The sequence below is a fragment of the Aquisphaera insulae genome (assembly GCF_011064615.1).
GTDB lineage: Bacteria > Planctomycetota > Planctomycetia > Isosphaerales > Isosphaeraceae > Aquisphaera > Aquisphaera insulae.
Genome location: NZ_JAALJH010000004.1, coordinates 115,344 through 173,014 on the forward strand (window position 1 = coordinate 115,344; position 57,671 = coordinate 173,014).

A 57,671-nucleotide genomic window follows, 5' to 3' on the forward strand; every position below is an offset into this window, starting at 1 on the left:
GCGGGGGAGACGTTCCGACTCCTCCACGAGCAGCTCTCCGAGGCGGGGGCGTGCGTGCTCGTCGTCCTCAGGTTCCTCGACGAGAACGAGCGTGGCATCGACCCCGCATTCTGGCGGCGAACATTCGTATTCGGCCATGTCGGTCTTCAGGTGCACCACACGTTGCGGGCGCTGGACGCGATCGGCGCGACCGGCGTCGTGAACGCCCTGAAGGGGACGACAGGATCGCCTTCGCCGTTCGACGTGGCCCGGATGATGATCGCGTCCGGGGATTACGACTCCCCGGAAGTTCACGCGATGATCCAGGATCTGCGTACGGGCATTCTTGCCGGCGCCTCGCACGTCCTGGGGGACCCGCCGCCGTCCGGCCTTCTCCCCCCGCCGAATGCCCCCGCGGGGGCGGAGACGCGGGAGGAGGTCGGGCGGCTCCTGGAAGCGTACTGCATCGCTCATCAGGACGACCTCGCGGCCGACGCCGCCCGCCATGGCGACCCTCGCCGGTCTGTCGGATTCGATCCCCAAGTCTCAGCCGAACAGAGGGCCAGGCGAATCAGGCGGCTGGGCTGGCTCAAGCGTCAGCGATCCGAGATTGCCATCCTCAGGGCTCGGCTGGAGGACCTCAAGATCACCGCCTCTCGAGAGGCCCCGGAATCACCTCGCCTCAACACGAAGGTCCGAAAAGTCCTGGAGGATTACGATCGCTACCGTGAAGGCGCTGAAGAGGATCGAACCCCCGAGGTCGCGGCCTGGATCGAAGAGGTTGAACGCTTCCGGGCCGAGAACCCGGCCCCCTTCCACCCGAGGGCCACTCATGACGAGGAACTGGCCAGGCGGCTCGCGGCCATCGGCTCTCATGACGTGGCATATGACAACTTTTCCATGTCCATCCGATGGGAAGCACCGGCTGGTCTCGAATGCGACGGCACGTCCATGGGACTCGTTTTCCGTCGCGGTCATTTCCGACAACGTCCCTCCGAGCTGGTCGCCGATCAGGCCCTCAGGGCCCTTTGTGACGCCTGGGACGAGCTTCGTCGGCGCTGGCCGCCCGTCCGCGACAAGCTACGGTCGTACCTCATCGAGGACCTTCGACGCGATCTCCGGCAGCTTCCGGAAGACGAGCGCATGGTTTACGAGGAGGCCGGCGAGATCTCGGCGGCCAGGGTCTTCTCCGCCCTGACTTCGAGCCGGCTTTGCCTGGAATCGGAACCCGGAAATCCGGTGATTCGCATGGCCCTGCACGCCGGGGTCGCCTGGGACGAGGAACGCCGCCTGGAGATCCCCTTCGATCGGGAGGGCCGCCTGGAATTCGAGCTCTGAAACGGCCTCGGCGCGGGCGGCTCACGGCTCGGACACGAGGATGAGCATGGCCCGATGGGGCACCTCATGGACCTGACCGACGAGGACGATCGGACCGCATCCGGGGTCCTCGATGTCGTGCGGCGGTTCGAGCGACGTGTCGACGGCCCGGCGCCAGGCACGTCCGGAAGGGGAAGCCGGGATCCGGAAAGAAAGGGGCAGGTCCCCCCCGTTCATCGCCACGTAGACATCCTGGTCCACGACGCCCGGGCGATCGCAGCGCCGGCCGTCGAGGGCAAAGGCGATCGCCCGGCTGGCCTCGGAGAAATCCGGATGGGCGGGCTCGGTCCCGTGCCAGAGGATCTCCGGAGGGCTCCCGCCCGCCCCGCCCTTGAAGAACGACCGTCTCCGGAGGCAAGGGTGGGCTTTCCGGAACGCGATCATTTTCTGAACGAAGCGGAGGAAGCCCGAGTTGCGTTCGCGGAGCATCCAGTCGATCCAGCTCGTCCGGTTGTCCTGGCACCATGCGTTGTTGTTGCCGCCCTGACTGCGGAGGAATTCGTCTCCCCCCAGGATCATCGGCACACCCTGGGAAACGAGGAGCGTCGCCATCAGATTCCGCACTTGCCGGGCGCGGAGTGCGAGCACTTCGGCGTCTTCCGTCGGCCCCTCGACCCCGCAGTTCCAACTGAAGTTTGCGTCGTTGCCGTCCCGATTCCCCTCGCCGTTGGCCTCGTTGTGCTTGAGGTTGTAAGAGACCAGGTCGTGCAGGCTGAACCCGTCGTGGCAGCAGATGAAGTTGATCGAATGGAGCGGGCCGCGGCCGGTGAAGAGGTCGTCGCTGCCGCAGATGCGGGTCGCCAGCGCCGAGGTCATGCCGGATTCGCCGCGCCAGAAGCGGCGGACGTCGTCGCGGTAGCGTCCGTTCCAGTCCGCCCAGCGATCCCCGCCGGGGAACGTGCCCACCTGGTAGAGGCCGGCGGCGTCCCAGGGCTCGGCGATCAGCTTCGTTCCATAGAGGAGAGAGTCCTCCGAGATCCGATTCACGGCCGGCGGGTTGACGACCACGTTTCCTCGCCGGTCGCGGCCGAAGACCGAGGCCAGGTCGAAGCGGAAGCCGTCCACCCCGGCCTCCGCCACCCAGTTGCGCAGGCACGAGACGATGTAATCGCGGACGACCGGGTGGTCGCTGTTGAACGTGTTCCCGCAGCCGGAGTAATTCAGATATCGGCCCCGGCCGTCGAGCATGTAGTAGAGCGAGTTATCGAGCCCGCGGAAGTTGTAGGTATCCCCGTCATCTCCCCCTTCCGCGGTATGGTTGAAGACGATGTCGAGGATCACCTCGATGCCGCGTCGGTGGAAGGCGTCCACCATGCCGCAGAACTCATCCCAGGGCTCGGACCGTTCGGGGCTGATGGCATAGGCGGACTTGGGCGCGCCGAAGGAGATCGGATTGTATCCCCAGTAATTCTTCAGCGACTCGCCGGTGAACGGGTTGACGAAGGGGCAGTCGTTCTCGTCGAACTCGTCGACCGGGAGCAGCTCCACGGCCGTGATGCCGAGCCACTCCAGGTAATCGATCTTCTCCGCGAGCCCGGCGTAGGTGCCCGGATGGCGGACGCCGGACGTCGGGTCGATCGTGAAACCGCGGACGTGCAGCTCGTAGATGATCGTATCCTCGAGCGGGATCCGCGGGTTCAGGACCCCTTCACGCTCCATCATCGCCTCGTTGAGCAGGCTCCGCCTCGGCGGGTCGCCGCCCTCTCCCCAGGCCCGGCCGCAGGAGAGGGCGCGGGCGTAGGGATCGAGGAGGATCTTGCTGGCGTCGAAGCGATGGCCGTTCCCCTCGGGCCCCTCGATCCGGTATCCGTAGCAGAACTCCTCGGGAAGGCCGCTCACCCGGATGTGCCAGTGGTCGCCCGTGCGATTGTACCGGTCATCGAGCGGGATTTCGGCGAGGGTCTTGCCGTCGCAGGGCTCCGACAGGACCAACCGGACGGCCGTCCCGTGGCGGCAGATCAGGGCGAAGTTCACCCCGTTGGGCATGAGGATCGCGCCCGGGGGCGTCGGATTGCCGCGGCTGACGGTCAGGATCCGTTCCCCATAGCGGAATTCCGTGAGGAAAGGGAAGGGCGCGGGGTGGTCGTCGTGGAGCATGTTCGGAACATCGGCCTCGCGGGGTGTCACCAGATCTTGACGCGACGGTCGGCCGGCAGCCAGAGCTTGTCCCCTTCCTTCACGCCGAAGGTCGAGTAGAACTCCGGCAGGTTGCGAAGGACGCCGTTGCAGCGGAATTCGGCCGGCGAGTGGGGATCGGTGGCGAGCCGCCGGGCCAGCTCGGCGTCGCGGAACTTGGCACGCCAGACCTGGGCCCAGCCCGTGAAGAACCGCTGGTCCCCGGTCAGGCCGTCGATGACCGGTGCGTCCTTGCCGTTCAGCGACCTGCGATACGCCTGATGGGCGATGGACAGGCCGCCCAGGTCGCCGATGTTCTCGCCGATCGTCAGGGCGCCGTTCACCTTCTGCCCGGGCAACTGGGCGGGCTCGAACTCGTTGTACTGGGCGATGAGCTTCTTCGTCCGCTCCTCGAACTGCTTGCGATCGGCGTCCGTCCACCAGCTCACCATGTTGCCGTCGCCGTCGGACTTCGAGCCCTGGTCGTCGAACCCGTGGCCGATCTCGTGGCCGATCACCGCCCCGATGCCGCCGTAGTTCACCGCGTCGTCGGCCTCGAGATTGAAAAACGGTGGCTGGAGGATCGCGGCGGGGAAGACGATCTCATTCATCCCCGAGCTGTAATAGGCATTCACCGTCTGAGGGGTCATCATCCATTCGTCGCGGTCCACCGGCTTGCCCAGCTTGGCGAAATTCCGCGCGGTCTCGAAGGCCGCCGCGCGACGGACGTTGCCCACGAGATCATCCTTCCTGATCTCCAGCGCCGAGTAGTCTCGCCATCGATCCGGATAGCCGATCTTGGGCCGAAACTTGGCGAGCTTGTCCAGGGCCTTCTGGCGCGTCTCGGGGCCCATCCATTCGAGCCGGGTGATATCCTCGCGATAGGCCTCGATCAGGTTCTCGACGAGCTTCTTCATCCGCTCCTTGGCCTCGGGAGGGAAGTGGCGGGCGACGTAGCTCTTCCCCACGGCCTCTCCCATCGCCGTGCCAACCAGCGCGACCCCGCGCTTCCACCGCGGGCGGTTCTCCGGCGCCCCGGTGAGCACGCGTCCGCTGAAGTTGAAGTTCTCGTCGACGAACGCCTTGCTGAGATAGGGGGCGGCGTCGTGGATGAGCTGCCACTTCAGCCAGGTCTTCCACCGATCCAAGGAGCCCTTCTCGAGCACCGACGAGGCCGCCGTCAGGTAGTCCGGCTGTCGGACGATGACCTCCTCGACCAGATTCTCGGGCGCCCCCGCGTTCCTCAACCACTCCGACCAGTCGATCGCCGGGGCCAGCGCCGCCAGGTCCTTGCGATGTTTCTTGTTGTACGTGAGGGTCCGATCGCGGGTCTTGACCCGGTCCCAGTGGTGCGAAGCCAGCTCGGTCTCCAGCGCCATGACCTCGGCCGCTGCTTCCTTCGGGTCCGCGACCCCTGCCAGCCGCAACATCGCCTCGACGTGGTGGACGAACTTCTCGCGGATCGGCTTGAACTTCGGATCGCGATAGTATGATTCGTCCGGAAGGCTGATCCCGCTCTGGGATAGGTTCACGATGTAGCGGTCGGACTGCTTGTCGTCGGTGCGGACCGAGACTCCAATGAACCCGCCGACTCCTTCCCTCTGAAGCTTCGCGATCAGGCCGAGCAACTCGGCCCGATCCTTGATGGCGTCGATGGCGGCGAGGTCCGCCTTGATGGGCTCGATCCCGAGGGCGTCTGCCCGCGCCTCGTCCGCGAAGCTGGCGAAGAGGTCGCCGATCTTCCGCGTCTCGGATCCCTCCGGTGCATTGGCCTTCGCGGCATCCTCGATGATCGAGCGGAGATCGGCCTCGCTCTTCTCCAGGAGCTGCACGAAGGACCCGTACATCGAACGGTCCGCCGGGATCTCGGTCCGCCCGATCCAGCCCCCATTGACGTGACGGAAGAAGTCATCCTGGGGCCTGACCGCCGGATCGATCCCGTCGGCCGTGATCCCGGAACGCCGGACGGAAGGAGAGCCACCGTCACCAGCCCTCGCTTCGACCTGTGCCAGGATGGCGATGACCAGGAACGCAATCAGCTTGCCCGATGGACTTGTCATCGCTTTCATCCTGTATTCCACGCGTGATGTCCTGCTCAGCGTCGTCTCGAGATCGATCAGCGGCCCGCCGTCCCGTTCGCAGGCGGTGCTCCCGGACCACCGGGAGGAGGGCCTCCACCAGGGCCACCGGGAGGAGGACCTCCACCGGGACCGCCGGGAGGAGGACCTCCACCAGGACCACCGGGGCCGCCGGGACCACCAGGGCGAGGCCCGCCGGGAGGACCCATCATACGATGCTCTCGGTGACAGGCCATGCACGAGTTCCCGAGGGCGTCGAGCGCAGCCTGGGTGTTCGCCCTGTCCTTTGCCTGCGCGGCCTTCTCCAGCGCGGCGGCATCGTCCGCGAACGTCTTGGTCAACTTCTCCCAGGACTCTTTCGAGCCGCGTGGTGGTTGCTGGCCACCGGACTCTCCGGCCAGCCGTGCATATTCCTTGGCCTTCGTCTGGATCGCATCCCAGGCCGGCTCACCTTGTTTGAGGTCGGCGACCAGAGAGCCCTGGAGGGCCTGAGGATCTCGACCACCGATCTTCACCATGATCTCATGGAGCCGGGAGGCCGGCCGCGGTGGAGGGCCGGTTTCCGGCCCGGCACCCACGCCGGGAGGCTCATTGGGGGACTCTCCGGCGCAGCCTGCGAGCACGGCGGCGAGGAGGACGACGAACGTTCCCGCCGACCGAGGACCACCAATCTTCACGGCCTTCTCCTCAAAGCAGATCGATCTTCACGTGGATTTCATCATCGAATTGCGCGAAAAAAAACCGAACCGCCTCCTCGACCGAGATCGGGAGGGGTTCGGAATTTCTTGGTCGCTCAGGTTCGATCCAGCCCCAGGGAATGAGAGGTGCGGGGAGATCGACAAGGTTCGAGGTTCATTCGGAAAACGACTCAACGGTCAGAGCCCGACCGTTCACTGGCCCGACCACCGCGGGTGGAATTCGCGTAGCTCGCCGTCAGCATGCCCAGCAGCGCGGCGCGACGGCCAGCACGCGTCGACTTGCCCCCTCGACGCACCCGAGCCACGGCCCCAGCCCATTCGAATCCGCCATGCAAAGGTGCGTTCTTCTTGGATTTCGGTTCACTCATCGACAAGAACTCCCACGAGCAGAAACGCGACCTCTTGAGGATAGGTCAACGCTCCACAATCCATCGAGCCGGAAAGGAACCCGAATTCCCGCCGGCAGCGCCATCCTGGCTTCGATCAGCTCCACCGGGGATCAACGCGCCCCGGGAGGTACAACGACGACCGGACTTCGAAGTCACTTGCGGAACAAACCTCTAGGATTATGTCCCTGGCCACGCCTCGCAGTGGCCGTCAAGCCTTCGGAAACCAGTGATGTCCCTATCACATCGGACAAGGGACACGCTATTGTTGACCCTGATCGTCACGGTTTGACGGATCAATCGAAGAAACCAGCCCCGCATAACCGGAGGAGTCGCCCTCATACCCCGGTGATTCGGCTTTTTCTTGTTGCCCCGCCTCTACCCCGGTAACTCTATCAGTCCTCCCCAGGGTCGTCTAGAAAAAAAGCGGCTCCGCCCGCGAATTGCACGACTTGCAACAGCCGCGGCCTCACGACCCACTCGCCTGGAGCAACCGACCGGGTCCCCGAGCCCCGCAATGGCGAACGCCGAACGGAACCCGAATGAGGCCCTCGAGCCCAGTCCTGCCATCCGTATCACGGACGCCGGCCATGCCTTATCATCTTATAATAAGCCTTAAATCCCCAACAACCATTCGCACACCCAGGAAAAACAGCCAATAAAGGCCGTTTTCGGAATCCCCTTGAGCGCAGGAGCTCCATGAGGCTGGAGAGCCTGTAGCAACATGACCATGGTGCTGAAGCCATTGAACGTTCCATGCATCGCGATCACCGTCAGGAGGTGACCCGTCTTCTGATAGACGACCCCCAGGGCGAGCGACAGCAGGAAGATCGCGATCGGCGCCGGCCACTGCAGCCAGTGCAGCGAGGCGAAGACGACCGAGGTGAGGACGATCCCCATCCAGATCCCCACCCGATCCTCCGGGCCGGCCGCCGCGGGCGGCGTGCTCACGTCCGCAGGTTCCACGAGTGTTTCCCCAGGAATGGGGGGGACGTCCGACGCGGCAGGGAGGCCCGGGGCGTCGGCCTCCTCGAGTTCCCAGGGACCTTGCGAGGGTACGTCCGCGTCGTCGACCATCGGGTCCCGGCGCGCGTCGATCTCGCTCGAGGGGCCGCCTGCGGTCGAGACCTTGATCAGCCAACGCTGGAGGATTCCGCGAAAGAGGATCTCCTCGACCATCGGAGCGAGGATCATGGTGGAGACCAGGGCGAGCGCCGCGGACCCGACGGTCAGCTCGCCCATGAGCATCTCCTCAACCGGATGCTTTTGGGGCGACCAGATCCGGACGGCCAGCGCCTGGATCGCCAGGACGCCGGGAGTCGCCATCAGGCCCCCGACGATACCGAGCCTCACCTGGCGGCCCCAATCGTTCCCGGCTAGCCCCAGGTCGGACCAGTTCGCCCCGCAGGTCAGCCGGAGCAGGACCGGCGCCAGGAGGACCGTCAGGCCGCTCACGATGGCCACCGGCGCGAGCACATCCACGCCCCCAAAAGGCTCCTTCGTCGCGGCCGCGGCCGCGGGGTCGGTCGACCCCTCGTACACTCGTTTCACGGTCGAACCGAGGAGGACGTAGAGCAGGCAAACCGCCACCACGCTGAGAAAACCCCAGGGTGCGGGGCGAGGGAAGGGCTCCTTCCGATCCTCGAGGATCGGTCGACGCGTCCAGAGCCTCCCGATCGCCCAGGCCCAACTCGCGAGCATGCCGATGAACCACAACAGGACGAACGTCTCGACGGCCGCGAAAAGGACTGATCCGAGGGTGATGCGATCCATGAGACGACTCTCGCTACCGGAAATTGGCCCTGCATACGAGCTTATCGTATCCAGCGATTCACGTTCCGGCCACCTTGCCCGGTCGCGGACGTGGCCCTAGAATCGGCAAATTCGGGTGTCCGGCCGGTCCGAGATCGCCGGATCGTGGGAGTGACCGGCGGCGAGCAGGCGGAGGCATACATGGTCCAGCATGGCTTCGGGATCGTCGGCTGCGGGATGATCGCGGAGTTCCACACCCGCGCGATCTGCGACTTGCCGGGCGCGCGCGTGGTCGCCGCCTACAGCCGGTCGCGGGTGAACGCGGAGAAGATCGCGGCGATGGCCGGCGGCCACTGTCAGACCTTCGACGACCTGGACGCCATGCTCGCGACACCGGGCCTGGACGTCGTCTGCATTTGCACGCCGAGCGGCGCCCACATGGAGCCGGCCGTCCGAGCCGCCCGCGCCGGCAAGCACGTCGTCGTCGAGAAGCCGCTGGAGATCACACTCCCCAGATGCGACGCGATCATCGACGCCTGCGATGCGGCGGGCGTCCGACTCTGCACGATCTTCCCCTCTCGTTTCTCGCCCGCCAACCGCCGGCTCAAGGAGGCCATCGACCTCGGCCGCTTCGGACGCCTGACCCTGGGCGACACTCACGTGAAGTGGTGGCGAACCCAGGAGTATTACGACTCCGGAGGCTGGCGCGGGACCTGGTCGCTGGACGGCGGCGGGGCGCTGATGAATCAGGCGATCCACAACGTCGATCTCCTCTTCTGGCTGATGGGCGACGTCGCCACGATCGCCGCCCAGGCCGCGACCCTGGCCCACGAGCGGATCGAGGTCGAGGACACGGCCGTGGCGACCGTGCAGTTCCGGAACGGCGCCCTCGGGATCATCGAGGCGGCCACGAGCGCCTATCCCGGGCTCCTCAAGCGGACCGAGATCCACGGCGATCGCGGCTCGGCCCGGGTGGAGCAGGATGACATCACCCTCTGGGAGTTCCAGGAGAAGGTCCCCAGCGACAACGAGGTCCTGGCGGCGATAGCCGGCGCCACGGGCGACAAGGCCGGCGCCAGCGACCCCCGAGGCATCAACCACGCCGGCCACCGGGACCAGCTCGCTGACTTTCTCGCCGCCATCGACCACGGCCGAGCCCCGCTGGTGGATGGCCGCGAGGGGCGAAAGTCCGTGGAGATCATCCGCGCCGTCTACAAGTCCGCCCGCGAAGGCCGCACGATCGCCCTGCCATTGGTTGACGACTGACCGTCGGCCCGTCGGCTGCCCCCACCGCCCCGACCTCGAACCTCCCCTGGACGCATCGCCGGCAGCCGATACACTGGAATCGAGACGACGAGGACGGGCTTATCGAGCCCAGCCTCCCGCGAGCCGAGGGTGCCATGAGCAGGATCGTCTTGCCGAAGCCGCTCAACGAGGTCGTCTATCCCGACAGCGACGGTCGGCCGATGGCGGAAAACACGCGCCAGTTCAAGTGGATCGTCGTCATCAAGGAGAACCTCGAGATCCTCTACCGCAAGAAGGACGACGTCTTCATCGCCGGAGACCTCTTCTGGTACGCGGAGAAGGGGAACAACCAGGCCCGCACGGCGCCCGACGTCATGGTCGTCTTCGGCCGGCCCAAGGGAGACCGCGGCTCCTATCGCCAATGGGAGGAAGGCGGCATCGCGCCTCAGGTCGTCTTCGAGGTCCGTTCTCCCAGCAACGACGACGCCGAGATGGCCGCCAAATTCGACTACTACGACCGGCACGGTGTCCGGGAGTACTACGACCTGGATCCCGACACCGGCCGTCTCGCCGGATGGCAAAGGAAAGGGCGAGGTCTCAAGCCCATCGCGCGGATGGAGGGCTTCACGAGCCCCCTTCTGGATATCCGATTCGAATGTCACCCCGCTCCGGAGTACTTCAGGATCTTCGGGCCCGACGGCAGGCGGTTCCTGACCAGCGTCGAACTCGCGGATGCGAAAGAACAATCCGACCGGCGCGCCGAGATCGCCGACCGGCGAGCTGAGATCGCCGACCGGCGCGCCGAGCTCCTCGCCGCCAAGCTCCGGGAACTGGGCATCGACCCGAACTGACAGGCGACGGTCGACCCGAACCTTCAAACCATGCCGGGGGAAAGTCGCACCGGCGAGAATCACCAGGATGATGCGGTCGTCAACGGAGTGACCTCATGGCCCGTCGCAAGAAACACCGCCCCTGGCTCGACTACCTCGTCTACCTGGCCGTCCGAGCCGTCGTGACCACCGCCCGCTGCCTGCCGATCGGCGTCTGCTATCGGCTCGCGGAGCTGCTCGCGTGGATCATGTACAAGGTCGACGTCCGACATCGCGTCGTCGGCCTGGAGAACCTCCGCCTCGCCTATGGCGACGACCTGGACGAGACCCGCAGAGATCAGATCGTCCGCGGCGTGTATCGTCATTTCTGCATGATGATCATGGAGATCCTCCATACCTACGGACGGATGCACCTCACGAACTGGCGAGAGCACGTCCGGCTGGTCGGCCACGAACCGGTCCTCGATCGGCTGATCACCGGAGGGCCATTGATCCTGCTCACCGGGCATTACGGCAACTGGGAGATCGCGGGCTACCTCTTCGGGCTCTTCGGCTTCCCCACCTCGTCCGTCGCCCGGACGCTCGACAATCCCTATCTGGAGGCTTACCTGAAGTCGTTCCGCGAGTGCACGGGGCAGAGCCTCATCCCCAAGTCCGGCGGATACGACCAGATCCTCGAGGTGCTCCAGTCCGGACGGACGCTCTCCATGCTGGCCGACCAGGATGCCGGCCAGCGCGGGCTGTTCGTGGAGTTCTTCGGCCGGCCCGCGTCGACGCACAAGGCCATCGCGCTGCTCGCCATCGAGCACCGGGCCCCGGTGGTCGTCGGCGTCGCCCGCCGCGTCGGCCCGGGGTTCAAGTACGAGCTCCGCTGCGCCGACGTCATCGAGCCCGAGGAGTTCCAGGGAACCGCCGACGACGCCCGCCTGCTCACCCAGCGGTACACGACCGCCCTGGAGGGCCTGATCCGCCAGGATCCCTCCCAGTATCTCTGGCTCCATCGCCGCTGGAAGCACCAGCCGCAGCCCCGCAAACGAGCCGCGGCGGGCGCCCCCGCTTGAACGATCGCGGGACAAACCGGTCCGTCACTTCTCGAACATCTGGTCCACGGGTACGATCCGGACCTTGACGCCCTTGAGCGGGAACGCGGCGATCGTCCGGTCCTCGCCCAGGATCTCCTCGGGGGTCCCCTGCGTGTCGTAGGCGATGGGCGTCGGCGTGCCCGCGACCAGCAGGTCGCGAAGCTCCTCGGCGTTCTGGGCGACGATGGCGATCCGCATTCCCGCGGGCTTCAGGTGCCTGCGGACGGCCGCGTTGACCTGCTCCAGGGTGAGCTTCGGCAGCCGCTCCGCCAGCTCGGTCACGAGGTCCTTCTTGCCGTAGAATCCGCCGTCGATCTGATACCCGATCCGCCGCGAGAGCGTCTGCACCCAGAGCTTGCTGTAGTTCAGCAGGAATGATCTCGTCGCCTCGAACTCGGCCGGGCTCATCCCGTTCTCGACGAGCCGATGGTGCTCCCAGAGCGCCGCGCGGAGCGCGAAGACGGCCTTGTCCCGCGGGACCGGGCGGACCCACATGGAGAAGTACTGCTGCCGGCGTGGGTTATTCGGCACGGGGAAGGTGCTGCCCCCCTCCTGGATGAAGTCCTCGATGTACGAGTAGTCCCCGTAGTTCAGCCCGCGCTTGCCCCGCAGATCCTGCATCAGCTTCCCGTTGAAGGTCCGGTGCTCGCCCAGGAAGGAGTTGGCGACGGCGAGCGCGTAGAAGTCGTCGTCGGCCCGGGTCACGCCGATCGGGAAGCCGATCGAGATCGCCGTCGCCTCCGCCGGCTTGGAGACGATGGTCACCTCCAGGCCCTGCGGTGACTTCGGGACGGGCAGGGCCGTCGGCGCCGGCTGCTCGCCCCGGAGGCGATCGAGGTGATGCCGGATCTCGTCCAGCCCCGCGCCGTCGGAGCCGCCGGCCGCGACCACGGAGATTCGGCTCTTGTTGTAATACTTGCGATGAAACTCCTTGACGTCCTCGAGCGTGATCGACCTGAGGCCCGCGACCGTCCCGAGATCGGGGTGACCGTAGGGATGCCCTTCATAGAGGTCGCATTGCAGCGTCCACTTGCCGAGCTCCTCGTCGTTGTTGCCCCGTAGGGTCTTGGTCACGTAATCGAGGGCTTCGTTGCGGAGCCGCTCGAAATCCTCGGGCGCGAACCTCGGCGTGGCGATCAGCTCCCCGACGATCGGCCCATAGGCCTTCGCGTTGTCCCCGTGGATCGTGCCCTGGAAGACGGTCAGCTCCTTGCGACAGGCCCCGTCCAGCGAGGCCGCCATCGGGTAGAACTTCTCCAGGATCTCCTCGTGCGAGAGGGCCTTCGATCCCCCCTCGGCGACCATCGCCGCCGTGAGGGCCGCGAGCCCCTCCTTACCCGCGGGGTCGTCCTTCGAGCCGACGTGCACGACGAGGCGAAACGCCATCAGCGGGCTGGAGGGCGCGGGCACGAAATGCGACTCCGCCGCGGGCTCGTCGCGCGTCGTCGGCCCGGCGGCACGGGCGGCCGCGCCCAGGGCCGCGAGCCCGGCCAGGCAGAGCCCCGCGGCGATTCGGCTTCTCCGCGTCATGGCTTCTTCTCCGTCTCGAGGGTGATCGTCGTCTCATTCGTCGGGACGAAGTACTTCGCCGCGACGCGCTGGAGGTCGGCGGGCGTGAGCCGCTCGTAGCCGGCAAAGAGGTCGTTCATGGCGTCGGGCCGGCCGGTCGTCGCGATCGACTCGCCGACGGCCCGCGCCACGGCGTCCGGGCTCTTCAGCGAGCCGGCGTAGGCGTAGCGCAGGTGAGACTGGACCGCATCGAGCCGGGCCCCGGTGATGGGGCTCTCGGCCGCCGCCTTGAGCGCCCCGGCGATCCGCGACCGCACCGCCGGGAGGTCGTCGGAGGACCGCACGCGGGCCAGGATCGAGAAGAGCGCCGGATCCCGCCGGGCCTGCGAGTCGGCCATCAGCGTGACGACCTTCTGCTCCTTCAGCACCAGGTCTCGGTAGAGGGGGCTCGTCTCCCCGAAGACCGCCTGCTCGAGCGCCCCGAGCGCGGGGACGTCCGGGCTCGGCGGGTCGGCGGCCGGCATGTGATATCCCAGGAAGAGGATCGGCAGCGTGGGCACCGGCCAGGTCAGCTTCGCCGATCGGGGCTCCGCCTGGGGCGGTTCCGCGGGGATCTCGACCGTCGCCTTGCCGCGCTCCCAGGAGCCGTAGGCGGCCTTCACCAGCGCCAGGAGTGCGTCGTGTTTCACGTCCCCCGCCACGACGATCGTGCAGTTCTCCGGCCGATACCAGCGGTCGAAGAAGACCTTGCTGTAGGCGTACTGATTGGGCATGTCCTTGATGTCGGCCAGGAATCCGATCGTCGTGTGCTTGTACGTATGCCGGGTGAAGGCCGTGTCCGACATGGCCTCTTCCAGCTTCAGGAAGGGGGAGCTGGCGCTCTTGTTGTACTCGCCGAGCACGGCCCGGGCCTCCTTCTGGAAGGAGGGCTGGTCGTACTTCAGGTTGCGGAACCGATCGGCCTCGATCTCCACGGCCGTGGCCAGCGCCGTGGCCGGAACGGTCATGTGATAGCATGTCCAGTCCTCGGTCGTGAACGCGTTGGAATCCGCCCCCAACGACTTGAGGACGTCGTTGTACTTCTCCGCCGGGTATTTCTCGGTCCCGCGGAACATCATGTGTTCGAAGAAGTGGGCGAAGCCGGACAGGCCCTTCTCCACCTCGTTCCTCGAGCCGGTGCGGACCACGGTGTAATACGCGATGATCCCCGGCGAATCGAAGGGCACCGAGACGACGCCCAGGCCATTCTCGAGCGTCGTCCGGTGGATCGGGAAGGGGAAGATCGGCCGGCCTTCCGCCGGCGCGGCGGAGGCCTTGGCGGGCTCCGCCGCCGGTGCCGCACCGGTCGCCCCGGCGATCAGCACGCAGGCAAGGAATGCAAGTCCTCGTCGCATCGTCGATGTTCCCTCCGCTCCGGGCCGAGATCGGGTGATGTCGTCAGCGTGATTCGAACTCGCGCGTCGCGCCCGCGGCGCCGATCTGGACCGTGAACCGCTCGCCGCCCGGGCGTACCGAGACGTGGATGAACTCGCCCCCGTCCTGGCCGCGATTGGCGATCAGCTCGGCCGGTGCATTTTCCTCCGGCTTCGTCCCGGCATTGCGGTGGAGCTGGTAGGCCGCGCGGATCGTCGGGATCGCGCGGAGTCGTTCCACCGTCGCCGCGGAGCCTCCCTTCCTCGGCCCATTGTTCATGATCGCCACGGTCGGTGAGATCGTCTTCAGCAGGGCGGGGTTGTTCGAGATGTCCATCCCGTGATGGGTCACCTGGTAGAGATCGATCGGCCCGATCCGGTCGGACGGGCAGACGAGCGCCTGCTCCACGTTCCAGGTCAGGTCGCCGCAATCGAGGAAGTCGAACTTCCCGAACCTGAACCGCAGGACCAGGCTCCGCGCGTTGTCCGACTTGTCGGTCGGTTGCGGCGAAGGCGCCTCGGCGCAGGCCGGGTTAGCCGCCGAACCGGGAGCAGCGGGCAAAACCCTGCCGCCCGCGGCAAGGACCACGGCCTTCGTCTCGCCTCGAAGCGGCAGGGAGTCCCCCGGCTTCAGGGCGGTCCGTTTGCCCATCGAGGCCCGGCGATAGGCGGCCCCGAGCGGGTCTCTCTCCGACGGCCCTTCCGGGTAGTCGATCGCGGGATCGTGGTCCTCGGGCAAGCCCCGGTCCCAGTAGTGGCCGATCTCGACGAGCTTGCTCAGCCCGGAGACCCCGCCGAAATGGTCGACATGCCAGTGGGTCGTCACCAGGTGGTCGAGTCGCTCGCAGCCGGCCGCCCTGAGAGCCGCGACGATTCGCTTCGGATCGCGATCCTCGTTCCCCGGCCAGCCGGAGTCGATGAGCACGGACTCCCGCTCGGGCGTGACGATCAGGGTGGCGGCGCCTCCCATCACGTCGATGAAGTAGACGTCCAGCCCGCGACCGCCGTCCTCGGCCCGGGCCGGTAACACCAGGAAGAGCCAGGCCGTCCATCCCAGCAACCACGTCGGTCTCGTCGCGTGCCTCACGACCACCCCCAATTCCGACTGGGTTCCACCCGGACGCAAGTCTCCATGGCCCACATCCAAATCGAAATCCACGGTCCAGGTCGTGCCGATGGTCGCGGATCCCCGCATCATCCGCAAGAGTCGACCCGCCCGCCCGCCCGCCCCCACCGGACTCAATTCACCGATTGAAGTCGCCAAGGAACCATCGCTTCATGTCTCCACGGACCGAGCCCCCCTTGCGAACGTCGAAGCCATCACCGGGCGAGGGTACTCATCCAAGGTCGCGAAAAATCAACATAGAAACGGTGAAGAGTCGTCCCGAATCGGGATAGCCCACGTCATCACGAAATTGCTTTTCTGCGTTGAAATCGCTAACGGGACGGCGCTTAAGCGAACGAGGCCGCTTGGCGGCTGCGGCAAGGTCCTCCGGGCAGGACAAATGCGTGTCAAGTTGAGATTGCGGGAATCGATTATTCTGGCTACGGATTATCAATGCTCTCCACTGAAGGGTCGCGGCTTCGAAGAGAATCCGGTTACTAGGCTGACTCATGAAGTCATGACGGTCAGCTCGGTGCGATGTTGCCCCCGCCGGGTCTTGCCACGACGGTGGATCGACAGGGAAGGTTTGAGGTCCATCCGCTACAGGGAGTTTCGCCATGAGAGATCTCACGGTCCTGGCCGTGTCCGATGACGCGAGGTGGCTCGCGCGATTCTGGGCCGAGGTCCGCTGCTTCCCGGGCGCCCGGCTCGTCATCGCTCGGTCTCTTGCGGAGGGGGCCGAGCTGATCGACTGTACCGCCCCCGACCTGATCGCTGTCGATTGGCCGAGGTCGACGGACGGACGCCGGGCCGATGAGATGGACCAGCTCCTCTGGTCGAATTCAATCCTCCCCAGGCCGGCCACGGTCCTGGTCGCGGACGAACACTACGACGACCAGACTGCGTTGGACCTGTTCCGGGGGGGCGTGGATGAGTACATCAGCATGACGGAACATCCGAACAGGATCGCTTCGGTCGTGGGCCAATGGCTCGGTCGCAGCCCCGAGGTTTCCCCGTGGCGCGAAGAGGTCGGCCCCCGGACGACGGCCGGTCTGGTCCCCGTCCCGGCGACGGAGCCGGTCGCCGCCATGACCTCGGCCTGATTGTTTACGGAAAGGGGCGGGGGCGAGGTCAGTCGCCCCCCAAGGTGCGGCTCGTTCCGACAGCGAGGGTCGGCCTCAGCGGAGCGCCGGCGGTGTGGGGCGTGCGGCCGGCGTGCCGCCGGAGCCGGAACTCGGGTTCGTCGATCTCTCGAGTCCGAGCGGGGCTCTGCCCGCCTGCACGTCTTTCAGCCGCTCCTGGTATCTCGCGTAGAGTCGAGTGTGCCGGCTTTCCATCGGCTCGAAGCGGCCGTCGATGAACAGGGCGAGGACGCGTGTGGTCGGTTGCAGGAGGTGGCCGGCCGTGATGACGACGTTCGCTCGCTTGCCCGGATCCAGCGATCCGAGTTGATCGGCCACGCCCAGGACCTCAGCGGCGGTCAGGGTTACCGAGCGGACGGCGATGTCCTCGGGGAGCCCGAAGGCGGCCGCGGTCGCGGCCTCGAAAGGAAGGTTCCTGGGCCCCGCGGCGGCCAGAGAGCCGTCACGCCGGCAACTGAGCGCGAGCTTGACCCCCGCGGCGTGGAGCTTCGCCGGGTTGGCGTAGACCGAATCATAGGGTTCGTGCTCGTGGCGGAGCTCGTTGAGCACGCCCCCCACGATGACCGGTATGCCGGACGCCTTGAGTTCCTTCGCCACCTTCCATCCCTCGTTGGCCCCGGTGATCGCCGCCTTCAACTTCAGGTCCTTGGCGATGGCCAGGGCGTCGAGGATCTCCATCCTCTGATCGGCAGAGAAGATCACGAGCGCCTCTCCCTTCGCGTAGGGGGCGAGTGCGGCGAGCCGGATGTCGACGGGCGGAGGCGTGGTCCCTTTGGACCGGGCGGCGGCGACCGCATCGCCGTACCGCGCCGCCCGCTTGAACCAGGTGCGAATCAGCTCGAGCTGCTCCTTGCGCCGGGCCTGGGGATCCTCCTGGTTCTCGGGGCCTTCGCCGGGGGGCTGGCCCATGCCGGGTCGGCGGCGGGCGCCGTCGGCCGGCGGCGGGACATAGGTCGGGATGTTCACGCAGAGCGCCACGGCGTCCTTCACCACGAGCTCCCGGGGCACCCAGCCTCGGAGGTTGATCACGCAGCCCTGGCCCGCGATCAGGCCGCCCCCGGGCTCGACGAACGACGACAGCACGCCCGCGATCCGGGTGACGGGGATGTGCTCCGAGTCGGCCCGGAGCGCCGAGCTCGCCCGCAGCTCCGGATCGAACCGACCCGCGTCGGCGGAGTCCTGGGTCTCGGTCAGGCTGCCGATCTCCGAGAGGCCGATCGTGGTCCCCGCGTCCACCATGCCGGGCCAGACGTCCATCCCCTTCACCTCCACGATCTGGGCCTCGGCCGGGATCGGCGTGGAGGCCGCCGGGCCGACGGCCGCGATCTTGCCGTCGGCGATGATCAGGTTGCCGTCGGGGATCTCGGGGCCGGAGACCGGATGGATCTTCGCCCCTCGGAGCGCGACCAGCCCCTTCGGCTGCTCGGCCAGCGCGATCTCCGGCACCCTGGCCGGATCCGCCGGCTGGGGCATCGCCCGATGGTCGCCGGGACGGGCGCCATGCTTGCCGTCGGGCTCCGCACGCTCGAAGTAGACCTCGCCGTCGACGAGCGTGAGCTCACACCGGGAGAAGGCGTCGAACGGGTGGGCGTTGAACAGGGCGATGTCGGCATCCTTCCCGACCTCGATCGAGCCCAGCCGGCCGTCGAGGCCGAGCTGGCGAGCGGCGTTGATCGTGACCATGGCGAGTGCCTGCTGCTCCTTCATCCCGCCGTAGCGGACCGACTTGGCGGCCTCGAGGTTGAGATGCCGGATCAGCTCCTCGCTATCGCTCTTGATGCAGACATCCGCGCCGGCCTGGGCCAGGAGGGCGGCGTTCTGGGGGATCGCGTCGTAGGCCTCGATCTTGTAGGCCCACCAGTCCGAGAAGGTCGAGCTGCTGGCGCCATGGGCGGCAATCTCGGCCGCGACCTTGTAACCCTCGAGGACGTGCTGGAGGGACTGGACCCGAACGCCATACTTCTCCGCCGTGCGGAGGAGCATGAGGATCTCGTCGGCCCGGTAACAGTGGCTGTGGATCTTGATCGATCCCTCGAGGATCCGGGCGAGGGCCTCGAGCCTCAGGTCCTGGCGAGGAGGCGGGCCGACCTTCTTGCCGGCCTTGCGGTCCGCCTCGTAACGGGCCCATTCGGCGCGGTAGGCCCTCGCCTCGTCGAAGGCGCGTTCGAGCACCGACTCCACGCCCATCCGCGTGTTCGGGAACCGGCCGCGGGACCGCGTGACGTTCTCACCGAGGGCGAACTTCACCCCCTGGGGGGCGTCGCGGAGGATCAGGTCGCGGCCGGGTTGGCCGTACCGGAGCTTGATCACGGCGTCCTGGCCGCCGATCGTGTTGGCCGAGCCGTGCAGCAGCCGGGCCAGGGTGGTCCCGCCGGCGAGGGCCCGGTAGATCGTGGCGTCGTCGCCGATCACCACGTCCTTGACCCGGACCTCCGGGACGACCGAGAGGCTCATCTCGTTGACGCCCCCCTGGATCGCCATGTGCGAATGCGTATCGATGATGCCCGGCATGGCGACGAGCCCCGCGGCGTCGATCACGGCGACGCCCGGCTTCGCGGGCAGGTCCGGCCCGATGGCCGCGATCTTCCCCTTCTCCACCAGGATGGAGCCCTTCGCGATCGTCCCCTTGGTGACGGTCAGGATCGTCGCGTCCTTGATCAGGACGTTGCCGCCGGTCCTCGTCTTCGGCTTCCGATCGGCCTCGGTCTCGATGGCGACGTCCACGAAGGGCGCGGGCTTCTCGGCCGGCTTCGCCTCGTCCTTCTTGGTGTCCTTCGCCTTCGGCTCGTCGGCCTTCTTGCCGGCGTCCTTCGCCTTCGGCTCGTCGGCCTTCTTGCTGACCTCCTTGCGGTCGGGGCCGCCCGGGCCGCGTCCGCCCGGGCCACCGCGACGGCCGCCGGGTCCGCCCGGGCGATCGCCGCCCGCCGGGGCCTCGGACTCCTTGACCTCGAGCTTCTGGCCGTCGATCAGGGCGAGCTTGACCTTGGCGTTCTCGTCCAGGAACGGCGCCGAGAACGCGACGAGGTGTCCGAGCTTGCCCGGCTCGAGCGTGCCGAGCCGGCCGTCAAGGCCCGCGATGGCCGCCGCCTGCTTAGTCAGCCCCGCGAGGATTTGATCCTCGGTCAGCCCCTCCTTCTTGAGCGCCCGGAGCTGCGCGGCGAAGCGGTCAAGGCGATCGATCCCCTCGCTGCTGAACGCGAACGGGATGCCGGCCTTTGCCAGCGTCGCGGCCGTGCCCACGCGCTCCTTCCAGAGCTCGTGTCGATGATTCAGGAGCCGGAGAGGCTCGTCCTGCTCGGCGGCCGTCTTCTTGCGGTACTCCTCCTCGGTCGGGACCTTGGGCTCTTCGGGGAAGTCAAGGGTCAGGACCACGGGGACCCGTTCCGCCTTAAGCCGGTCGAGGACCTTGGGCGCCTCTCGGCCGCCGACGACGACGGCCGTGGTGCCGAACTCGGCGGCGAGGTCGAGCGCCCGGTGGATCTCATCTCGGGTCTGCGCCTGCCACCAGACCGGCAGCTTCCGGCCGGCCGCCCGGCCGAGTGCCACCAGCGCCGGGTCGTACGGGGCGCCCGGCCCGGAGGCATCGAGATCCATCAACCGTTGATGCCGATCGGCGTCGAGCATCGCCTGACGGAAGTGGGCGACCGCCCCCATGAGCGACCGCGGATAGGGGTTCTCGGTGCCGCCCTGCTCGCCCCCGGGGCGGCGACGCGGCCCCTGCTGCGGGCCGAAGGGCATACCCGGCTGGCCTCCTCCGGCGGGCGTGTCGGTGGGGGGAGAGACCTGGACGTGGAGCGCGACCGGCGTCTTGACGATCACCTCCCGGCGCGGGAGGCCGCTCAGGCTGACGACCGCGCTCTGGCCGGTGGCGATGGAACCGGAGGGCGCCGCCAGGATGTCCGTGAAGCCGAGCTTGCGATAGGGCAGGGCGGCCGAATCGGCGAGCTCCACGGCCGGCGCGACCTCGAATTCCGGCGTCAGCCCCCGCCGATTGTCGCCGGGCGTCGCGGCCAGCGGAGACTCGGCCAGGTCCACGAGCCGCCCCTTGCCGCTGGCCGACCGATCCACGCCGGCCTTCTGGGCGGCCGTGGTGTACAGGTCGAGGAACCCCGGGTAGACCACCAGCCCCTTGCCCTCGATCACCTCCGCATCGTCGGGGATGAGGGTCTCCTTGCTCAGCCCGACGGCTTCGATCGTCCCGCGACGGACCACGATCGTGCCCGGATCGAGGACCTTCCCGGGCGCCGCCACGATCTTCGCGTCCCGGATTGCATAGGCGGTCGGGAAGCCCTCGCGTCCCCCCGCCGGGTCGTCGTCGGCCGTCGCCCTTGCAATCATGGCCACGGCCAGCATCATGGCGGAGGCCGCCAAGGCGGCCGTCAGCCGAATCCGAAGAGTCGCGGGGCGGAACCACGAGGCGCGAGAGGGCTCGGCTCGTGCGGGGGATGGCTTCATGGGTATGACTCCGGCCGCGAGGGCGGCCATCGTGGTTGAGCGTCGAGAGCGGGCGAGATCATGCGACGTCGGACCGAGGAGAGGTCCGTAAGACTCTACCAGGGGCCCGAGGCAACGGGAAGGCCCGGGCACAGTTCCCGACCGCGAACGAAGCGCGCCGGACGGAAAGATGAGATTGGCTTTGATCGTTCATCGAACCTCACTGATTCGTCAGCCGTAAGTCATGCATCTATCAAGTCTTGACATCGAATCTCGAATTGGCTTTGATGGCGCGCCTGGGTCGCGTTTCGTCCCCGGTCCTGGCTCGGATCGGGGCATCGATACGGCCTGCTCCAGGCGACGGGAAGTCCGGTCATGCAGTCGGGAAGCCTGCCGGCGCATGGACGTTCGCTTTCGGGTTCGGCGTGAATCGAGCGCGCGGAATCTCGTCGTGCCTACTCAATAAGATCCCGAAAAAACGCTCGTGAGTTTCATGGTTGGCGGGAATTTTGAGAAATCGTGCGGCGCGACGCGGTCCACGTGGCGACGATCCGGTCTTCACCCTTCGATCCGGGTGCGACTCGCACTCACGATCCCCACGGATTCCTCAGACCGGGAGGAGGCCGGACGGGCCCGCGGTTGGCTCAGGAAGCTGGTGATAGTCCTTCCCGGCACGGTGCTGCTCGCGACCTGCCCCGACGCCCGCTACCGCGATGGACACAAGGCGGAGTGACCTGGCGGCCCAGGCTGGGAAATCCGCGAGATTTTCTTGGTTTCCTGTAGGGAATCGTCGTTCGCCTGCATGGGAGATCAGAGAGAAACGCAGGCACGATGGGGTTGATGCCATGAGGCCCGAGAGATCGCCGGACGTCCTGAGGCAGGTGCAAGCGCTCTTTGGACCGGGCGCGACCGCGGGGGTTTCGGACGCGGAATTGCTGGAGCGATTCGTCCTCCGGAAGCGGGAATCGGCCGAGGCGTTGGCGTCCGCCGAGGCCGCATTCGAAGCGATCGTGGCGCGGCACGGGCCGATGGTCCTGGGGGTCTGCCGCCGGGCCCTGAACGCGCCGGCCGACATCGACGACGCGTTTCAGGCGACATTCCTGATCCTGGTCCGCAAGGCCGGCTCGGTCCGCGTGGACGGCTCGCTCGGCCGCTGGCTCTACGGCGTCGCCCGCAAGGTCGCGGCGCGAGCCCGAATCCGGGCCGAACGGCAGAGGGGCCGGACCTGCTCGCTGATCGACGACCCCGAAGCACCGGCCGGCGCCTCGAATCGGGATGAACGATTCGGTATCCTTGATGAGGAAGTGGCAAGCCTTCCGCTCCGGTATCGGACGCCCGTGATCCTCTGCCATTTCGAGGGCCTGACCCAGGCCGAGGCCGCGGCCCGGCTGCATTGCCCGGTCGGCACGGTCAGCGGCCGGCTGACTCGCGCCCGCGGCATGCTCCGCCAGCGGCTCGTCCGCCGCGGGCTGGCCGTGAGCGCCGGGGCACTTGCGAGTGACTTCGAGATCGGCGCAGCCCGGGCCGCGGTTCCGCAAGCCCTCGCCACCTCGACAAGTCGGGCCGCGGCAGCGCTGGCCACGGCCGGATCCTCGCCCACCGGGATCGTCTCGGCCGCAGCCCTATCGCTGATGAACGAGACCGCCCGCGCCGTGTCCGCCGTCCGGCTCGGCCTGGCCGCCGCAGTCGTGCTGGCCTTGAGCCTGGCGGGGTACACCGTAACGACGGTGCGGGGCCAGTCGTCCGCTCCGCCGCGGATTGTTCAGGAGAACGATGGATCGTCCGCTGGGGCCGCCCCGACGAAAGGCACGACTCAACAAACCTCCCCCAGCGCCGACGCGGGCGAACGACCGGGACATCGACCGGCGGATGAGATCGTCGCGGAGCTGGACGCCACGGTCAGGGCCTCGGAGGGGAAAACACCGCAGATGGCGAATCTGGCGCTGGAGCGTCGAGAGGGCGTTTATCGACAATTGCAGGAGAAGCTCGCGACTCTTGCGGAAGAGCTGTACACTCACTTCCCCGAGGATCCGCGACTCGGCAAATACCTGCCGGAGCGCTGGGCCGCATTGAGATATTCCAGCCGCGACTCCCTGGCAAGGGATGAGATCGCGAGGGAGCTGAGATCCACTAGCAACCCCGCCCTGCATGCGTCGGCCCTGTATTTCGACGCCGCAATCCGCTATCAGGACGGTCCGATCGACAGCACCTCCGCCGTGGCACTCGCCGATCGATTCGCCGCCCAGGTCCCGGGCGATCCTCGAGCGGCGAGCCTGCTTCGGCAAGCGGCCCTCCAGGTCGACTACGCCCGGAACGCCCGGCTGGGATGGCTCGTCGCATGCCTGCTGGTGCTTCGCCTGGTCCTGCTCAACCGGCGAAACCTGAAGCTGGCGTGGCGTTCGACGGTGGTGCTCCTCGGCCTGGCCTGCGCGAGCGCGATCGGGATCGCTCTTTTCGCCCCCGGGGGCCTTCCGGCGGTCACCGCGAAGGTCTACAACGCGGCGATTGACCCACAGCGCACGCAACGGGTCATGATGATGGCTGGGCTCTTCGAGATGGAATTCCGCAAGTGCCTCCAGGACATGCCAGGTCTTCACGAATCCCTGCTATTGCTCTCCCTGAGCCTGGCGACGACCCTCGGCCTGCTGGCGATCCTGGAGCGGCGGAGAGGGCCCGACGCCCCAGACGGCCAGCCTCATTCCGTCCGCCGGATCGCGGCTATTCTCCTGGCAACGCTGAGCGCCTTCTGCCTGGCCGATGCGGGACGCATGGAGATCTGGAAACACGTAATCTTGAACCGGGTGACCAGCCAATTCCCCGACTCCTTCTCGGGCCGTCTCATCCATGGCGAACGGCGGCAGGCCCACGCAATCGGCCAGCCGTTCGAGCTGGAATTCACCGATGTGATCTCGGGGCGACGGGTCTCGATGAGGGACTTACGCGGCAAGGTCGTGCTCATCGACTTCTGGGCGACCTGGTGCGGACCCTGTCTCGGCGAGATCCCGAACCTCACCGAACTCTACGACCGCTACCATGACCGCGGATTCGAGATCGTGGGCGTCAGCCTCGACAATGCGGAAGACGAGAACGGCCTTGAGGATCTCAAGAGAACCCTGGCCGAGAAGAAGATCCCTTGGCCGCAGTACCATCAGGGAATGGGCTGGGGCGAGAGCATCAGGACGGGCAAGTCCACGGACACCTTCTCCGAGTCCTGGGGCATCTCGATGATCCCCACATATTTCCTGATCGACGCCGACGGCCGGCTCTATTCGACCGAAGCCCGCGGGAAGCTGGATGACCTGGTGCCTCGCCTGCTGGACGCCCGGGACCAGAACCGTGGTGGAGATCGTCGATGAGGGATGTGACCTCGGCCAGAGCGGTTCCGTTCGTCGTCGACAAGGTCGGGAGCGGGTCAATTCAGACGGCGAGCGAGGTCATCCGAGATGGCCTGAGGCTCCTCAAGGAAAAGAAGACGGGAATCAGGCCAGGACGCGGTCGCCGGACGGCGCCGACTCGGATCCCGAGCCGGGATCGGGGCTCCTCGGGAGCACGAGGCTCCTGCCGAGTCGGGAGAGGCCATGGATTGGGGGACAGGAGCCGTCACAACCGCGCAAGAGATCCCGAACGAGCCCGTCATACCATCAAGGGCGAGCTTTTCACCGCCTCTCGGCCCCCATACCACCATCTCCAGAAGACGACCGCTCCGAATGCCCCCAGCGCGTAGTACATCACGTCTTGATGGTCGGCCTTGCAGTACGCGGAGAAGAGCGTCGTCCGGGGCAGGGCGACCTCGAAGACCCACGACCAGATCACCAGCGGCGCGGCGATCTCGAGGACGTCCGGCGGGCCGTCGTGGCGACGGACTCCCAACCGGCGCTCCATCCAGACCATGATCGGCACCCAGAAGGGGATGCAGATCAGGTCGTTGAGGTGGTCGTGGACAAACCCTGAATCCAAGATCGCCTTGAAGACCCATCGGTTGATGAAATAGGTCGTCAGGCAGACGAGGAACAGCGGGTCGCGGAGGTAGCGGAATCGCACGGCGTCAGTGTCCGCTCGGGTAATGGATTGCCGCCATGATCAAGGCCATCAACAGGGCCGCGGCCGAAGTGATGACGACCCAGACCGCAAACCCGATCCCTCGGTGCGACTGCGAGACCTGAAGGCACGCCAGGCCCGCGAATCCGCCCGCCAGAACGCTCGACCAAAGTATCCCGCGAGTCGGCAAATCGAATACGAACTGCCGGAACGTGATCGGATCGATGGGTCGTCCCGTGGACTTCGGGTAGACGTCCGCATCCAGCCCGTAGCCGCCGGGCCTGCCGTCATTGCCCGGCCAGAAGAGGGTGTAACGATCTCCCTCCGCCTGATAGTGATACGGGATCGGCCCCGCGCCCAGTGGCCGGCCCTGCGAGTCCAGCTCGAACCGCTCCTTCCGCTTCACGATGTCCAGCTCGGCAAGACTTGCAGGGAGGTGGCCGCTCACCTTGCGGTGAGCCTCGATCGCCTGTTCGAGCAGGTCCATCTGGGCCTGTGTTTGCCCCAGGTAGGAACGATAGGGATAGACGCCGCGATTGCCGCGATAGGCGATATCGAAAGCCATGGCCGAGACGATCAGGCCGACAAGCAAGGCGACGAATGGCTGGCTGGTCGGGCCATCACATCCTTTTCTTGACTCCATGATTCACGCTCTCGGATGGTGGAGAAGGCCGAAGCCCACCCGGCCGACGGATGGAGCGGACTCCTACCGATCGACGGGCCGGGCGGCATTGCTGGGCGCGGCGGGGGCGTGCTCCGGCTTCTCGAACCGGGCCTCGATCGCCTCGCCGGACTTCAGGGGGATCTCGTAATTGTCGCCGACCTTGGTGACGCCCGGCCGGCTCCAGCTCGGGGCACGGCCGCCGAAGTTGTCGCGGATCCGGATCGTGCCCAGGGGGCCGGCGACGACGCGGAACCAGGTCGTCGCGTTGTTCTCCCGCCGGGCCGAGACGCGGTGCCCCCCCTCGGTTCGAAGGTCCTCGAAGGACGCGTCGTGCCACCGCCAGGGCGTGGCCGGGAAGACTCGCAGGACCTCCGTATCGCGGATCCCGGGCGTCGGGCTCCAGCTCTGAAGGAGCATCTCGTGGACGGCCGCGGCGGCGAGCATGTTCCCCTCGAGCGTGAACGGCCGGTAGGTGAAGTTGCTGAAGCCCTGCTTCGTCTGGTCGCCGTTGGCGTGGAACCCGTTCCGGAGCAGGAATGCCTTCACGAAGATGTCCAGGTTCCGCACGGCCGCCTCGCCATCGCCCGTCCGGGCTCGCAGCGCGGACATCCAGGTGAAGCTGTACCCGCACCACTCCTTGGTGCCGAGCGAATCCCATTGGTCGAGGCTGGCCTTGATGACACGCCGATCGGCCTCGCTCCCCTCGATGGTCAACAGGTTGAAGGGATAGAGCCCCATGAGGTTGGTAAGGTGGCGATGGCTGGTCGTCAGGTCCTCGCGGGCGTCGAGCTTGAGCGCGCCCGCCGGGTTGACGTGCCAGCCGCCGAGTCCCCTCGCGGCCTCTCGCCATTTGGCGGCGTCGGCGGGCTCGCCCGCGGCATCCGCCATCTCTCTGAGCGAGAGGAAGAGCATCTTCAGGCAGCCGATGTCGAAGTTCGTGTTCGGCCGAAGCCAGGCCTCGAGGCGGTTGTCGTGGATCTCGGGAGAGGATGAGAGGGGCAGCACCAGCACGCCCTGGGCATCGGGCTTGAGGAGGGCCCGGACGCTCTCCCCGATCTCGCGGCACCAGGGATAGGCCCGCGACTTCAGGAAGGCATCGTCCGCCGTGTAGCGCCAGTGAAGGTAGAACAGGTGGGCGACCCAGGGTCCCATCGTGGGCGAGAGCGAATACTGGCACCAGCCGGCCAACGGGTCGCCGGTCAACGACATCACGCCCGGGACGTTGGCGCCCGGCGTCCCGTAGAACTCGCGGGCGAACTTGCGATATCGCGGCAGCAGCTCCACGTTGAGGTCGAGGAAGCTGAGGCCCTCCTCGAAATGGCCCGCGCCTTGATATCCCATGTAGCTCATCTGGGTGTTCAGGTCGTTGTGATAGTCCCCCTTCCAGGGGGGCAGCGATCCGGCATCAGCCGTCCAGACCCCTTGCAGGGGCATGGGCGGAGCACCGCGCCGCGAGGCAGCGCCGTAGAAGTAGCGGACGAGGTCGTACTGCCGCTGGATCTCGGGCTCGGGGATCCGGACGTTCGACCGGGACCAGAAGCGCGACCACCATTCCGCATGTGGCGCGAAGCTCGCCTCGTAACCGCGTTCGAGCGACTCTGCGACCCGGCGGCGGGCGATCGCCAGGGGATCGGGTCCATCCTTCGTCGAGGTGACCGTGACGGCCAGCAGCGTCGCCCCGTCGAGTTTCCGGCTGCCGACGCAGACGCAGTAGATTAGGGGGCCGGCCGTCTCCTGCACGAACCAGTGCGTGCCGCCGTCCCGGCCGGTCCGCGCGGGAGGGTAGCCGAGCTTCGAGACCGCATGGCTGCTGGGTCCCGTTTCTCCGCGTCCGCTTCCCGGCACACGGAGGCGTATGTCCTTCGGCTCCGCGCCCGCGACTCGGAGCAGGGCGACGGGTGCCGCCGCGCTGAAGAAGGCCCGGCACTCGCCACCGGATCCCATCACGGCACGGCCCTCGGCGGCCGCCAGGTCCAGTTCGAATCGTTCGAGGGTCCGGGACGAGTCCAGCTCGATCTCGAGGCGGCCGGCCGGGATCTTCGTGGGGGTGGGATGGTCGTACGGAGCATCGGTGAGTCGCGCGATCTCGGCGGCGTTCTTCTCGGCGACCAGTTTCTGCAGGTTCGCATAGGTGAACCCCGGCTCGTGGACCTGGGGAGCGGTCCGAAGGTCCCAGAGGTCGCCGCGGTCGAGCGACAGCCGAAGCTGATGGCCGTCGCCCCAGAGCAGGCCCCCCAGCAGGCCGTTGCCGAGCGGGATCGCCTCGTCCCAGGTCGCGATCGGGGCCGTAAGGACCAGGTTCGACGAGGCGTCGGGCGGGGTTGCGTTCGCTCTCGGTCTCGATACGGTCAGCATCAGCAACGCCGCCCTGACGAGGAGCTTCAGCCCAGGCAGCCCGATGCCTCGTGATGGATTCATGATCATGCGACTCTCAAGGAAGCTCGGCCCACGACCGACCGGACCGCTCGCGGCCATTCTCCGTCGTCCACCCGAGGGTCGCAAGCTGCGGCCGGCGGACGATCGTGTTAGGCTGGACTCGCTCGTGCCCGTGGCGACGAAAGAGCAGTTACCTCGAAGATCGCGGCGAGGCGATCACGTGCACGAGTCACACAGGAGCAGCAAGTGGCTCATCCAGTACGAGGCGGCTCCCATCCTCTCAGGCCCGGCGGGTCTGCGATATGATGACGAGGGGCTCTTCCAACTGCTCGGGCGGGGAGAAGCCATGATGGATTCGCCGATTCTCCGAAAGCTCCAGATAGATGGAAGAACGAGGTCGTGGCCCGAATGACCACCGACATTCTCGTGACAAGCTTCGGTACTCGGGCTCGGTCGATGAGTGCCGGTCTCGCGGGAATTCAGGATGAAAAACAACTCGAGGCCTTGCATGGCCTGGCGGTGACCTGCGCGGACCTGAAGGAATTCCGCGCTCGCCTCCGCGGCGAGAAGCCCTGATCGAGCCGATTGCCCTCCGCGAGCCCTCCTGGCAGACTGGGGTCATGTGCCTGCCCGGATCGGGCAAGGCATCGACTTGCAGCCGCGGAGGAGGATCGCGATGAGACGCAACGCCTGGGGGATGGCCGCCGTGCTGGCGGGGCTGATGGCCTGGGGGATCGAGGCCCGCGGGCAGTCCGCGGCGGACTTCGCGCAAACGGCGGCTTACGTCGCGGCCCAGCAGAATTCGGACGGGGGATTCGCACCGGCGCCGGGGCAGCCCTCGACGCTCGGGGCGACAAGCACGGCGATCCGGACGCTCGGGTTTGTCGGCGGCTCGGCCCCGGACGTGGCGGACTGCATCAAGTTCGTCAAGGCCTGCCGCGTCCCCGGCAAGGGGTTCGCGGCGACACCGGGCGGCGAGCCCGAGGTCGTCGTGACCGCGATCGGCCTGATGGCGGCGGTCGAGTTGAAGATTGTCGACGAGGCCTTGGTCGAGGAGGCCGTCGCCTTCTTCGGCGAGCAGGCGAAGAGCTTCGAGGATGTCCGGATGGCCATCGCCGGGCTCGAGGCCGTCGAGGCGGATTCTCCGGACTTCTCCAAGTGGTCCCAGCGCATCGAGCAGATGCGCCAGCCCGACGGCTCGTTCGGAGAGGGCTCCTCGAAGGCATTCGCCACCGGCGGAGCGGCCGCGGCGATCCTTCGAATGCGCCTGCCGCTGGACCGCAAGGAGGCTGTCGTCGCCGCGCTCAAGGCCGGCCAGCGACCCGAGGGGGCCTGGTCGAAGGACGACGGGCCGCCCGATCTCGGCAGCAGCTACCGGATCATGCGGGCCCTCTACATGCTCAAGGAGAAGCCCGACGTCGAGAAGCTCGTCGGCTTCATCGCCCGCTGCCGCAACGCCGACGGCAGCTACTCCGGGACTCCCGGCGGCCCTCCCAGCCTGGGGACGACTTACAACGCGGCGATCATCCTCCACTGGCTCCGGGCCCTCGACAACAAGCCCCCCGTCCTCGAGGCCTCGACCTTCGCGCCCCTGTTCAGCGGCACCGACACGACGGGCTGGGAGGGGAACTCCTCGCTCTGGTCGGCGCACGACGGCATCCTCGTGGGCAAGTCGCCGGGCATCGATCACAACGAGTTCCTCGCCCATCGCGAGCGCCAGGGGGATTTCATCCTCTCGCTCTGGTTCCGCCTCGTCGCCGGCAAGGGCAACAGCGGCGTCCAGTTCCGCAGCGTACGCGTCCCGGGCACCGAGATGTCGGGCTATCAGGCCGATATCGGCGAGGACTACTGGGGCTCGCTCTACGACGAGTCGCGGCGGAACAAGACCCTGGTGAAGGCGACCCCGGAAGCCCTCAAGCCCCTCAAGAAGGAAGGCTGGAATCACTACGTGGTCTACGCGATGGGAGACCGCGTGACCCTCTACCTCAACGGCTCGACCACCGCCACCTATACCGAGCCGGAGGCCGAGATCGCCCGCGACGGCCTGATCGCCGTCCAGATCCACGCCGGCGCACCGATGGAGGTCCACTTCAAGGACCTGCTCGTCCGCCCGTTGCCGTGATCGGCTGAGATCGCGGCGCGATTTGTGCCTGGATAGCTCGACGCGGTCGACGTCGAATCCCCCAGCCGGGAAACGGGAGCCTCCACGATGATCCTCGCGAAGATACGCCCCGATCGAGTCCTTTCCGCACTCCTCGTGCTGGCCGCCCTTCACGGGATGGGATCGTCGCGACCGGCCGGCGCGCAGGTTCGAGAGCCCGAGGTCCAGGGAGGAGGGCCACGGCGGCTCTCGCCTCCCGAGATGACCACGGTCCCGTCCGACATCCGCGACGGCGCGGGGATGTTCTCGGAGGACGCCGAGAAGCAGGCCCGGGCGGAGCTCGGACGGATCGAGAAGCAGACGGGCTCGCCCGTGCTCATCCAGACGATCGACTCGCTCGATGGCGAGAAGATCGACCAGGTCGCCGCTCGCCTCGCCCGCCGCGCGGGGACCCAGGGGATCTTCGTCCTCGTGGCCCGAAAGGACATGAAGCTCGAGGTCCTCCCCTCGACTCGTTACGCCGAGGCACTGAACCGGCCGGCACGCGACAAGGTCCGCGCAACCTTCATCGAGAGCTTCAGGAAGCGACGCTTCGACGAAGGGCTCGGCCGGGGAATCGAGGCCCTCGAGGCCGAGCTGACCGCGGCGAAGAAGCTCGGCAAGGTCCCGCCGGGCGAGATGCCCGAGCCGTCCGGCGAGAGCACCCGGCCCGGGAGCTTCCCGCCGACCGAGACCGCGATGCCCGCCGCCGTCCCTTCGTCCGGCCGGGCCGACCCGCACCGTGCCGAGGCCTCCACGGGTGCGCCCCAGGCCGCGAGCTCTCTCGTGATCCGAAACCAGACCAGGCTGACCCTCGAAGGAGCCCGGCTGATCATCGCCGCGGCCAAGGGGAAGGCGATCGAGATGAACCTGAAGGTCAACGTCGCGGTCGTGGACGACGGCGGCCACCTCCTCAGCTTCGATCGCATGGACGGAGCACGGACGGTCAGCGCGTACACGTCGATCACCAAGGCGACCAGCGCGGCGACCCTGCGGACGGCCACCGGGCCGATCCCCTCGGGCACGAAGGAACCGGACCCGCTGCTGAACCTGGGCCTCCAGCTCTCGGCCCAGGCCAGCGGGGGGACCCTGTCGACGCTCCCGGGGGGCGTCCCCCTCGTGATTGACGGCCAGGTCATCGGCGCCGTGGGCGTGGGCGGCAACTCGGGCGATCAGGACGCCGAGATTGCCCGCGTGGCCGTGCAGGCATTCGTCGACGCCGTCCAGAAGCCGCAGCCTGCACCGGCGACGCCGAGCGAATCGAAGAAGCCCTGAGTTTCCGCCCGAACGCAGGGCTCAGGGGTTGATCTCCGCCGCCGACCATCGCCCGTATTCGTCCCGCTTGTACTCCCAGCGATGCTGGGGATTGCCGACGAGCTCCAGGTGGTCGACCTCGCTCACGTCGAGCACGAGGAGGCCGAAGTGGGGGAGCGGCTCGAGCGGGTCCGGCGGGACGGTGGGGAACGGTGCCAGCGGCACCCGGGCGCGCCCGGGGTCGGGCCAGGTGTAGGTCAGGCGGGACTCGGCGGACATCTCCCGCCAGGTGGCGACCCGCACCTCGAGCAGCTCCCGGTCGGTCGTGGACTCGTCCACGACCGAGAGGGGACCGCCGAGCCGGAATTGCTCGCGAGTGACGTGGAAATACCAGCAGGCTTCGCCCCAGGGCGAGGCCCCGATCTCCGTCCATTTTCGCGCCCGGGAATCGGTCGCGAAGATGAGCCGGGCCCCGTCCTCCAGGAACCCTCGCCAGACGATCGTCCGGACGGCGGGCCGGCCATCCTCGCGCACCGTCGCAAGCTGGACGAACCGCGCCTGCGGCGACTGCCGGTTGCGATGGAGGGCCAGGTCCAGGGACGGACGCCAGAGTTCGGTCGACATGCCCCGATTCTCTCGAATCACGGGCCGGTTCGGTAGTCCCCACCGGTCGCCCGATCCCGCCCCGAATGCCCCAATCAGGCGAGGGCATCCGAGCGGACAAGCCCGGGATCGGCCGGGCAGCAGTCCGCGGGCAACGGCCCGTTCATCCGGGTCCCGATCTGGACCAGTGCCCGATGAACCTCGTCAATGGTCCGGTCGAGCGTCGAGGTCCCGGCCGTCAACCCGACGGAGGCGAATCCCGCGAGCCAGCCCTCGTCCAGCTCGTCCGCCGACGTCACGAGCCGCGCCGGTCTCCCGCGGAGATGGCACAGCTCCAGGAGCTGTCGCGTGTTGTTCGACGATCGACCACCGACCACCACGACCGCGTCGACGCGGTCGAGCAGGCGTTCAAGCGCCCGCTGATGATCCTTCGTCGGCTGACAGACCGTGTCCACGAAGCGGATCTCCGAGTCCGGGTTGCACGCGGCGATCCGCCGGCGAAGCTCGGCCGCGCGGCTCTCCGGCGTCGTCGTCTGACAGACGATCCCCAGCCTGGGGAGGCCGAAGTCGCGGACGTCGGCCTCGTCCTCGATCACGTCCACCCGCTCCAGGTCCTCCACGACGCCCCGGACCTCGACGTGCCCCTTCCGGCCCAGCACCAGGACGTGGTATCCCTCCTCATGCAGGTTCCTCGCCGCCAGGTGGACGCGGATCACCAGCGGGCAGGTCGTGTCGAGTAGCTCGTTTCCGGCCGCCTCGAGCCGCGTCCTCTCTCGATCGGAAATCCCATGCGCCGTGATCAGGACGCGGTGCCCCCGCGGCAGCTCTGCCGTCGATCGTTCCGCCTCCCTCCGGATCGCGAATCCCCGGCGCTCCATGTCGCCGAGCACGACCTCGTTGTGCACGAGTTCGCCGTGGACGATCACCCCGCCGGGGTCGCCAATCCGCTCGACCACCCGCAAGGCGTCGCGGACCCCGAAACACATCCCCAGGACCTCCGCCCGAATCACTCGCATCGTTCGCCTCCCGTTCGACGGCCGCTCGGAATCCTCGTTAACTTTGCGATACAAAGTAAACAGACGTGAAGGCACCGGCCGCGGAGGGCCGGACGGTCACGGTCTAGATGGGCGACCAGCCCTCGGTCAGGCCGGAGCCGGTCGCGGGGCGGGCGGCGGCCTGGAGGGCATCCTGGACGACGGACTCGAGGACGCTGATGTACTCGAGGAACCGACGGCGGCCGTCGTCCGTGACGCGGCAGAGGGTCTGGGGGCGGTTCTTGTGGAATCCCTTCCAGATTTCCACGAAACCGGCCTCGTGGAGGACCCCCAGGTGGCGGCTGAGGTTGCCGTCGGTGAGGTGGCAGAATTCCTTGAGGTCGGAGAAGATCACGCCGCGAGGGTTGGTCACGAGCGAGGTCATGATGCCCAGCCTCGCCTTCTCGTGGAAGATCCGCTCGAGGCCCTCGTAGGCGAAGCGGCCGTTCTGCTCCTCGGCGGGCGGGGTGGTCGTCTTACGACGCATGATCGCGCTCCAGGGTTCGGTAGAGCACGGCGGCGGCGAGGAGCTGGCCGGCCCCGAAGGGGAAGCCCATCGCCCAGGGGCTGAGGGCAAGCTCGCCCCGGCAGAGTCCCAGGACGGCGAGCCCGCAGAGGAGGTAGAACGCGGCCACCCAGGCCGTGGGCCGCGGCAGGAGCCGGCAGGACGCGAAGATCCCCAGGCTGTACAGGACCTGCCAGAGCCCCGGCAGGATCCAGCCCGAATCCGGCGCCGTGCGGGCGATGACGATCGTCAGCAGTCCGCCAGCCACCAGGCAGGGGCAGAACTGCTCGATCGCCAGGCGGGTCAGCTCGCGAGTCATCGGCGAGCCCGCGTTCCTTGCCCTCACGATCATCTCGAAGGCGGCCGACGCGCCGCTGATCGCCGCGGCCCCGACCCAGAGCCAAAGATAGGCGGAAAGGTTCTGCGCCGGATCGGGCAGGGCCGCGGACTGGAGGAAACCCGCGCCGATGGCCACCAGGCCGGAGAAGGCCGCGGGCATCGCCCGGTATCCCCGGAAGACCTCCGTCCGGGCCATCTGGAGGCGGATTTCCGTGATCTGCGTGAGCGCCTCGCGCAACTCCATAGGGTTCCCCCCCGCATGCCTCCCGCCGATTCCATCACAGGGCCATTACTTTGCATCGTAAAGCCGAAGGACCGGGCCGTCAAGCCGGAAGCCCGCGATTGGTGACGACGGGAAACACGCGGCGGTGCAGGGTCGCGAGAGCCCGGCACGCCGAATGCGTGGCCGGTCCGGGAGTGCGAGCCCGCCTCCTTTCGATTAGGATGTTGCTTTCGGCCGGGGCTATCCACAAGGCGAGGAGGGGACGTCGGTCCCACGATGGACTACTCTCATTTCCTGATCATCGCCGGGCTGATCCTGATCAACGCGTACTTCGTCGCCGCGGAATTCGCGCTCGTCAAGGTCCGGACCAGCCAGATCGAGCAGCTCGTCGAGGAGGGGAGCTGGGCGGCCCGGATCACGAGCCGGGCGCTCGACAGGCTGGACCTGTACCTCTCGGCGTCGCAGATCGGGATCACGGTCGCGAGCCTGGCCCTGGGGCGGGCGATCGAGGGCTGGGTCGAGCCGGTCGTGAAGTCGATCTTCCACCGCGTCGGCGAACTGCCGGTCGTTGGCACGGTGTTGGGCCGAGCCGCCTGGCCATTCCAGGTCCTCCTCGGCTGGATGGGGATGGACCTGGAACACCTGATGCCGGGCCTCTCCGCGGGGATCGTCCCGGTGGCGGCGATCAGCCTGGTGACCTTCCTCCACATGGCCCTGGGCGAGCAGGCCCCCAAGACCCTGGCGATCCGGGTGCCGCTGGCCCTTGCCCTGATCACGGCCCCCCCGCTGGTCCTGCTGGCTCACCTCTTCTGGCCGGTCATCTGGCTGCTGAACACGGCGAGCAATCTGACGCTCCGGATCCTCGGCCTGGGCCGGGCGAGCTCCCACGAGCTGACGCACACGGAGGAGGAGCTCCGCCACATCCTCCTGGAGAGCACCGAGGGGGGGCACCTCTCGCGCCAGGAACGGATCATGATCGAGAACGTCCTCAACCTCGAGGAGAAGACCGCGAAGCGGGTCATGGTGCCTCGGACCGACATCGTCTACCTGAGCCTAGCCCGCCCGCTGGAGGAGAACCTGCGGCTGGCCCGCCAGGCTGGCCATACGCGGTTCCCGCTCTGCGAGGACGACCTGACCAGGGTGATCGGCATCATCCACGTCAAGGACGTCTTCCGCGCGGGGACGGCCCAGAACGGCCGGCTCGACCTCAAGCAGCTCGCCCGCAAGGTCCCTTTCCTCCCCGTCACCCTCCGGCTCGACCAGCTCCTCGTCGAGTTCCAGAAGAACCGCGTCCACCTCGCGATGCTGCTGGACGAGTATGGCAGCATGGTCGGGATGGTCACCCTGGAAAACGTGCTCGAGGAGCTGGTCGGGCCGATCCAGGACGAGTTCGACCGGGAGTCTCCGCCGGTCGTCGCGGGCGAGGACGGGACCTTCGAGGTGGAAGCCTCCTGCCCGCTGGACGTCCTGGCGGAGCAGGTCGGGATGACCCTGCCGGAGACCGACGTGGAGACCGCCGGGGGCCTGGTCCTGGACCTGCTGGGCCGGTTGGCCCGGGTCGGGGACGCCGTCGACGTCGAGGGCCACCGCCTGACGGTCACCCGGGCGGATCCGACCCGGATCCGGAAGATCCGCGTCGAGCCCATCGCCGCCAAGGGCGTCCAGGAGGCCGGCCGCGAATCCGAGCGCGTCGAGAGCTGAGGTCGAGGCGAGCCGCCGTCGGCCCGCCCGAATTGCCGGGGAGTGCGAGCGACAGACCCATGCGAGTTTCCCTCTTCATCGCCTGCTTCAACGACACCCTCTTCCCCGGCACCGGCCGCGCCGTGGTGAACGTCCTGGAACGACTCGGACACGAGGTCGATTTCCCGATGGCGCAGACCTGCTGCGGACAGATGCACTTCAACACCGGCTATCAGCGCGAGGCCATCCCGCTGGTCCGCCACTTCGTGCAGACCTTCGCCGACGCCGAGGCCGTGGTCTCGCCGTCGCCGTCGTGCGTCGGCATGGTCCACGAGATGTACCCCAAGGTCGCGGCCCTGGCCGGCGACGAGGGGCTTGCCCGCGAGGTCGACGCCCTGATCCCCCGGGTCCACGAGTTCACCACCTTCCTCACCGGGGTCCTGAAGGTCGAGGACGTGGGCGCCTACTTCCCGCATCGGGTGACGTTCCATCCGACCTGCCACTCGCAGCGGATGCTCCGGATCGGCGACGCCCCCCAGCGGCTGCTCCGGAATGTCCGCGGGATCGACTTCGTGGAGCTCGCCAATCAGGAGGAATGCTGCGGGTTCGGCGGCACCTTCGCGGTCAAGAACGCGGACACGTCGATCGCCATGCTCTCCGACAAGGTCCGCTGCGTCCTGGACACCGACGCCGAGTACTGCGTCGCGGCCGACAATTCCTGCCTGATGCACATCGGCGGCGCCCTCCACCGCGAGCGGACCGGCGTGCGGCCGCTCCACATCGCCGAGATCCTCCAGCACCACGAGGCCGAGCCCGCCGCGATCGGCACCGCCGCGACGGACGGAATGGGGGCCGCTCGATGAAGCCGAAGATCCCGACGACGACCGCCGAGCTGATGTCGCGGCACATGGACCCGCTCCCCACCGAGCCGGGCATCCCCTTCCAGGCCGCCGCCCGGCTCTCCCTGGAAGACGTGCAGCTCCGCCGCAACATGGGGAAGGCCACCACGACCATCCGCCGCAAGCGTGCCAAGGTCGTCGAGGAGCTGCCGGACTGGGAACACCTCCGCGAGGCCGGCCGCGCCATCAAGGACCGCACGCTTCGGCACCTGGACACGTACCTGCTCCAGCTCGAGGCGTCCGTCACCCGCGCCGGGGGCGTCGTCCACTGGGCGGCCGACGCGGCCGAGGCGAACGCGATCATCGGCGGCCTCGTCGCCCGGCACGGCGCCCGCGAGGTCGTGAAGATCAAGTCCCTCACGACCGACGAGATCGGCCTCAACGAGGCGCTCGAGAAGATCGGCGTCGAGGCCACGGAGACGGACCTCGCCGAGCTGATCATCCAGCTCGCCGGCGAGCGGTCCTCGCACATCCTCGTCCCGGCCATCCACAAGAATCGGTCCGAGATCCGGGCCCTGTTCCGCAAGCGGCTCGCCGGCACCGAGAACCTGACCGACGAGCCGAAGGACCTGGCCGCCGCCGCCCGCGCCCACCTCCGCCGCAAGTTCCTCACCGCCAAGGTCGCCGTCAGTGGCGCGAACTTCGGCGTGGCCGAGACCGGGACCATCTGCATCGTCGAGTCCGAGGGGAACGGCCGGATGTGCCTGACCCTCCCGAAGGTCCTGATCTCGGTGATGGGGATCGAGAAGACCATCCCCACCTGGCGCGACCTGGAGGTCTTCCTCCAGCTCCTGCCGAGGTCGAGCACGGCCGAGCGGATGAATCCCTATACCTCGTTCTGGACGGGAGTCTCGCCTGGGGACGGGCCGGAGGAATTCCACCTGATCCTCCTCGACAACGGCCGGACGAAGGTCCTCGCCGACGCGGCCGGCCGCCAGACCTTGCAGTGCATCCGCTGCTCGGCTTGCCTCAACATCTGCCCCGTCTACGAGCGGACCGGCGGCCACGCCTACACCTCGGTCTATCCCGGGCCGATCGGCGCCATCCTCACGCCCCAGCTCGTCGGGGTGGAGAACGCGAGCTCCCTGCCATTTGCTTCCTCGCTCTGCGGCGCCTGCTACGAGGTCTGCCCGGTGAAGATCAACATCCCCGAGGTCCTCCTCCACCTCCGCGGCGAGGTCGTCCGCCACAAGCAGGACAACCACCTGATGCCCTCGGGCGAGAGCATCGCCATGAAGTCGCTGGGCCGCGTCTTCGCCAGCCCCGGCCTCTTCGAGCGGGCCCAGCGGATGGGCCGGTTCGGCCAGCGGTTCATGCTCAAGGGGGGCGTCATCACGTCCCTCCCCGGCCAGCTCGGCGGCTGGACCACCGTCCGCGACGTCTTCCCCGTGGCCGATCAGACGTTCCGCGAATGGTGGCGGGCGAGGAAGAAGCCCGCAGCCCCCTCGTCCCCGAAGTCTGATTCGCCGAAAGGGGGCGATTCGTGAGCGACTCACGCATGCCGATGCTCGAACGCATACGAGCCGCCCTCAAGGACGTGCCCTCGTCGGAAACGCCCGAGGACGTGCCCATCGATCGCGACTACCGGACGAGCGATGACCTCTCCGCGGCCGATCGGCTGGAGCTGTTCATCGAACGGGTCCGCGACTACAAGGCCGTGGTCCATCGGGTGAAGTCGGCGGACCTCCCGGCGGCCATCGCCGGGGCCTGTTCCGCCCGCGGCATCAGGCGCCTGGTCGTCCCGGCCGACCTGCCCGACGGCTGGGCCCCGCCGGGCGTGACCCTGGTCCGCGAGCCTGGCCTGACGAACGACGATCTCGAGCAGAGCGATGGCGTCCTGACCGCCTCGGCCGTCGGCATCGCCCAGACCGGGACGATCGTCCTCGATTCCGGACCGGGCGAGGGCCGCCGCGCGATCTCGCTGATCCCGGATTACCACCTCTGCGTGATCCGAGAGGACCAGGTCGTGGGGCTCGTCCCTGAGGCCATCGCGCGGCTCCACGAATCGGCTTCCCGGCCGGGCCGGCCGATCACGTTCATCTCCGGCCCGTCGGCCACGTCGGACATCGAGCTCCACCGCGTCGAGGGCGTCCACGGGCCGAGGACGCTCGAGGTGCTGGTGGTCGGCGAAGGATGAGGGCATTCCCTGGAGGAGCCGGCTCCGGGTGGGCGCACGCTCGACGTCGCCCACCCGAGCCCCTCGGTCAGCACACCTTCGGCGCGGCGGTCCGCCGCTCGTCCACCGGGACGAACTCGCGACGGCGAGGGCCGGTGTAGATCTGGCGGGGGCGGCAGATCCGCCGCTGGGGGTCGTGGTAGAGCTCGTACCAGTGGGCGATCCAGCCGGGGATCCGGCCGATCGAGAACATCACCGTGAACATGCTCACGGGGATGCCGATCGCGCGGAGGATGATGCCCGAGTAGAAGTCGACGTTCGGGTAGAGCTTCCGCTGGAGGAAGTAATCATCCGTGAGCGCGATCTCGGCGAGCTCGTGGGCGATGTCCAGGAGCGGGTCGGGCTCGGACTTGGTGGCCAGCAGGTCGCGGGCGGTCTGCTCGAGGATCTTGGCCCGGGGGTCGAAGTTCTTGTAGACCCGGTGGCCGAAGCCCATCAGCCGGAACTTCTTCTGCTTGACCTTCTCGACGATGGTCTTCGGGCTCTCGCCCCCCTTGTGGATCTGCTCGAGCATCTCGATCACGGCCATGTTGGCGCCGCCGTGGAGCGGCCCCCAGAGGGCACAGACGCCCGCCGAGACCGAGGCGAACACGTTCGCCCGCGACGAGCCGACCATCCGCACGGTCGAGGTGCTGCAATTCTGCTCGTGGTCGGCGTGGAGGATCAGGAACCGGCTGAGCGCCTTCACCACCTGGGGCGTGGGCTCGTAGCGGCGGTGGGGCTTCGAGAACATCATGTGGAGGAAGTTGCGGCAATAGGAGAGCGACGGGTCCGGATACTCGACTCGCTGCCCCGACGTCATCTTGTACGCGAACGCGGCGATCGTGCAGACCTTGCTCATCAGGATGGCCGCGGCATGAAAGAGGCTCTGGTCGTCCATGTCGGGGTCGAGCAGCTCGGGATGATAGCATCCGCACGCGTTGATCATCGCCGACAGCATTGCCATCGGATGGCCGTGGGGCGGGAACCCCTCGAAGTGGTTCCGCATGTTCTCGTGCAGGAGCTGCTGGTCGGTCAGCTTCTCCCGGAACCGTGTCACCGTCTCCCCGGCCGGCAGCTCGCCGTACATGAGCAACAGCGCCGTCTCGACGAACGTGCTCTTCGCCGCCAGGTCCTCGATGTCATATCCGCGATAGCGGAGGATCCCCTTCTCGCCGTCGATGAAGGTGATCTTGCTCTCGCAGGCCCCCGTGTTGCTGTAGCCCGGGTCGAGCGTGATGAAGCCCGACTGGTCCCGCAATGCTTGGATGTCGATCGCCTGCTCGTCCTCGGTCCCGGTGATGATCGGCAGCTCGATCTCCTCGCCGGGTAGCTTCAACGTGGCCGTCTTCGAGGAGGTCGCGGGCTGCGAGGCGCTGGTGGATGTCGACATGGAGCAGGTCCAATCATCAGTCCGGACTCGGACCTCGTCCACGTTCTCCCGGTGATCGACCGGCCTGTATGTGGCCCGCCCGATCGAGGACGCGGTCCATTACGAATGGATGGCTCCGTGGCGACCCGACGGAGCGGGGGCAACCCATGGATTGCGACTCTCGATCCCGGCGCACCGTGACGGCCGACGTCAGGTCGCGACACAACCCATCCCCATGATCGCAGGTTTCGTGCCCGGATCCATGGGCGGCTTCGACGACGGGAGTTGAGGAGGCGGAATGAAAGCCACCAGGGGCCAAGAGACCGGCGGCTCTTGCCGTTGGTTGCGTTGAGGAAAGGACTTGCGACTCAGAAGGGGGCAATGAAGGATTCGGAAGATCGAGGGAAGTCGAGAGACGGAGAGGCGCATGGCCGGTCTCTGCGTCGATCGCGACCGGCCAAGGCCTTCGGTCCAACACGATTGATCGTCGTGATCCCGGGCAATCGTGATGGAAATCTGAGCACGGCGGGGATTGGATCCCTGAAACGCATACAAGTCAGGATCACTGAGACACTCGCACACCATGTCGAGCCACCAGGAGGGCTCCGACGAAGCCTGACCCAATCGCCAGGGTGAATATCGATACCGGCTCCGGGATGGCCGCGGGATTGAGGGGCAGCTCGATAATCCCGCGATAGGGGCCGTCGAGAGTATCCGTGTTCGAAATATCGTTCCACGTACGCCCTCGATGAGTCACCCTCAAGGATAACTTACCGCGTGGTCCGATTTCCGGGGGCCATTACAAGAGCCTGAACTTGCGGACGATAACCAAGCCAGCCAACCCAACGCTAGCGGAAGAGAATAGGAGCAGACCCGACGGCTCTGGCACAGCATAAGAAATGAGTCTGATCTCTCCATTACCACCCTGCGAGCCATTGGCGGCCCCAAAGCTCCCGGAACCACCGGAGCCAGGCGAAACGTCAAGTAGACCTCCCTTGTTAAGAAACCCTCCGTTACCTGTGGCGATGAGAATTCTGCCACCCCCTCCGCCCCCACCTCCGGCTGTAAAGGGGGCCTTGATCGAGCCTCCGTCACCTCCTCTGGCGAGCAATTGAGCTGACGGTCCATCCAGGCTCACTGAGTTTCCGTGAATGAGAATTCCCCCACCGCTTCCTCCTCCTCCGCTAACCGAGATGTAGTCCGCAGTTCCCCCGGCACCACTGGCCGATATCTGAGACTTGATTACGATGTTCCCGTTCGCTCCGATTTCGATGGCACCGCCACCACCACCGCCGTATATGCTCGCGCTGTTGTTGCCATTCGCGCCGCCACTCCCTCCTTGAAGCAACGTAGCCAGGTCTCCGTATGCTTTGCCACCGGTAGCATTCGGGGAGTTGCCGCCAGCCCCACCGAAGCCCCCTCCGCCGCCCGGCGCACTTCCACCTCCAGGGCCGCTGCCAGGTTGGTTGATACTCCCTTGGCCAGCCCCAAGGTATCCTCCGGCGCCAGCGAACGACCCTTGGGCGTCGAGATTTAGGTTGCTCGCGATGAGAATGTTGCTTCGAGACAATAGTGCGAGCGGAACGGCGTTATTCCCCGAATTGTGGCCAGATATCGCAACCGTTATGTCCGCAGTAATGTTAATCGAGTCAAAAGTGAAGACCGCGACGCCGTTCGAAAACACGCCCGAAATAAACCCTCCGCCCGAGAGGTTGAGTCGTGGAGCTCCGAGGAATGTATTCGTGTCGAAGGAGTAGGCCCCTGGAGCGGAAGGGAAGGCCCCCAACGACGCGAACGAGTTTGGGTCGAGGAATCCGGCTTGGGCATCCGCCTGGCAATACACACCAACGACTGCCAGGAAGCAACTGAAAGAGCATCGCCTGAGCATTGGGAAGCATCTCCACATCTAAAGCCCCTGGAACTCGAGTCCTGACTTGAGCTTGGTCATCGAACTTGGGAATCCTCAAAGTTGAGCCGACACCTCTGAGGCGGATTTTTGGCTTGAACCGAACGGTCTCGTTTCACGATAATCGGGACCAACGATTGCTGATCAACCGGCGAAATCCACATCATCAAAGTCCGCATCGTCGCGACCCCACTGGCACGGTGAGGTTCATGGCCCATAATTCAGAGTCGCTGATTCGGGCATCCCATGATTCGATCACCGACCACTTGCTCGAAAGCTATCGCCCCTACCTGCTCATGATCGCAGGACGCGAGCTCGATCCCGTCCTGAAAGGCAAGTGCGGGCCTTCTGACGTGGTGCAGGAGACACTTATCGAAGCCCATTACGGAAGGACGGCATTACGCGGTGGCTCGTCCGAGGAGGTGAAACGGTGGCTCCGCGGTATCCTTCACAACAACCTCCGCGACCTTGGGCGACGATTCCGGCAGCAGAAGCGACAGGCCGGAAGAGAAGTCCCGATCGGCCCGGAGCATGCGGCCGGGATCGCCGACGACGAATTGACGCCGAGCACTCGCGCGAGTCGGAATGAAGAGGTCCTGGCGCTGGTCGCGGCGATGGAACGGCTGCCGGAGGCGGACCGCAGGGTGATTGAACTTCGCAATCACGAGCACCTGCCGTTCGCCGACATCGGCAAGATCCTCGGCAAGTCTGCGGATGCGGCGCGGATGCACTGGTTCCGGGCTATCGATCGGCTGTCTCGAGACATGGCGCGGAACCATGGCGATTGACGAGCCTGGCGATGAATCGCGGACGGAGGACGAAGAGCTGGCGGCGATGCTCGCCGCCTATGACGCGCGGCCTCGACCGCCCGATGAACAGACGGCCGCAGAGCCGCCGACCCAACTCGACCCGTCCGATTTCGCGCGATTGACCCGGGCGGTCGAATGCGTCGACCTGCTGCACCGGATCTGGCCTGAGCCGAGCCAGGGTGAACCCTCGGCTCGAACCTTCGGAAAGTTCGAGATCATCCGCGAACTGGGCCGAGGCGGTCACGGTGTCGTCTTCCTGGCGCGCGACACGACCCTGAATCGCAAGGTGGCGCTCAAGGTGCCTCGCCCGGAACTCCTGGAGGATCCTCAACTTCGTCGGCGATTCCTCAGGGAAGCCCAGGCCGCGGGGATGCTCGACCATCCGGGGATCGTCCCGGTCCACGAACTTGGCGAGATCGGCCCGGTCTGCTTCATCGCATCGGCCTTCTGTCGAGGGTTGACTCTTGCGGACTGGCTCGCCACGCGGGATGGCCCCCCACTGTCCGCCCGATGGGTGGCCGGCCTCGTACTCATGGTGGCGGAGGCCGTCGCCCACGCCCACTCGCGAGGCGTCGTTCATCGGGACCTCAAGCCCCGGAACATCCTGCTCGAGCCGGTCGCAACCTCGGAGTTCGAAGGCGACGGGCCGAGCTTTCGCCCCAGGGTCACGGACTTCGGACTCGCCAAGCTCCTGGAGGCCGGAGCCGAGATCACCCAGACGGGAGCCGTCCTGGGAACGCCACGATACATGGCGCCGGAGCAGGCATCGGGAGATCATGAGCGCGTCGGACCTTCGACGGACGTGTATGCCCTCGGGATGATCCTGGGCGAGTTGCTCAGTCGGGCCAGCGGAGCGAGGGAGGGGAAAGCCGGATCCGATGCGGGCGAACGCATGCTCGCCGCCCCTCCATCCCTGAGGAGGATCCTCAGGGGCGCCACCGGGCGTCGACCCGAGGACCGGTATCCCGACGCGGCCGCGCTGGCCGCGGACCTCCGCCGATTCCTGGACGGAGAGCCCATCCGGACTCCTCGACGGCTCGTAGGGCGAATATGGTTGGGCGCGGCGGGTCTGTTCGCTCTCGCCGTCGTCCTGGCTTTCCGGGTTTCGACGAGGCGGGAGGCCGCGGAGGGACCGGCCCCCACGACACTCCCCGCGAAACCGGAATCCCCGGATATCGTCGCTCGGACGAATCATTATGTGAGCGTCCTCAACGCCGTGGAGGCCTTCCTACCTATAAGGCTCGATGATTCCTCGAACATTCAGAAGGCCCGGCAGCTCGTTAAGGAGCAAGAGCCGCGGACCGGCGAGCCCGACCTTAGATCGCTGGACTGGTTCCACTCCCGTCGCCGTCTGCACGACGAGCGAGCCACGCTGGCCGGACACCGCGGGCCCGTCTACAAGGTCGCTTACTCGCCCGACGGGTCGATCCTGGCCTCCGCCGGTGAGGACGGTGTGCGGCTCTGGGACACAGCGACCGCAACGCTGCGGAGGACAATCACGGGCCACGAAAGCGACGTAAACTGGGTGGCTTTCTCTCCGGACGGCCTGCAACTCGCAACGGCCAGCGACGATGGTTCCGTCGCGCTCTGGCGGTGTTCGGACGGTGCGAACCTGCTCGGACGGCTGCCCCATCCCGCCAAGGCGGTGGCCGTGATTTTCTCAACCGACGGGCAACGATTGATTTCCGGAGATCGCGACGGTTGGGTCGTTGTCCGAGAGTGCGTCGGCGGGGGAGAAGTCGCTCGCTGGCGTGTCTACGAGGGAGGGGTAGAGGGCATGGCCGCACTGTCGGACGGAGAGTCCGTGGCGATCGCAACCTCGCGCTGGTTATTGCGACTCAACGTGACGACGGGAGAGGTTTTTCCGCTCCTTCACGCGGAGAAAGAAACGGCCTTCCGCAACGTCTCGCGGTCGCGGAACGGCGACATACTGGCGACATCAGGCGGAGCGGGTCGCGGGGTGCGCATCTTGCGGATTCAGACTCCGGGTGCTCCTCTCTATGCCTATTCCCACGACGTCGAATCGACCGCATTCTCGCCCGACGGGACGCTCCTGGCGTCAGCCGGGACCCTATCCGCCATCGGCCTTCACGACGTCGGAAAGGGAAGCGTTAGGGGTTTCCTGCTCGGCCATGACGGGCGCGTCTGGGATGTCGCCTTTTCTCCCGACGGCCACACTCTGGCCTCAGCGGGTAACGATTCCACGGTGAAGGTCTGGGAGATTCCTCCGCGAACCGGGATCCTACCATTCTCCGAAGGGATGCCGCAGATCGCCGCGATGGCCTTCTCCGCCCACAGCCGATCGGTTGTCACCCTGAGCATCGACGGTTACGTCCGTACATGGGATCGTGGGACCGGGGAAATGCAGCTCGAGCTGGCTATGATCCCGCCGGGAGAATCTCCGATCGGGCAAACGCTCTCGCCCGGTGCGGTCCGGATCGCCTGGAGTCGGGCCGACGGGACCATCGTCGTCAAGGGTGTCGATGGGGCCGACCTAACCACATTCGAGGCCAACGCCGACCCGACCGTCCCCTGCCTCCAGTTTTCCAGTGACGGTTCGCGACTTGCCTTCGCTACGATGGATGGGCATGCGGCATGGCTCGCCTTGGACCAGCACGATCCTCGCGTGTTGCGACTTGAGCCCGCCTTGACGTCCATCAGCAGACTCGCTTTTACACCGGATCGTTCGAAGCTCGCGGCCGCAGGCGGCGGGGGCACAATCCTGCTCTGGAACCTTCCGGACGGGACCCTTCTTCGGAGAACGGCATCGGGTCATGCTGGCCCGCTCAGCGTGTTGACGTTCGCCCCTCACGTCGGCCCCGCGTTTTCGAGCGGAGTTGATGGCAAACTGGTGCTCCATGACGGAACAACGGCCGAGCCCATCAAGATTATCCGGGATCGAGATAGCTGCTTCGAAACTGTGGAGATCTCGGCTGACGGTCGCTGCGCCATATGGCCCTCGGCGGTCGATCATCCGCTCGAGACATTCAACATCGCGACACTGCGCACTTCCATTCACATGAAATGGTTTCATGATCGCGGAACGACGATCCCCCGCTCCCAGGCCGACGGCCACATGATATGCATAGCCCCGGATGATTCCGCCGTGGCCGGTTGCATGACGGACTTCGGGCAGAAGCGCAGCTGGGGAACCATCTGGCTCGCGCCGAGGGATTCGGAAGACGTCCGCGAGTGAGAGGCGGCATTCGCCTGCGCGGTCGCCGTGCGGAGCCGGCATCCACAAAACGAGAACGGGGCGAGACGCGAACGCCTCGCCCCGTCGATTGGGCTGGGATCAGGGGCTGCGATTAGCTCGTCTTGGCCGCGATCGCCGGCGCGCCTTCGGGCGTCTTGTCGGACTTGAAGTCGAACCAGGCGGGGTCGAACTCGATCCGGCGGTTCTGCTTCATGGCGAGGTTGGTGGTCAGGGCGATGACGGCGTCGGCCAGGGCCACCTCGCCGCGGCAGCGGGGCTGGTGGTCCTTGTCGTCGTGGTAGTTCGACGCGTTGCCGTTGCGGACGCAGTAGGCGAAGTGCTCGAGCTCCTCGCGATAGCCGCGGGAGGGGTCGGCCGTGGCCAGGCCGCCGATCGCGGTGGCCGCGCTCGGGCCGGCCAGGCTCGGGCTGGTCTCGAGCGCGGGCTTCTTGCCGACGGTCTCCATCGTGATGCTCGTCTGCCGCGAGAGCGTGGCGTTGCCCGCCTCCTTGTAGAGCAGGATCTCCTTCTCCTGCGAGACGATCATCGTCCCGCGAGAGCCCATCACCATCTCGCCATAGCCGTCGAACGAGTTGGTGTTGATCGACGAATACGTGACGACCACGCGGTCCTTGTCGTCCTGGCCGTAGGGGAACTCATACGTCGTGAAGACGTGGTCGTCCACCTCGCGTCCGTCCTTGTAGAAGATCGTCCCGCCCACGCCCGTGACCGCGAGCGGGTGCTTCTTGCCCAGGAAGATCGAGCAGGCGTCGAGCTGGTGACTGCCGAGCTCCGCCATCAGCCCCGCACCCGTCCGGTTGTAGAGCCGCCACCGGATCAGCTCCTCGAGGCTCTTGTAACCGAACTTGGCGTAGTCGACATTCTTGTCGGAGTCGGGGATGGCCTTCTTCCAGCTATCTCGATACACGATGTTTCCCTTGTCGTCCTTCACCCATTCGGGGAGGCCGGTCTTGGGGTCGTAGATCGTGTTGTTGTCCTTGTCCTTGGCCACCATCGGCTGCGCGTTGTTGCGGTGCCAGAGGGCGCGGATGTGGCGGACGTCGCCGAGGACCCCGTTCTGGAGCAGGAAGTTGGCGTTGTCGTAGAGCGCCGAGTAGTGCCGCTGGTGGCCGACGGCCAGGAGCCTGTTGGTCTGGCGAGCGACGCGGCACATCTCCTTGCACTCGGCCACGGAGTGGGCCATCAGCTTCTCGGTGAAGACGTGCTTGCCGGCCTTCATCGCCTCGATGGCCACCGGGGCGTGGAGCCAGAGGGGCAGGGCGATGACGACGACCTCGACGTCCGGATCTTCGAGCATCTCCTTCTTGGAGGGATACTGCTTCAGCTTCTTGACGTCCTCCGGCGAGTACTGCTTGTGGTCGGTGAACTCCTTCTTCGCCCGCTCCTGCTGGGACGGGCGGATGTCGCAGAAGCCGATGAAGTTCAGGTAGTCGCGGTTGTGGAACCGGATCATGGCCTGGCAACCCTCGTCGCCGGTGCCGATGATGGCCGCCTTGACGGGGGGCTTGTCGCCCAGCCCCTTGTAGCCGAAATAGAAGCCGCCCATCGTGGTGGCGGCGCCGGCGGCGGCCAGGAAGTCGCGGCGGGTCATGCCGAGGGCCCGATCCGCGTTCTCTCGTCCGAGGATCCGCTGCTCCGGGGTCAGGTTCGTCATCGCTCGCTCCATGGGGGATCTTGGATCGGGGATCGGGTCAGGACCGGGCCACGGCGGCCGACTTGAAATGGCGGACGTCGCCGTCGCCGTCGTCCTCGTTCACCAGGCCATATTTCTCGACGAGGCGGCGCTCATAACGGGCCCAGCGGCGGCGGCGAAGGCCGCCGAAGACCAGGGCGTCGAGGCCGAACCAGTGGCCGCTGGCGGTGGTGGCGACCACCAGGCAGGCGATCAGCTCGACCAGGTTCTTGTTGACGATCCAGTAGTGACCTTCGGCTTTGGGATTGGGGGGAGAGTTCGCCAGAGGCGGCATGCTCAGGTAGATCATCGCCAGGAAGGCCGCGGCGCAGACCGCCGCGAACGGCGTCAGAAAGCCGAGGATCAGGCAGACCCCCATGGCGCAAAGGCCGTAGGTCGTCAGCTTGTTGGCGACGTCGAGGAACGTCCAGGCTGGCACGAAGTCGCCGGCCGCCTTCACCTGCTCGGGCGTGGCGAGGGCGGTCACGGCGGCCGCCAGGGTCTCACCCTGCGCGACGATCGGGGCGGTCAGCGTCCGGCGGTCCGTCTCCAGGCTCCGGCGCGAGTCCCAGGCCCGCTCCAGGTCGTACGAGAGCGATTCCGGGTTCCGCTCGACCTCCTCCGTCCGCTTCAGCTCGTGGAGGTATTTTTCGCGGGCCTCGCGGTTGTCGTAGCCGTTGAACCAGACGTCGATCCATTCGTGGCTCTTGTCGAGCAGTTGCTTCGCCTTCGCCTGATCGTCGGCGTCCAGGTTGTAGTGCTTCACCAGGGCCGAGACGCGATCGGCCCAGGCCTCTTTCAGAGCCGTCGGATCGAGGAGGGCGAGGCCGTCCGCATCGGGCAGCATCTTGCGGAACTCGGGAGCGAGCGGCCCGGCCGCGTTCCGCAGGTAGATCTCCGCGGAGAACGGCTTCTTGGCCAGGCGGACGGACTCCGCCTTGTCCAGCCCCTCCACCAGGAAGTGCCAGCCGATCGCGACGCGCAGGAGGACGAGGAAGAAGGCGGCGAGGAAGCCCGGATAATGGCGATTGGAGAGGAGCCAGGGGGGGATGGTATAGGTGGGCATGAAGTCGGTCCTGAGGTTGCGTTGCAGGGCATGGCGGGGGGCGGGTCAGCGGCCGGGACGCAACCCTTCCGCCCTGGCCTTCATGAAGTCGTCATCAAGTCTACCGCAGCGGGGTCGATGAGGAAATCCTCCGGCCTCAGGCCGGCCGTCAGGATCCGGGGTCGATCTTCGCGGGCCTCCTCCAGGACGAAGATCGCGGCCACGTCCGGCCGGGTCGCGACGTATTCCCGCGCCCCGTCCGGGCCGAGCAAGTAGAAAGCCGTGGAGAGGGCGTCGGCCTCGGCCGCGGTCGGGGCCAGCACGGTGACGCTGGCCGGCCCCATCGCCGGCCGGCCGGTCCGCGGGTCGAGGATGTGCCCGAACACCTGGCCGTCGGCGACGAAGCTCTGGAAGGCCCCGCCGGACGTCCCGAGCCCGCGATTGCGGAGGCGGATGACGCCGAGCGGACGCTCCGGGTCTCGCGGATTGCGGAGCGCGACCTCCCAGCGGGCCCCGAACCGCCCCGGGGGCGAGCCGAGCGCGAAGAGGCTGGACTGGCCGCCGTGGACCATCGCGGAGGTGGGAAGCCAGTGGTCGCGGATCAGGGCCACGGCGCGGTCGATCGCGTAACCCTTGCCGATGCTCCCGAGGTTGATGCAGATCCCCGGGCGATCGAAGGCGACCGTGGACGCGGCCGGATCGAGCCTCAGGTGATGCCAGCCGGTCCGCGCCCGGGCGTGTTCCAGCGACACCGGATCGGGGACTCGCTTCGGCCCCCGGGTGAATCCCCAGGCCTCGGAGAGGGCACCGGCGGTCACGTCGTACGCTCCGCCGGTCAACCGGCCCAGGTTCACGGCCTGCTCGAGCAGCCGGAACAGCGCGGGCTCGACCGGGACGGGGCCGAGGTGGGCCGTCGCGTTCAGCCGGCTGACCTCGGAATCCTCGCGATAGACCGTCAATTGGGCCTCGAGCTCGTCCACGAGGTCGAGGGCCCTGGTCGCCAGGTCGACGGCGCCGGGGAGCCTCGCCCCCAGGCGGACCTCGAAGTACGACCCCATGGCCGGGCGATGCACGCGGACGAGGTCCGCCGCGCCGGGGGATTCCTCGGCCTGTTCCTCGTTGCGGGGCGCGGACGGGCCCGGTTCGGCCGGCGATCGCAGGCGGAAGAGGTTGCGACGGTTCACGCCGGGGCGGGGGCCGTTCACGATGACCTCGAGGATGGTGGCGAGGCAGGGGGGACGTCACGAGTCCGGCGGGGAGGCCAGTGCAGTATATCTCACTCCCGGCGCCGTGAACTAGGCTTCCCTGGGGAGGCCCCGTCCCGGACTCACGAAAGGAGCGCCCGCGTGGTTCGCGCCCGCCGTTTCCTGCCCGGCCCGTCCGAGGTCGTCTTCGGGCTGGTCCTGCTCGTCATCCTGGTCCGCGGCCGGATCGCCCTGTTCAACGATCCGGGGACCCTGTGGCATTACCGGCTGGGCATGGACATCCTCGCGGCAGGCGCCTTGCCGCGGTGCGACACGCTCACGTTCACGCGCCAGGGCGCCCCATGGGTGGACCAGTCGTGGGCCTTCGACGTGGGCCTCGCCCTGGTCGTCGCCCGCTGGGGCTGGCCGGCCGCCGTCGCCCTCTCGGCGCTGCTCCTGGCGGGGATCTACGCGGCGCTCGCGAAGTTCCTGATTCGCGACGGCAGCTCGCCCGTGATCGCCGTCTACGTGGCGCTCGGTGCGATGACCATCGGCTGCATCCACTTCCTGATTCGTCCTCACCTGTTCACCTTCGCGTTCGTGCTGGCCACGGTCCGGATCTGCCAGGTACAGCATGAGAGGGGGGGATGGATCGTCGCCTGGGTGCCCCTGCTGACGGCACTGCTGGCGAACATCCACGGCGGCTTCCTGGCGCTGCCGGGGATCGTCGGGACGGCGACCCTGGCCCACGCGGTGGCCGGGCCCTGGGACCGGGAACGCGGGATGAACGTGGCGAAGTTCGCCCTCGTATTTGCGGCGTGTCTCGCGGCGGCGCTGCTCAATCCCTATGGGATGAACCTGTATCGCCACGTGGCCAGGTTGCTGGTGACCAGCGAGGTCACGTCGCTCATCCAGGAGTACATGCCGGTCCCCTTCGGCCAGCCGAACGTGCAGGCGATGGAGCTGGCGGTGATCTCGCTGATTGCGTTGCCGATGCTCGTCTCCCGCCGGGTGGACCGCTATCAGCTCGTTCACGTCCTGGTCTGGCTGCACCTAGCGTTAACCTCGGTCCGGAACGTCCCCCTGTTCGCAATCGTCGCCGCCTTTCCGCTCGCCACCATGCTCGACGCGCTGCCGGTCAAGTTCGCCGACTACTGGCGGCCGGCGCCGTCGAGGATCTCGTGGATCCCCGCGCTCGTCCTCCTGGTCCTCGTCCTGGTCGCCGCCGGCGTCCCGCTGGGGACGTTCGACAACGGCATCTGGCCCGTCGCCGCGCTCCCGAAGCTCGACGCCCAGCCCCTGAATGCCAGGCTCTTCCACGAGCTCGAATGGGGGGGACTCATCGAGTCCGAGACGACTCCTCGGCGGCTGACGTACATCGACGACCGCTTCGAGCTGTACGGCAAGCCCGCCATCGTGGAGTACTCCGATGCGCTCTACGGCGGACCGGCGTGGGACACCATCCGCGATCGCGAGCGAATCACCGCGGTCTGGATCAAGCCCGATCGCGGACTCGCGGAACGACTACGTGGCGATCCGGCCTGGAGGGAAGTGTACCGGGACGACAGGTCCGTCCTGTTCGCGATCCATCCCGATCGGCGGGATGTGGCAATCCGGAGGGGCGCTGAACGTCCACCCCGCACCAGGACCGAACCGGGGGATCCCGGGAAGTCACGTTCCGCCCTGGTCGGAGAAGAAGTATACAATGATGACGTGGGCGATCGCGTTCGTTTCACGGCCGGCACCTCCGGGGAACACGTCCGATGAGTCCTTCGATTCCTCCGCTCTCGCCGACCTGGATCAAGTACCCGGATTCGGACGGTAAGCCCATGGCGGACAATACGATCCAGTACGAGTGGATCGTCACCATCAAGGGAAATCTCGACGAGCTCGACCTGGATGGGCAGGACGTCTTCGTCGCCGGGGACCTGTTCTGGTATCCCGTGGAAGGGGACCCCAACACGCGTGCAGCCCCGGATGTCATGGTCGCCATCGGCCGGCCGAAAGGGCACCGGTATTCCTACCTTCAATGGGACGAAGGTGGGATCCCGCCCCAGGTGGTCTTCGAGATCCTCTCACCGGGAAATCGCGCAGGCGAGATGACGCGCAAGCGGCGATTCTACGAACGGTTCGGCGTTGAGGAGTACTACGTCTACGACCCCGCGCGGGACAGGCTCGAGGTATGGATTCGAGAGGGCGATCGACTCGCGGAGCAGTCCGCGGAAACGGGGTGGGTGAGCCCGCGTCTGGGCATCCGATTCGACACGCAGGCTTCCCCACTGATCATCCGCAGGCCGAACGGCACTCCGTTCGAGTCATTCCATGAATCGCAGGCGGGAAAGGAAGAAGCGATTCGCGAACGCGACGCCATCGCCGAGCAACGCGACGCCATCGCCGAGCAACGCGACGCCGCGATCGAACTGGCCAGGGACGAGGCCGAGAAACGGCGACGCCTCGAGGCAAGATTGAGGGAACTGGGGATCGAGCCGTAACCTCCGCGACTCAACCCCCACCCTTTTTCGCGGGAAACGCTCATCCCCGCTCAGGGCTTCGGCCCGAGGTTCTCGAACAGGTAGAGCCCGCTCTTGCCCGGGCAGACCAGGTCGAGGTCGCCGTCGCCGTCGATATCCACGGTCGTGACCTGAAGTCCCGTTCCGGCGGTGCCGGCGGGGAAGTCCTTGAGCGCGAGTCGCTGGCCGGCCTTCTCGGGCGCGTTCTTCGCGGGTTCACCCTGGAAGATGACGTGTCGGATCCAGGTTTTCGTGCCGCGGTCGAAGGCGTACCAGGCGATCAGGGAGCCGTCGGTGGCGCCCGGCTCGATCTCGTGGGCGTAGACGCGCTTGCCGCTGATCAGCTCGTTGGCCTGGCCGTCGCCGTCCACGTCCGCCCACTGGAGAAGGTGAACGGACGCGACGGAGGCGTCGATCGTCCCCTTCGTCCAGGTGGTCTCGCCGCCGCCGCTCTTGCCCTGCTTCATCCAGAAGAGCCCGTAGTCGTGGCCGTTGCCGTAGACGAGATCGGCCAGGCCGTCGCCATCGACGTCGCGGGCGAGGATCTGGATTCCGGTGGCCCCCAGGTTCCAGTCGGGATGCCAGGCCCAGGTCTGGCTGCTCGGCTTCGCGGGCGCCTCGAACCAGCCCTTCGGGGTGAGCAGATCGACACGGCCGTCGCCGTTGACGTCGCCGGAGCCGACTCCGTGTCCGGCCGCGGCGGTGCCGAGGTCGTGTTTCTTGAGCGAGACCCCCTTGGAGCCCTGGGCGGGGACCACTTCGTACCAGACGACGACGTTCACCGTGTTGGGCAGCAGGTCGGGCACGCCGTCCCCGCTCAGGTCCACCATCGCGGCGGTCTCCGAGGAACCGGGGACGTCCACCTGGTGATAGGCCCACGGGCTTCCGGACACGCCCGGATTCTCCACCCAGGCGACATCCCGGCCGAAGTAGGAGACCGTGAGATAGTCGGTCTTGCCGTCGCCGTTGACGTCGAGCGGGAAGGTCGCGAAATCGTTGTAGTATGTCCCCTGGCGGACGACGTCCCGGACGTGGTGGGGCTTCCAGGAGGGTGCCTGGTACCAGGTGTCGCCGCAGAGGATGTCGAGCTTGCCGTCCCCGTCCACGTCGAAGACGCCGGCCGCCTCGAACTCGCTCCGACCGTTGATGGCGTGCTGCTTCCACCTCGGCTCGCCCGCCCATGCGCCCGCGGCCGAGGCGAGGGTCAACGCGGCCACGCCCAGCGGGATCACGTCGCGAAGTCTCATTCTTCTCTCCTGCGCTGTAGTTGTCTGGATCGATGAAGTCCGCTCTCGACGGAGGCCGACGGGCACACGCACTGAACCATCAGACCTCCGGCAGGGCCCATGGCGCCCGGAACGTCTTGGTGAGGAGCCGATTCGCCTCGGGATGATTGGTGAATTGCTCGGCGGCGGCGTCCCACTTCAGCTTCTCTCCGGTCCGCAGCGAGATGTTCCCCAGGGCGCCCACGGAACTGAGGCGGTGGCCGTAGTCGAAGTTGCACGAGCATTTCGCGCGGGACTTGATCGCGTCCAGCCACTCGCGATGATGGCCGACGGAGCGCGGCAGCGACTTCGGGACCTCGGGGATCTCCTTGCCCTTGGCGGGGATGATCTTGTGGGTGTTGTAGTTGGTGACGAGCGTCGCCTCGGTCCCCTGGAACATGATGCCCTGGCCCATGTCCTCGATGCCGTGCGTGTTCGCGTCGGTGTGGCTCCAGACCAGGAGGAAGTTCCTCCCGTCCTTCTCGTACTCGTAGACGACCTCGAGCGTGTCCGGCGTCTCGCCGTTGTCCACCAGGGCGAATCGTCCGCCGGTCGCGGCGATCGTGCTCGGGGCCTCGACGCCCATGGCCCAGTGGACGGGATCGACGATGTGGCAGCAGAAGTCGGTCAGGAGGCCGCCGCCGTAGTCCCAGAACCATCGCCAGTTGAACAGGAAACGATTCGTGTTGAACGGCCGCTTGGGCGCGGGGCCCAGCCAGAAGTCGTAGTCGCAGCCGGCCGGCGGGTCGCCGTCGGCGGGCTTGCCCAGGCCGCTGCGGTCGGCGGCCATCCAGACGCGCACCTTGCTGATCGTGCCGAGTGCCCCGGACTGGACGATCTCGACCACGCGGTGGTAATTCTCGCCGGCGTGGATCAGGTTCCCCATCTGGGTGACCCGCCCGTGCTTCGCCGCCGCCTTCACCACCGCCCGGCCCTCCGCGACGGTGTGCGTCAGCGGTTTCTCGCAATAGACGTCCTTGCCGGCCTGGCAGGCGTGGATCGTCGGGATGGCATGCCAGTGGTCGGGCGTGGCGACCACGACGGCGTCGAGGTCCTTCCGCTCGAGCAGCTTGCGGAAGTCGTGGTACACCTCGGGCTTGCCGTCGGCCGCCGACTGCGCCCGGAGGGCGTTGGGCTCGTACACGTCGCAGACCGCGCCGACGCGGACGTCCGGGAATCCCTTGAAGATGTTGAGCAGCCCGGAGCCCATGCCGCCGACGCCGATGAAGCCGAGCACGATCGATTCGTTCGCCGGGGCCTTCGCCGGCCTCGCCTCATCGTCCCCGCTCGTGCCCGCGAGGCCCCGACGCGCCGCCAGGCTCGCCGTCCCCAACGCCGAGGCCGCCAGGATCTCACGCCGCGTCCAGTTCCTCATCCGCCGCCTCCTCTCCTTCGCCCCATCGGGTTGACTTCAACCTGGTTGGTATCAGAGCGGGCGGACGATCACAAGGGCCTGGTCGGCCGATCGGCCCGGCGGAGCCGACGCCCCTCAATCCGCGGCCGGGACGTTCTCAGTAGACGACCGTCATCTGGGTGCGGAACAGGAGACCCGTCTGGCCGGCGTTGTAGCCGGTCCGATTCTGGCCGGCCGGCGAATGCTCGAGCCACGTCGCGTCGATCGTGTAGCGGAGGTTGTCGCGGCCCTGCAGGCAGAACCAGTTGAGGCCGCCGCCGAGCTCCCAACCCGAGCCGAAGGCCCCCGTCACGGCGGAGGTGCGGGCATAAAGCTCGCCACGTTGCGGGATCACGAAGTACCCCCCCTGAAGCACGCCACCGTAGGCTCGCGTGGAGTGGATCGGCAGCGCCCCGGTCCCCCGGAACTTGAGCAACTCCTGGGAGTAGAGCTCGGTCGACAACCCGAGTCCCCGGCGCTTGAAGGCGAAATCGATCGTCCCCAGCGAGACGTCATACGCGTTGAGCGTCACTCCGGGCGCCAGTGCCCCCGGCGTGGTGATGATCGTTCCGTCGGAGAGGCGGAGCGGCGAGTTCTCGACGGCATCGCTGTCCGCCTGGTCGCCGCGGCCGATCGCGTAGGCGTAGCTGCCGCCGAGTCGGATCGCGGCCTCGCGGTGGTCCTGGAGGTCGGAATAGCCGGCGCCGAAGGCTCCCCACGGCTCCCACAGGGTCGTCACCGTGTAGCACATCCGATTGTTGAGCTGGTTCGGGAGGAGGTTCAGGGTGTTGAAGCCGTTGGACACCATGGCGCGATAATGCCAACCGTCCAGGGGCTCCCCGAAGATCCACATCCCCTGGCTCAAGCTGGGGCGGAAGAAGGTGGTCGCCATGGAGCGGTCGGGCCCTTGCAGGGGGGCGAACGCGCTCTCCTGCCACTCGCGAGACGCGGGCACCTTCGTCTGGCCCGCTCCCAGCTCGAAGGCTCGGCTGAAGCGGTAGACGAGCTCATAGGCACGGAAGCCGATCGGGTTGCTGGTGACCGAGTTGTAGTCGATATTCAGCGTGTAGGAGAGTTTCGGCAGGAGCACCCTCCCCGTGAAGATGATCCGGCCTCGGGGGATCCCGAAGAAGTTGTTGTTGGCGATGACCTTCCGAGTGCCCGCGCTGTCGGTCCAGTAGGTCGCATCGCGGGAGAACCCATCGTAGCGGAAGACGTTCTGGCTCCTGATCCGGAGCGAGAACGGGGTCTCGTCGAAATTCTCCGGGAGGATGGCGAATCCGTTCTCGTAGTCGACGCGGTAACGACTGGCGGTTGTCCAGGGAAGGGCCTGCCAGGCGGGGGACGGATCGAGCTCAACCCCGCTCGCCGGGGGGGCGAAGCCGGGGGACGGGCGCAGGGCCTCCACCCCGGGCGTCTTGTCCGCCGGGATCGCCTCGGGGAGCGCGGGAGAGGGCGGTTGCGGCGGGCGGGCGGCGAGTTGCCCCTTGAGAGTGCGGACCTCCTCGGCGAGGCGTCGATTCTCCTCGACGACCGTCGACATCATCCGCTCCAGCCGCTCGATCCGAGTCGACTCTGCGGAGTCAGGAGGCCCCGGGGTTGTCGTCTGGGCTTGCGACGCGACGGTGGGGATCGCGGCCGCCAGCGCCAACCAGTGCAACGCTCGCGTCGCCTGGCGGATCGGGCTGACTCGTTCCGCACGCCCCATCACGCTGAGCCCTTTCCGGCCCGAACCCTCCCATCCGAGGCGCGTTCGGCACCCTGGCCTCGGATGGACACCTCTCCGTGAAGAGAATTCCGAACTCCTCACCGCGCAAGCAATTCGGCCGGATGCCTCTCCGATCGGCCGTGACTCCACGGACATCCAGAACCTGCAGGCGCGCCCCGATCTGCGCACACGCCGCGCGGAATCAGTTTTCCTTATCGGCGGAATGTAACGGCGGAGATAAGTCGTAGTGGCTGGATGGGCGCGCGTGAAACCCCGACAAGTGCTCTCCGCGGCCGTTCAACCGTAGCGGGGCACCTCCGCGTCGGCCTGCAGGGACCAGGCGTCGATGCCGCCCCTGAGGTTATGGACGCCCGCGACGCCCCGCGCGGTAAGCCACTCGGCGATGGCCATGGAGCGCACGCCGTGGTGGCAGTAGATCACCAACGGACCCTTCGCCGCCGCGGCGATCAGCATCTCGAGGTGCGCGGGGACCTGACGCATCGGGAGGTGCAGGTCGCCGGCCGTCGCGGGGACGG

General features: G+C 67.1%; 41 protein-coding genes (2 of these 41 cut by a window edge). 18 read left to right on the forward strand and 23 right to left on the reverse strand.

The window, feature by feature from the left end:
* Window positions 1–1,317 carry the 3' portion of a hypothetical protein gene (locus G6O54_RS03905; RefSeq protein ID WP_165220319.1) on the forward strand. It extends 78 nt beyond the left edge of the window, so 1,317 of the gene's 1,395 nt are visible here — the last part of the coding sequence; the start codon falls outside the window, past its left edge; the stop codon is at window positions 1,315–1,317.
* 21 nt (window positions 1,318–1,338) lie between these two features.
* Here the strand turns inward: G6O54_RS03905 and G6O54_RS03910 are convergent, their stop codons facing one another.
* The 4 genes from G6O54_RS03910 to G6O54_RS03925 form a co-directional block, all read right to left on the reverse strand.
* Window positions 1,339–3,453, reverse strand: a complete 2,115-nt coding sequence (locus G6O54_RS03910; RefSeq protein WP_165220321.1) for a glycogen debranching protein — start codon at window positions 3,451–3,453, stop codon at window positions 1,339–1,341.
* 26 nt (window positions 3,454–3,479) lie between these two features.
* On the reverse strand, window positions 3,480–5,531 hold the full coding sequence (locus tag G6O54_RS03915; RefSeq protein ID WP_165220323.1) for a M13 family metallopeptidase: 2,052 nt from the start codon (window positions 5,529–5,531) through the stop codon (window positions 3,480–3,482).
* Between the two features lie 56 nt (window positions 5,532–5,587).
* Window positions 5,588–6,067, reverse strand: a complete 480-nt coding sequence (locus tag G6O54_RS38700; RefSeq protein ID WP_369432123.1) for a cytochrome c — start codon at window positions 6,065–6,067, stop codon at window positions 5,588–5,590.
* Between the two features lie 1,181 nt (window positions 6,068–7,248).
* The gene (locus G6O54_RS03925; RefSeq protein WP_165220325.1) at window positions 7,249–8,406 is read right to left on the reverse strand and encodes a CPBP family intramembrane glutamic endopeptidase; all 1,158 of its coding nucleotides are present in this window, start codon (window positions 8,404–8,406) and stop codon (window positions 7,249–7,251) included.
* Window positions 8,407–8,586: 180 nt separating this feature from the next.
* Between G6O54_RS03925 and G6O54_RS03930 the strand changes: the two genes are divergently transcribed.
* From G6O54_RS03930 to G6O54_RS03940, 3 genes are all read left to right on the forward strand, one after another.
* On the forward strand, window positions 8,587–9,651 hold the full coding sequence (locus tag G6O54_RS03930) for a Gfo/Idh/MocA family protein (RefSeq protein WP_165220672.1): 1,065 nt from the start codon (window positions 8,587–8,589) through the stop codon (window positions 9,649–9,651).
* A gap of 134 nt (window positions 9,652–9,785) precedes the next feature.
* Window positions 9,786–10,481, forward strand: coding sequence for a Uma2 family endonuclease (locus G6O54_RS03935; protein ID WP_165220327.1), 696 nt, complete (start codon window positions 9,786–9,788; stop codon window positions 10,479–10,481).
* Between the two features lie 95 nt (window positions 10,482–10,576).
* Window positions 10,577–11,521, forward strand: a complete 945-nt coding sequence (locus G6O54_RS03940) for a lysophospholipid acyltransferase family protein (RefSeq protein WP_165220329.1) — start codon at window positions 10,577–10,579, stop codon at window positions 11,519–11,521.
* 24 nt (window positions 11,522–11,545) lie between these two features.
* Here G6O54_RS03940 and G6O54_RS03945 read toward each other — a convergent pair whose 3' ends face one another.
* The 3 genes from G6O54_RS03945 to G6O54_RS03955 are packed head-to-tail and all read right to left on the reverse strand — an operon-like array spanning window position 11,546 to window position 15,523.
* Complete coding sequence (locus G6O54_RS03945; RefSeq protein ID WP_165220332.1) at window positions 11,546–13,072, reverse strand: M16 family metallopeptidase; 1,527 nt, start codon at window positions 13,070–13,072, stop codon at window positions 11,546–11,548.
* Window positions 13,069–14,445 carry a M16 family metallopeptidase gene (locus tag G6O54_RS03950; protein WP_165220335.1) on the reverse strand — a complete coding sequence of 459 codons (1,377 nt, stop codon included), beginning with the start codon at window positions 14,443–14,445 and terminating at the stop codon, window positions 13,069–13,071. The genes G6O54_RS03945 and G6O54_RS03950 overlap by 4 nt, the downstream gene beginning before the upstream one ends.
* A 43-nt stretch (window positions 14,446–14,488) precedes the next feature.
* Window positions 14,489–15,523, reverse strand: a complete 1,035-nt coding sequence (locus G6O54_RS03955) for a ComEC/Rec2 family competence protein (RefSeq protein WP_250846709.1) — start codon at window positions 15,521–15,523, stop codon at window positions 14,489–14,491.
* Between the two features lie 662 nt (window positions 15,524–16,185).
* Between G6O54_RS03955 and G6O54_RS03960 the strand changes: the two genes are divergently transcribed.
* Window positions 16,186–16,671, forward strand: coding sequence for a response regulator (locus G6O54_RS03960; protein ID WP_165220338.1), 486 nt, complete (start codon window positions 16,186–16,188; stop codon window positions 16,669–16,671).
* A gap of 75 nt (window positions 16,672–16,746) precedes the next feature.
* Here G6O54_RS03960 and G6O54_RS03965 read toward each other — a convergent pair whose 3' ends face one another.
* Window positions 16,747–21,165 (reverse strand): amidohydrolase family protein, encoded by a 4,419-nt coding sequence (locus G6O54_RS03965; protein ID WP_250846710.1) that lies wholly within the window; start codon window positions 21,163–21,165, stop codon window positions 16,747–16,749.
* An 824-nt stretch (window positions 21,166–21,989) separates the two neighbouring features.
* Between G6O54_RS03965 and G6O54_RS03970 the strand changes: the two genes are divergently transcribed.
* Window positions 21,990–24,500, forward strand: a complete 2,511-nt coding sequence (locus tag G6O54_RS03970; RefSeq protein WP_165220341.1) for a sigma-70 family RNA polymerase sigma factor — start codon at window positions 21,990–21,992, stop codon at window positions 24,498–24,500.
* Window positions 24,497–24,868, forward strand: a complete 372-nt coding sequence (locus G6O54_RS38705; RefSeq protein ID WP_165220344.1) for a type II toxin-antitoxin system ParD family antitoxin — start codon at window positions 24,497–24,499, stop codon at window positions 24,866–24,868. The genes G6O54_RS03970 and G6O54_RS38705 overlap by 4 nt, the downstream gene beginning before the upstream one ends.
* Here the strand turns inward: G6O54_RS38705 and G6O54_RS03980 are convergent.
* From G6O54_RS03980 to G6O54_RS03990, 3 genes are all read right to left on the reverse strand, one after another.
* Window positions 24,778–25,185 (reverse strand): hypothetical protein, encoded by a 408-nt coding sequence (locus tag G6O54_RS03980; protein ID WP_165220347.1) that lies wholly within the window; start codon window positions 25,183–25,185, stop codon window positions 24,778–24,780. The genes G6O54_RS38705 and G6O54_RS03980 overlap by 91 nt on opposite strands.
* Window positions 25,186–25,189: 4 nt before the next feature.
* Complete coding sequence (locus tag G6O54_RS03985; RefSeq protein WP_165220350.1) at window positions 25,190–25,825, reverse strand: hypothetical protein; 636 nt, start codon at window positions 25,823–25,825, stop codon at window positions 25,190–25,192.
* Between the two features lie 63 nt (window positions 25,826–25,888).
* The gene (locus G6O54_RS03990; protein ID WP_165220353.1) at window positions 25,889–28,264 is read right to left on the reverse strand and encodes a glycosyl hydrolase family 95 catalytic domain-containing protein; all 2,376 of its coding nucleotides are present in this window, start codon (window positions 28,262–28,264) and stop codon (window positions 25,889–25,891) included.
* Between the two features lie 366 nt (window positions 28,265–28,630).
* On the opposite strand from G6O54_RS03990, the gene G6O54_RS03995 reads away from it, so the two are divergent.
* The 3 genes from G6O54_RS03995 (at window position 28,631) to G6O54_RS04005 (ending at window position 31,637) form a co-directional block, all read left to right on the forward strand.
* On the forward strand, window positions 28,631–28,798 hold the full coding sequence (locus G6O54_RS03995; protein WP_165220356.1) for a hypothetical protein: 168 nt from the start codon (window positions 28,631–28,633) through the stop codon (window positions 28,796–28,798).
* A 100-nt stretch (window positions 28,799–28,898) separates the two neighbouring features.
* Window positions 28,899–30,344 carry a 3-keto-alpha-glucoside-1,2-lyase-like domain-containing protein gene (locus G6O54_RS04000; RefSeq protein WP_165220360.1) on the forward strand — a complete coding sequence of 482 codons (1,446 nt, stop codon included), beginning with the start codon at window positions 28,899–28,901 and terminating at the stop codon, window positions 30,342–30,344.
* Window positions 30,345–30,431: 87 nt separating this feature from the next.
* The gene (locus G6O54_RS04005; RefSeq protein WP_165220363.1) at window positions 30,432–31,637 is read left to right on the forward strand and encodes a heme-binding protein; all 1,206 of its coding nucleotides are present in this window, start codon (window positions 30,432–30,434) and stop codon (window positions 31,635–31,637) included.
* Between the two features lie 21 nt (window positions 31,638–31,658).
* On the opposite strand, the gene G6O54_RS04010 is transcribed toward G6O54_RS04005, so the two are convergent.
* The 4 genes from G6O54_RS04010 to G6O54_RS04025 all read right to left on the reverse strand — a co-directional run bounded on the left by G6O54_RS04010 (window position 31,659) and on the right by G6O54_RS04025 (window position 34,341).
* Window positions 31,659–32,240 (reverse strand): Npun_F5749 family FMN-dependent PPOX-type flavoprotein, encoded by a 582-nt coding sequence (locus G6O54_RS04010; RefSeq protein ID WP_165220366.1) that lies wholly within the window; start codon window positions 32,238–32,240, stop codon window positions 31,659–31,661.
* Window positions 32,241–32,314: 74 nt separating this feature from the next.
* Window positions 32,315–33,235, reverse strand: coding sequence for a 4-hydroxy-3-methylbut-2-enyl diphosphate reductase (ispH, locus tag G6O54_RS04015; protein ID WP_165220369.1), 921 nt, complete (start codon window positions 33,233–33,235; stop codon window positions 32,315–32,317).
* 103 nt (window positions 33,236–33,338) lie between these two features.
* Window positions 33,339–33,740, reverse strand: a complete 402-nt coding sequence (locus G6O54_RS04020; RefSeq protein ID WP_165220372.1) for a transcriptional regulator — start codon at window positions 33,738–33,740, stop codon at window positions 33,339–33,341.
* The gene (locus G6O54_RS04025) at window positions 33,730–34,341 is read right to left on the reverse strand and encodes a hypothetical protein (protein WP_165220375.1); all 612 of its coding nucleotides are present in this window, start codon (window positions 34,339–34,341) and stop codon (window positions 33,730–33,732) included. Before G6O54_RS04025 ends, G6O54_RS04020 begins: the two co-directional genes overlap by 11 nt.
* A 255-nt stretch (window positions 34,342–34,596) precedes the next feature.
* On the opposite strand from G6O54_RS04025, the gene G6O54_RS04030 reads away from it, so the two are divergent.
* From G6O54_RS04030 to G6O54_RS04045, 4 genes are read left to right on the forward strand one after another with little or no spacing between them, the layout of a single operon-like run.
* Window positions 34,597–36,021, forward strand: coding sequence for a hemolysin family protein (locus G6O54_RS04030; protein ID WP_165220378.1), 1,425 nt, complete (start codon window positions 34,597–34,599; stop codon window positions 36,019–36,021).
* A gap of 59 nt (window positions 36,022–36,080) precedes the next feature.
* On the forward strand, window positions 36,081–36,863 hold the full coding sequence (locus G6O54_RS04035; protein WP_165220381.1) for a (Fe-S)-binding protein: 783 nt from the start codon (window positions 36,081–36,083) through the stop codon (window positions 36,861–36,863).
* Between the two features lie 44 nt (window positions 36,864–36,907).
* Window positions 36,908–38,386, forward strand: coding sequence for a LutB/LldF family L-lactate oxidation iron-sulfur protein (locus G6O54_RS04040; protein WP_369432124.1), 1,479 nt, complete (start codon window positions 36,908–36,910; stop codon window positions 38,384–38,386).
* Window positions 38,383–39,036 (forward strand): LutC/YkgG family protein, encoded by a 654-nt coding sequence (locus tag G6O54_RS04045; protein ID WP_165220384.1) that lies wholly within the window; start codon window positions 38,383–38,385, stop codon window positions 39,034–39,036. The genes G6O54_RS04040 and G6O54_RS04045 overlap by 4 nt, the downstream gene beginning before the upstream one ends.
* A 67-nt stretch (window positions 39,037–39,103) precedes the next feature.
* On the opposite strand, the gene G6O54_RS04050 is transcribed toward G6O54_RS04045, so the two are convergent.
* Window positions 39,104–40,447, reverse strand: coding sequence for a citrate synthase (locus tag G6O54_RS04050; RefSeq protein ID WP_165220387.1), 1,344 nt, complete (start codon window positions 40,445–40,447; stop codon window positions 39,104–39,106).
* A gap of 1,980 nt (window positions 40,448–42,427) precedes the next feature.
* Between G6O54_RS04050 and G6O54_RS04055 the strand changes: the two genes are divergently transcribed.
* Window positions 42,428–43,120, forward strand: coding sequence for a sigma-70 family RNA polymerase sigma factor (locus G6O54_RS04055; RefSeq protein ID WP_165220390.1), 693 nt, complete (start codon window positions 42,428–42,430; stop codon window positions 43,118–43,120).
* Window positions 43,110–46,337 (forward strand): WD40 repeat domain-containing serine/threonine-protein kinase, encoded by a 3,228-nt coding sequence (locus G6O54_RS04060; RefSeq protein ID WP_165220393.1) that lies wholly within the window; start codon window positions 43,110–43,112, stop codon window positions 46,335–46,337. Before G6O54_RS04055 ends, G6O54_RS04060 begins: the two co-directional genes overlap by 11 nt.
* A gap of 112 nt (window positions 46,338–46,449) precedes the next feature.
* Here G6O54_RS04060 and G6O54_RS04065 read toward each other — a convergent pair whose 3' ends face one another.
* The 3 genes from G6O54_RS04065 to G6O54_RS04075 form a co-directional block, all read right to left on the reverse strand.
* Window positions 46,450–48,012, reverse strand: coding sequence for a Gfo/Idh/MocA family protein (locus G6O54_RS04065; RefSeq protein WP_165220396.1), 1,563 nt, complete (start codon window positions 48,010–48,012; stop codon window positions 46,450–46,452).
* A 37-nt stretch (window positions 48,013–48,049) separates the two neighbouring features.
* Window positions 48,050–49,096 (reverse strand): DoxX family protein, encoded by a 1,047-nt coding sequence (locus G6O54_RS04070; RefSeq protein WP_205678667.1) that lies wholly within the window; start codon window positions 49,094–49,096, stop codon window positions 48,050–48,052.
* A gap of 80 nt (window positions 49,097–49,176) precedes the next feature.
* Window positions 49,177–50,280 (reverse strand): FAD:protein FMN transferase, encoded by a 1,104-nt coding sequence (locus tag G6O54_RS04075; RefSeq protein ID WP_165220399.1) that lies wholly within the window; start codon window positions 50,278–50,280, stop codon window positions 49,177–49,179.
* A 141-nt stretch (window positions 50,281–50,421) separates the two neighbouring features.
* Here G6O54_RS04075 and G6O54_RS04080 point away from each other — a divergent pair, with 141 nt between their 5' ends.
* Complete coding sequence (locus tag G6O54_RS04080) at window positions 50,422–52,026, forward strand: hypothetical protein (RefSeq protein ID WP_165220402.1); 1,605 nt, start codon at window positions 50,422–50,424, stop codon at window positions 52,024–52,026.
* Window positions 52,023–52,751 carry a Uma2 family endonuclease gene (locus tag G6O54_RS04085; protein WP_165220405.1) on the forward strand — a complete coding sequence of 243 codons (729 nt, stop codon included), beginning with the start codon at window positions 52,023–52,025 and terminating at the stop codon, window positions 52,749–52,751. Before G6O54_RS04080 ends, G6O54_RS04085 begins: the two co-directional genes overlap by 4 nt.
* 50 nt (window positions 52,752–52,801) lie before the next feature.
* On the opposite strand, the gene G6O54_RS04090 is transcribed toward G6O54_RS04085, so the two are convergent.
* The 4 genes from G6O54_RS04090 to G6O54_RS04105 all read right to left on the reverse strand — a co-directional run.
* Window positions 52,802–54,016: an FG-GAP repeat domain-containing protein gene (locus G6O54_RS04090; protein WP_165220408.1), complete on the reverse strand. Its 1,215-nt coding sequence runs from the start codon at window positions 54,014–54,016 to the stop codon at window positions 52,802–52,804.
* Between the two features lie 79 nt (window positions 54,017–54,095).
* Complete coding sequence (locus G6O54_RS04095) at window positions 54,096–55,409, reverse strand: Gfo/Idh/MocA family protein (protein WP_165220411.1); 1,314 nt, start codon at window positions 55,407–55,409, stop codon at window positions 54,096–54,098.
* A 136-nt stretch (window positions 55,410–55,545) separates the two neighbouring features.
* Entirely contained in the window at window positions 55,546–57,138 is a 1,593-nt protein-coding gene (locus tag G6O54_RS04100; RefSeq protein WP_165220414.1) for a putative porin, read from the reverse strand.
* 294 nt (window positions 57,139–57,432) lie between these two features.
* Window positions 57,433–57,671, reverse strand: the 3' portion of a protein-coding gene (locus G6O54_RS04105; RefSeq protein WP_250846712.1) for a rhodanese-like domain-containing protein. The gene runs 142 nt beyond the window's last position; the window shows 239 of its 381 coding nt (coding positions 143–381); the start codon falls outside the window, past its right edge; the stop codon is at window positions 57,433–57,435.

Bases quoted from the DNA above. Each gene is read 5' to 3' on its own strand.
- G6O54_RS03910 (WP_165220321.1), bottom strand. From the start codon at position 3,453: ATGCTCCACGACGACCACCCCGCGCCCTTCCCTTTCCTCACGGAATTC.
- G6O54_RS03915 (WP_165220323.1), bottom strand. From the start codon at position 5,531: ATGACAAGTCCATCGGGCAAGCTGATTGCGTTCCTGGTCATCGCCATC.
- G6O54_RS38700 (WP_369432123.1), bottom strand. From the start codon at position 6,067: ATGGTGAAGATCGGTGGTCGAGATCCTCAGGCCCTCCAGGGCTCTCTG.
- G6O54_RS03925 (WP_165220325.1), bottom strand. From the start codon at position 8,406: ATGGATCGCATCACCCTCGGATCAGTCCTTTTCGCGGCCGTCGAGACG.
- G6O54_RS03930 (WP_165220672.1), top strand. From the start codon at position 8,587: ATGGTCCAGCATGGCTTCGGGATCGTCGGCTGCGGGATGATCGCGGAG.
- G6O54_RS03935 (WP_165220327.1), top strand. From the start codon at position 9,786: ATGAGCAGGATCGTCTTGCCGAAGCCGCTCAACGAGGTCGTCTATCCC.
- G6O54_RS03940 (WP_165220329.1), top strand. From the start codon at position 10,577: ATGGCCCGTCGCAAGAAACACCGCCCCTGGCTCGACTACCTCGTCTAC.
- G6O54_RS03945 (WP_165220332.1), bottom strand. From the start codon at position 13,072: ATGACGCGGAGAAGCCGAATCGCCGCGGGGCTCTGCCTGGCCGGGCTC.
- G6O54_RS03950 (WP_165220335.1), bottom strand. From the start codon at position 14,445: ATGCGACGAGGACTTGCATTCCTTGCCTGCGTGCTGATCGCCGGGGCG.
- G6O54_RS03960 (WP_165220338.1), top strand. From the start codon at position 16,186: ATGAGAGATCTCACGGTCCTGGCCGTGTCCGATGACGCGAGGTGGCTC.
- G6O54_RS03965 (WP_250846710.1), bottom strand. From the start codon at position 21,165: ATGAAGCCATCCCCCGCACGAGCCGAGCCCTCTCGCGCCTCGTGGTTC.
- G6O54_RS03970 (WP_165220341.1), top strand. From the start codon at position 21,990: ATGAGGCCCGAGAGATCGCCGGACGTCCTGAGGCAGGTGCAAGCGCTC.
- G6O54_RS38705 (WP_165220344.1), top strand. From the start codon at position 24,497: ATGAGGGATGTGACCTCGGCCAGAGCGGTTCCGTTCGTCGTCGACAAG.
- G6O54_RS03985 (WP_165220350.1), bottom strand. From the start codon at position 25,825: ATGGAGTCAAGAAAAGGATGTGATGGCCCGACCAGCCAGCCATTCGTC.
- G6O54_RS03990 (WP_165220353.1), bottom strand. From the start codon at position 28,264: ATGAATCCATCACGAGGCATCGGGCTGCCTGGGCTGAAGCTCCTCGTC.
- G6O54_RS03995 (WP_165220356.1), top strand. From the start codon at position 28,631: ATGACCACCGACATTCTCGTGACAAGCTTCGGTACTCGGGCTCGGTCG.
- G6O54_RS04000 (WP_165220360.1), top strand. From the start codon at position 28,899: ATGAGACGCAACGCCTGGGGGATGGCCGCCGTGCTGGCGGGGCTGATG.
- G6O54_RS04005 (WP_165220363.1), top strand. From the start codon at position 30,432: ATGATCCTCGCGAAGATACGCCCCGATCGAGTCCTTTCCGCACTCCTC.
- G6O54_RS04010 (WP_165220366.1), bottom strand. From the start codon at position 32,240: ATGTCGACCGAACTCTGGCGTCCGTCCCTGGACCTGGCCCTCCATCGC.
- ispH (WP_165220369.1), bottom strand. From the start codon at position 33,235: ATGCGAGTGATTCGGGCGGAGGTCCTGGGGATGTGTTTCGGGGTCCGC.
- G6O54_RS04020 (WP_165220372.1), bottom strand. From the start codon at position 33,740: ATGCGTCGTAAGACGACCACCCCGCCCGCCGAGGAGCAGAACGGCCGC.
- G6O54_RS04025 (WP_165220375.1), bottom strand. From the start codon at position 34,341: ATGGAGTTGCGCGAGGCGCTCACGCAGATCACGGAAATCCGCCTCCAG.
- G6O54_RS04030 (WP_165220378.1), top strand. From the start codon at position 34,597: ATGGACTACTCTCATTTCCTGATCATCGCCGGGCTGATCCTGATCAAC.
- G6O54_RS04035 (WP_165220381.1), top strand. From the start codon at position 36,081: ATGCGAGTTTCCCTCTTCATCGCCTGCTTCAACGACACCCTCTTCCCC.
- G6O54_RS04040 (WP_369432124.1), top strand. From the start codon at position 36,908: ATGGACCCGCTCCCCACCGAGCCGGGCATCCCCTTCCAGGCCGCCGCC.
- G6O54_RS04050 (WP_165220387.1), bottom strand. From the start codon at position 40,447: ATGTCGACATCCACCAGCGCCTCGCAGCCCGCGACCTCCTCGAAGACG.
- G6O54_RS04060 (WP_165220393.1), top strand. From the start codon at position 43,110: ATGGCGATTGACGAGCCTGGCGATGAATCGCGGACGGAGGACGAAGAG.
- G6O54_RS04065 (WP_165220396.1), bottom strand. From the start codon at position 48,012: ATGACGAACCTGACCCCGGAGCAGCGGATCCTCGGACGAGAGAACGCG.
- G6O54_RS04070 (WP_205678667.1), bottom strand. From the start codon at position 49,096: ATGCCCACCTATACCATCCCCCCCTGGCTCCTCTCCAATCGCCATTAT.
- G6O54_RS04085 (WP_165220405.1), top strand. From the start codon at position 52,023: ATGAGTCCTTCGATTCCTCCGCTCTCGCCGACCTGGATCAAGTACCCG.
- G6O54_RS04090 (WP_165220408.1), bottom strand. From the start codon at position 54,016: ATGAGACTTCGCGACGTGATCCCGCTGGGCGTGGCCGCGTTGACCCTC.
- G6O54_RS04095 (WP_165220411.1), bottom strand. From the start codon at position 55,409: ATGAGGAACTGGACGCGGCGTGAGATCCTGGCGGCCTCGGCGTTGGGG.